At 46.0% G+C, this 46,196-nt stretch carries 45 protein-coding genes, 2 tRNA genes and 1 other RNA gene (1 of these 48 cut by a window edge); 5 read left to right on the top strand and 43 right to left on the bottom strand.

The features are described 5' to 3' along the window. Together G9G53_RS17440 and G9G53_RS17445 are read right to left on the bottom strand one after the other, a co-directional pair. A protein-coding gene (locus tag G9G53_RS17440) for a phosphoketolase family protein (protein WP_185156370.1) crosses the window boundary here: on the bottom strand, positions 1-393 show its 5' end (the start). It extends 1,998 nt beyond the left edge of the window; 393 of the gene's 2,391 nt are visible here — the first part of the coding sequence; its start codon is at positions 391-393; the stop codon falls past the left edge of the window. Between the two features lie 294 nt (positions 394-687). Then, positions 688-1,410, bottom strand: coding sequence for a GntR family transcriptional regulator (locus G9G53_RS17445; protein ID WP_023986502.1), 723 nt, complete (start codon positions 1,408-1,410; stop codon positions 688-690). 351 nt (positions 1,411-1,761) lie between these two features. On the opposite strand from G9G53_RS17445, the gene G9G53_RS17450 reads away from it, so the two are divergent. Continuing rightward, a complete protein-coding gene (locus tag G9G53_RS17450; RefSeq protein ID WP_165149342.1) occupies positions 1,762-2,913 on the top strand; it encodes a glycosyltransferase in 1,152 nt (383 codons plus the stop codon). A 190-nt stretch (positions 2,914-3,103) separates the two neighbouring features. Here G9G53_RS17450 and G9G53_RS17455 read toward each other — a convergent pair whose 3' ends face one another. Then, complete coding sequence (locus G9G53_RS17455; RefSeq protein ID WP_165149344.1) at positions 3,104-3,661, bottom strand: PadR family transcriptional regulator; 558 nt, start codon at positions 3,659-3,661, stop codon at positions 3,104-3,106. A gap of 284 nt (positions 3,662-3,945) precedes the next feature. Between G9G53_RS17455 and G9G53_RS17460 the strand changes: the two genes are divergently transcribed. After that, a complete protein-coding gene (locus G9G53_RS17460; protein WP_165149346.1) occupies positions 3,946-4,452 on the top strand; it encodes a tautomerase family protein in 507 nt (168 codons plus the stop codon). A 46-nt stretch (positions 4,453-4,498) separates the two neighbouring features. Here G9G53_RS17460 and G9G53_RS17465 read toward each other — a convergent pair whose 3' ends face one another. After that, positions 4,499-5,146, bottom strand: a complete 648-nt coding sequence (locus G9G53_RS17465) for an NAD(P)H-dependent oxidoreductase (protein ID WP_165149348.1) — start codon at positions 5,144-5,146, stop codon at positions 4,499-4,501. A gap of 175 nt (positions 5,147-5,321) precedes the next feature. Between G9G53_RS17465 and G9G53_RS17470 the strand changes: the two genes are divergently transcribed. Next, positions 5,322-5,654: a winged helix-turn-helix transcriptional regulator gene (locus tag G9G53_RS17470; protein WP_165149350.1), complete on the top strand. Its 333-nt coding sequence runs from the start codon at positions 5,322-5,324 to the stop codon at positions 5,652-5,654. A 75-nt stretch (positions 5,655-5,729) separates the two neighbouring features. Here G9G53_RS17470 and G9G53_RS17475 read toward each other — a convergent pair whose 3' ends face one another. From G9G53_RS17475 to G9G53_RS17535, 13 genes are all read right to left on the bottom strand, one after another. Then, complete coding sequence (locus tag G9G53_RS17475) at positions 5,730-6,680, bottom strand: ring-cleaving dioxygenase (RefSeq protein ID WP_165149352.1); 951 nt, start codon at positions 6,678-6,680, stop codon at positions 5,730-5,732. 74 nt (positions 6,681-6,754) lie between these two features. Next, positions 6,755-7,153: a DoxX family protein gene (locus G9G53_RS17480; RefSeq protein ID WP_029516933.1), complete on the bottom strand. Its 399-nt coding sequence runs from the start codon at positions 7,151-7,153 to the stop codon at positions 6,755-6,757. A gap of 66 nt (positions 7,154-7,219) precedes the next feature. Continuing rightward, entirely contained in the window at positions 7,220-7,447 is a 228-nt protein-coding gene (locus tag G9G53_RS17485; RefSeq protein ID WP_029516934.1) for a DUF896 domain-containing protein, read from the bottom strand. Positions 7,448-7,684: 237 nt separating this feature from the next. Beyond that, positions 7,685-8,049, bottom strand: a transfer-messenger RNA (tmRNA) gene (ssrA, locus tag G9G53_RS17490). Positions 8,050-8,299: 250 nt separating this feature from the next. Beyond that, positions 8,300-8,779, bottom strand: a complete 480-nt coding sequence (gene smpB, locus G9G53_RS17495; protein WP_013308270.1) for an SsrA-binding protein SmpB — start codon at positions 8,777-8,779, stop codon at positions 8,300-8,302. A 279-nt stretch (positions 8,780-9,058) separates the two neighbouring features. Next, a complete protein-coding gene (gene rnr, locus G9G53_RS17500; RefSeq protein ID WP_165149354.1) occupies positions 9,059-11,674 on the bottom strand; it encodes a ribonuclease R in 2,616 nt (871 codons plus the stop codon). A 196-nt stretch (positions 11,675-11,870) separates the two neighbouring features. Then, positions 11,871-12,104, bottom strand: coding sequence for a preprotein translocase subunit SecG (gene secG, locus G9G53_RS17505; protein WP_013308268.1), 234 nt, complete (start codon positions 12,102-12,104; stop codon positions 11,871-11,873). 341 nt (positions 12,105-12,445) lie between these two features. Continuing rightward, positions 12,446-13,732, bottom strand: a complete 1,287-nt coding sequence (gene eno / locus G9G53_RS17510; RefSeq protein WP_013308266.1) for a phosphopyruvate hydratase — start codon at positions 13,730-13,732, stop codon at positions 12,446-12,448. 63 nt (positions 13,733-13,795) lie between these two features. After that, positions 13,796-15,340, bottom strand: coding sequence for a 2,3-bisphosphoglycerate-independent phosphoglycerate mutase (gpmI, locus tag G9G53_RS17515; protein ID WP_013308265.1), 1,545 nt, complete (start codon positions 15,338-15,340; stop codon positions 13,796-13,798). A 1-nt stretch (position 15,341) separates the two neighbouring features. Then, complete coding sequence (tpiA, locus tag G9G53_RS17520; RefSeq protein WP_023986490.1) at positions 15,342-16,094, bottom strand: triose-phosphate isomerase; 753 nt, start codon at positions 16,092-16,094, stop codon at positions 15,342-15,344. Between the two features lie 59 nt (positions 16,095-16,153). Then, a complete protein-coding gene (locus G9G53_RS17525; RefSeq protein ID WP_029518988.1) occupies positions 16,154-17,335 on the bottom strand; it encodes a phosphoglycerate kinase in 1,182 nt (393 codons plus the stop codon). 120 nt (positions 17,336-17,455) lie between these two features. Next, on the bottom strand, positions 17,456-18,466 hold the full coding sequence (gene gap / locus G9G53_RS17530) for a type I glyceraldehyde-3-phosphate dehydrogenase (RefSeq protein ID WP_023986488.1): 1,011 nt from the start codon (positions 18,464-18,466) through the stop codon (positions 17,456-17,458). A 94-nt stretch (positions 18,467-18,560) separates the two neighbouring features. Beyond that, a complete protein-coding gene (locus G9G53_RS17535) occupies positions 18,561-19,598 on the bottom strand; it encodes a sugar-binding transcriptional regulator (RefSeq protein ID WP_029518990.1) in 1,038 nt (345 codons plus the stop codon). A gap of 269 nt (positions 19,599-19,867) precedes the next feature. Here G9G53_RS17535 and G9G53_RS17540 point away from each other — a divergent pair. Further along, positions 19,868-19,942, top strand: a tRNA-Arg gene (locus G9G53_RS17540). 210 nt (positions 19,943-20,152) lie between these two features. Further along, positions 20,153-20,749 (top strand): ATP-dependent Clp endopeptidase proteolytic subunit ClpP, encoded by a 597-nt coding sequence (gene clpP, locus G9G53_RS17545; RefSeq protein ID WP_013368815.1) that lies wholly within the window; start codon positions 20,153-20,155, stop codon positions 20,747-20,749. A 127-nt stretch (positions 20,750-20,876) separates the two neighbouring features. Here the strand turns inward: clpP and G9G53_RS17550 are convergent, their stop codons facing one another. The 26 genes from G9G53_RS17550 to G9G53_RS17675 all read right to left on the bottom strand — a co-directional run bounded on the left by G9G53_RS17550 (position 20,877) and on the right by G9G53_RS17675 (position 46,118). Next, positions 20,877-21,983, bottom strand: coding sequence for a PdaC/SigV domain-containing protein (locus tag G9G53_RS17550; protein ID WP_165149356.1), 1,107 nt, complete (start codon positions 21,981-21,983; stop codon positions 20,877-20,879). 241 nt (positions 21,984-22,224) lie between these two features. Further along, complete coding sequence (locus G9G53_RS17555) at positions 22,225-22,986, bottom strand: SIMPL domain-containing protein (protein WP_069012121.1); 762 nt, start codon at positions 22,984-22,986, stop codon at positions 22,225-22,227. A gap of 271 nt (positions 22,987-23,257) precedes the next feature. Further along, the gene (locus G9G53_RS17560; protein ID WP_013308257.1) at positions 23,258-23,527 is read right to left on the bottom strand and encodes an HPr family phosphocarrier protein; all 270 of its coding nucleotides are present in this window, start codon (positions 23,525-23,527) and stop codon (positions 23,258-23,260) included. Positions 23,528-23,663: 136 nt separating this feature from the next. After that, entirely contained in the window at positions 23,664-24,608 is a 945-nt protein-coding gene (whiA, locus tag G9G53_RS17565; protein ID WP_029518996.1) for a DNA-binding protein WhiA, read from the bottom strand. Positions 24,609-24,613: 5 nt separating this feature from the next. Further along, the gene (locus G9G53_RS17570; RefSeq protein ID WP_023986485.1) at positions 24,614-25,600 is read right to left on the bottom strand and encodes a gluconeogenesis factor YvcK family protein; all 987 of its coding nucleotides are present in this window, start codon (positions 25,598-25,600) and stop codon (positions 24,614-24,616) included. 12 nt (positions 25,601-25,612) lie between these two features. Further along, entirely contained in the window at positions 25,613-26,512 is a 900-nt protein-coding gene (rapZ, locus tag G9G53_RS17575) for an RNase adapter RapZ (RefSeq protein WP_013308254.1), read from the bottom strand. Between the two features lie 65 nt (positions 26,513-26,577). Next, positions 26,578-27,528 (bottom strand): ROK family glucokinase, encoded by a 951-nt coding sequence (locus tag G9G53_RS17580; protein WP_013308253.1) that lies wholly within the window; start codon positions 27,526-27,528, stop codon positions 26,578-26,580. 292 nt (positions 27,529-27,820) lie between these two features. Further along, positions 27,821-28,774: a thioredoxin-disulfide reductase gene (trxB, locus tag G9G53_RS17585; protein ID WP_029518998.1), complete on the bottom strand. Its 954-nt coding sequence runs from the start codon at positions 28,772-28,774 to the stop codon at positions 27,821-27,823. Between the two features lie 39 nt (positions 28,775-28,813). Continuing rightward, entirely contained in the window at positions 28,814-30,583 is a 1,770-nt protein-coding gene (locus G9G53_RS17590; protein WP_165149358.1) for a tetratricopeptide repeat protein, read from the bottom strand. A gap of 235 nt (positions 30,584-30,818) precedes the next feature. After that, positions 30,819-31,643 (bottom strand): histidinol-phosphatase HisJ, encoded by an 825-nt coding sequence (hisJ, locus tag G9G53_RS17595; protein WP_069012124.1) that lies wholly within the window; start codon positions 31,641-31,643, stop codon positions 30,819-30,821. Positions 31,644-31,679: 36 nt separating this feature from the next. After that, positions 31,680-32,420: a bifunctional phosphoribosyl-AMP cyclohydrolase/phosphoribosyl-ATP diphosphatase HisIE gene (gene hisIE / locus G9G53_RS17600; RefSeq protein WP_069012126.1), complete on the bottom strand. Its 741-nt coding sequence runs from the start codon at positions 32,418-32,420 to the stop codon at positions 31,680-31,682. Further along, positions 32,417-33,175 (bottom strand): imidazole glycerol phosphate synthase subunit HisF, encoded by a 759-nt coding sequence (gene hisF / locus G9G53_RS17605; protein WP_039274196.1) that lies wholly within the window; start codon positions 33,173-33,175, stop codon positions 32,417-32,419. The genes hisIE and hisF overlap by 4 nt, the downstream gene beginning before the upstream one ends. Before the next feature lie 11 nt (positions 33,176-33,186). Then, on the bottom strand, positions 33,187-33,918 hold the full coding sequence (gene hisA / locus G9G53_RS17610; RefSeq protein WP_165149360.1) for a 1-(5-phosphoribosyl)-5-[(5-phosphoribosylamino)methylideneamino]imidazole-4-carboxamide isomerase: 732 nt from the start codon (positions 33,916-33,918) through the stop codon (positions 33,187-33,189). 95 nt (positions 33,919-34,013) lie between these two features. Next, the gene (gene hisH / locus G9G53_RS17615) at positions 34,014-34,643 is read right to left on the bottom strand and encodes an imidazole glycerol phosphate synthase subunit HisH (protein WP_029519007.1); all 630 of its coding nucleotides are present in this window, start codon (positions 34,641-34,643) and stop codon (positions 34,014-34,016) included. Positions 34,644-34,646: 3 nt separating this feature from the next. After that, on the bottom strand, positions 34,647-35,255 hold the full coding sequence (gene hisB, locus G9G53_RS17620; protein WP_029519009.1) for an imidazoleglycerol-phosphate dehydratase HisB: 609 nt from the start codon (positions 35,253-35,255) through the stop codon (positions 34,647-34,649). After that, complete coding sequence (hisD, locus tag G9G53_RS17625) at positions 35,239-36,552, bottom strand: histidinol dehydrogenase (RefSeq protein ID WP_069012128.1); 1,314 nt, start codon at positions 36,550-36,552, stop codon at positions 35,239-35,241. The genes hisB and hisD overlap by 17 nt, the downstream gene beginning before the upstream one ends. Before the next feature lie 69 nt (positions 36,553-36,621). Next, a complete protein-coding gene (gene hisG, locus G9G53_RS17630) occupies positions 36,622-37,266 on the bottom strand; it encodes an ATP phosphoribosyltransferase (RefSeq protein WP_165149372.1) in 645 nt (214 codons plus the stop codon). Beyond that, positions 37,263-38,468 carry an ATP phosphoribosyltransferase regulatory subunit gene (locus tag G9G53_RS17635; RefSeq protein WP_165149374.1) on the bottom strand — a complete coding sequence of 402 codons (1,206 nt, stop codon included), beginning with the start codon at positions 38,466-38,468 and terminating at the stop codon, positions 37,263-37,265. The genes hisG and G9G53_RS17635 overlap by 4 nt, the downstream gene beginning before the upstream one ends. Positions 38,469-38,699: 231 nt before the next feature. After that, positions 38,700-39,851: an acyltransferase gene (locus tag G9G53_RS17640; RefSeq protein ID WP_165149376.1), complete on the bottom strand. Its 1,152-nt coding sequence runs from the start codon at positions 39,849-39,851 to the stop codon at positions 38,700-38,702. A 147-nt stretch (positions 39,852-39,998) separates the two neighbouring features. Continuing rightward, positions 39,999-40,493, bottom strand: a complete 495-nt coding sequence (locus G9G53_RS17645) for an acyltransferase (RefSeq protein WP_165149378.1) — start codon at positions 40,491-40,493, stop codon at positions 39,999-40,001. Next, positions 40,490-41,143, bottom strand: coding sequence for a pyrophosphatase PpaX (ppaX, locus tag G9G53_RS17650; protein ID WP_165149380.1), 654 nt, complete (start codon positions 41,141-41,143; stop codon positions 40,490-40,492). The genes G9G53_RS17645 and ppaX overlap by 4 nt, the downstream gene beginning before the upstream one ends. Then, entirely contained in the window at positions 41,140-42,195 is a 1,056-nt protein-coding gene (lgt, locus tag G9G53_RS17655; protein WP_165149382.1) for a prolipoprotein diacylglyceryl transferase, read from the bottom strand. Before lgt ends, ppaX begins: the two co-directional genes overlap by 4 nt. 43 nt (positions 42,196-42,238) lie before the next feature. Continuing rightward, positions 42,239-43,177: an HPr(Ser) kinase/phosphatase gene (gene hprK, locus G9G53_RS17660; RefSeq protein WP_029519020.1), complete on the bottom strand. Its 939-nt coding sequence runs from the start codon at positions 43,175-43,177 to the stop codon at positions 42,239-42,241. A gap of 337 nt (positions 43,178-43,514) precedes the next feature. Further along, positions 43,515-44,639 carry an ABC transporter ATP-binding protein gene (locus G9G53_RS17665; RefSeq protein WP_029519022.1) on the bottom strand — a complete coding sequence of 375 codons (1,125 nt, stop codon included), beginning with the start codon at positions 44,637-44,639 and terminating at the stop codon, positions 43,515-43,517. A 103-nt stretch (positions 44,640-44,742) separates the two neighbouring features. Continuing rightward, the gene (locus tag G9G53_RS17670; RefSeq protein WP_165149384.1) at positions 44,743-45,885 is read right to left on the bottom strand and encodes a PucR family transcriptional regulator; all 1,143 of its coding nucleotides are present in this window, start codon (positions 45,883-45,885) and stop codon (positions 44,743-44,745) included. Positions 45,886-46,045: 160 nt separating this feature from the next. Then, positions 46,046-46,118 (bottom strand) — tRNA-Lys (locus G9G53_RS17675). Between the last annotated feature and the right edge of the window lie 78 nt (positions 46,119-46,196).

Raw genomic sequence — 46,196 nt, forward strand, 5'->3', positions numbered from 1 at the left:
GCCAGGGAAAGAGAATTGTTTGAACAATTTCTTCATACCTGGGATATCTTGCGTAATTTGCGGATAGATTTCGGTGTAACTTCCATCCAGATATGAATTTGAAACCATAACCTGACCGCCGTGACCAGGGCCCTCAATGTAAAGCATGTTCAAATCATATTTATTAATAACACGATTTAGATGTGCATAAATAAAGTTTTGTCCTGGAATTGTGCCCCAGTGTCCAATAGGCTTAACCTTCACATCTGAATCTTTTAAAGGCTCTCTCAACAAAGGATTATCTTTTAAATAAAGCTGACCTACCGAAATGTAGTTCGTTGCACGCCAATATGCATCAAGTTTTTCTAAATATGTTTTAGATGAATAATCTGCTAACACGGGTGATAATGACATGGTGTCCACTCCCTAAGTAGTATTGTTTGTAATTTATTTCCGGAAATTTCATCTACATGTACATCATAACGCCGTGCCGATTAAATTCAACCTTTTTCACAAGTGATACGGTCCAATTTTGTGAAATTTTGAACATACTATGAAATATAAATTAAAAAGACAGTAAAAAAGCTCTTACATTAAAATATATAGAAGTATAAACCAATAAAATTTGTAATAAACGTTGCAATCGCAGGCTCCAATCCTTTTCTCAAAATTATAAAAAAAAGACCGGAGAATTCTCCAGTCTTATCATTAGTGAACCGATACAAAGGTATTAAATTTTAAATATTTGTAATGAAATCGCATATGAGAAAACTCAAATGGCGTACCGTTATCTAAAAAGAACACACCTTCCATAATACCTACAGGCTCATTTTCATTTAAATGTAGCAGCTTTTGATCATTCTCTTGGGACGGTTCTGCAAAAATGGATAAAAAAGATTTGGTGACGGCCAAGTTCCGCGAGTCTTCCAAATAATTAAAAATGGACCCCTCGATAATAGTCTGATTTAAATTCTGGACAATTTTAATGGGAATATAGCCCGTTTCAATCATAAAAGGATCATCATCAAACAGACGTAAGCGGACAATTTTGTAAACAAAATCATGAGTCTCCAAGAACAAATCGCGCTGTAATTCTTCTGTTGGCGGAATGACCTCAAAACTCAATACTTTGATCTTAGGCTTTTTACCATGCATTTGAAAATTATCAGTGACCCCTAGATTAGAGCCTTCGTAGTTAAAGATAGATTCATTTCTTATGTATAATGGATTAATAAATGTCCCGGAACCTTGTTTTTTAAAAATAATTCCGACATTCTCCATTTTAGTCAGAGCACGTTTAATTGAACTACGACTAACCTGGTAAGTCTCACTAAGACTACGTTCATCTGGCAATCTCATATCTGCAAACTTTCCCGCAAAGATTTTCATCTTGAGATCGTCAATAATTTGCTTATAGACAAATTGTGTCATATAGTACTCCTCTTTCAGGTCTTCTATAACTCCATATAGTTTACCATAACTTGCCCATTTCATCTCTTGTTTGTTTCTGTATGCTAAGGGGGGCTTTCAACGGATGGGAAGCGCCCTCGCTTTTACTTTACATCTCTATGCATAATACCATGATTACACATACATAACACCACTGAACGTACCTGCAAATTAGCAGAAAATACAGAACTCCCACCTTAACTTCCGCGATAAGACCAAGCCTGTTTCGAACCTTGAGGGATGTTTGACTAGACCAGGCTAAAATCCTTGAATACATTGTTATTATTTATCTTGTTCAAACGTTTTCTAATAAGAAAGGTGGGGGGGATCACATTGGCAATCCGCTACAGCGTCATCATTCCAACCTATAATCGAGTCCAGCAATTGTTGCTTACACTCGCTTCATTTGAGACACAAACCTATCCAAAGCAACTATTCGAAGTCATTGTAGCTGATGACGGTTCTACAGACGGAACGAAAGAAATGGTCGAAGGCTTCAAAGCATCCTATCCTCTTATCTATGTGTCACACCCGGAACAACGCGGTCGATCTGCCGTTCGAAATTTGGGGCTGCGCCGTGCAAAGGGGCTGTACATCATCTTCTGCGACGCTGACTTTGTAGTATTACCGGAATTCATTAGGATTGTGAGTCGTTATCACCGTAAATATCCCAAGTCCGTGCTTTCAGGCATTCCTCACTCGTGGGACGATGCTTTTACCCATTATTACCCTGACTTTTCTCCTGAAGAAAAAGAACAATGTCGCAACATACTTACCCAATCCAACTTATGGAATGCTGACTATGAAGCAGCGAGCGAAATTACTCCGATCATAACCCCAGAAGATATCCTTCACCAAACGGGTGCACTGTCTAAAGTAGTTAGTCCCACAAGGGTTCCTCCGAATACGCAGAAACAATTTGCCTCAACGGACGTAGCCCCCTGGATGCTGCTGGTTACTCGTTGTGTAGCCATCAAACGCAGTCACTTGATTCGTATTGGAGGTTTCAATGAACGGTTTGTGCTCTATGGACTCGAGGACTGGGACCTTGGCTATAGACTACATCGCTTGAAGATTCCTTTTTATTGCATCAAAGAGGTGGTCGGATATCATCAGGAACATCCAACCTATCTTAGAGGTAACGTGTTAAATACGGAAAATCTGAGAATCATGTATGAAACCTACGGATTCCATGACTCCTCGTTAAATTTATTTGCCCTTATCCCTCCATCCGAGGATTTTGAGACCTACAAGAATACATTGCGGGTATTGCGCAGGGGATTCCGCTCTAGGTTAACACGCTCATCAGCACTGTTATTAAGAAGAACACTACGCATTGCAGCCAAGCAGTTCTACGATCAAAGCCATACTCATGCATACAAAAAATCATTACACTTGATAAAAAAGAAAGCAGCGAACCGGAAAAGTCGAGTCGCTCACGTATTACGAGAAATGCTGGTGAAGTCTGAAAAGCTGGTGGAATAATTGCATCCTCCTTACGGGATAAAAAAACTCCTCCATAAAGGTGCGAGCCCAACTTGGCAAAGCAGCTTTATGGAGGAGTCAAGGCCCTATGCGGAGAAGACGACAAGAATTGTCGTTACTAGTTTTCTATTCCTCATGATAGTTCAGCATGCTTTCTGATTATTCATTACATATGAGTTTTTACCTACTGCTAAGAACTCAATATTTTAATGCTATCATCGCACCAACTAATTAAACTGCTAAACTGACTCTTACCATAGCTCATTGTGATCATCCAATATTTGTGGTTATGGTCTTTATGCTCTACGTTGATAAGCCAACGTTCAAGTTCTTCAAAAATATGCAAGCTTTCCACTAGCTTTTCTTTATACTCCTGTATGTGCTTTATAATCGTTTCAGGCGAAGAATTGCCGCCAAAAAACACCCTCAACAGCAGCTCATTTTTTTTAAGCATCACCACATGCTCCATTGGCTGAGAAAGCCAGTCTGACAACGTGTGCCTTCCCTGATCGGTAATGCTGTAGAGTTTCTTGTCAGGCTTGCCTTTCTGTCGAATGACCTCGACTGCAATATCTTTTCGATCCAGTAGCTCTGCAAGGCTGGGATAGATCTGACCATAGTTCTCATTCCAAAAATAACTAGTGCTCTGCTCCATATGTTGCTTTATATCATAACCGGTATGAGGACCCAGACTCAGAATGCCTAATACCGCAAACATTGTATTGGTTTTTCCTGACTGTCTCGCCATTGTAAATTATGCCTCCTAGTACCTCTAGCAAATCTCTGTAGTATGTCATGCTTTCATTAGACTAGACATAATTATAGCCCATTTAAACTAACTTCACATCTAATCAATATATTATATAAATATATATTATTATAATAATTAGTGTTGACAAGGGCTTATCACCATTTTATATTAACGATATCAACAAATACCAATGAGTTTGCCAAGATGAAGCCTTGGATACAGATATCATAAAGAATTCCAAGACATCGCTTAGTTAAACCTCAATAAGGAGATATCAGACCATGACCATGATCAATGTAAATTATCAAGCAGGCCGCATAACGCTTGAACAGCGTCGTCTTTTGGCAGAAGGTTTGACGGATGCAGTTCTCGTTCCAGAGGTAGGTCAATATTGTCCGCCAGCAAGAGAAGGGTTTCAGGTCCATTTCACTGAACGTCCAATAGATTACATGGCAATTGGCGGGCAATTGCTGTCGGATCAGCCAGAACGTGATGTAATTACTATCAATGTTCTGGTGATGGATGGTGACTGGCCTAACGACGTTCGCAAAAAAGTGCTTGAAAATATTCTTGGCAGTTTGACTCAAGTACTTGGCGTACCGGAACCATCCCCGACTTGGTGGGTATCCTTCCAGGTCATTGAAGAAGGCAGCTGGGGTTCTCGCGGCGGCGTGCTCTCCATTCTGGACCTGCTGGATTCAGGAGTCTTTACTGAGGAGAAAATTAAGTCTATCAAGCAAAATATTACACGGGTAACACCGGGAAATCTAACGAAAAAACACCCATAAGGGTGTTCTTCATTTTTCCAAAGTAACACCCTTCAGTTTACATAATCTAATGGCTAGCCAAATCATGCTCCAAAGCTTGAAGAGAAAGGCTATCCCTCGTACTGCCCCCCTCTCCCGGTCTCATATCAAAAATACGATCGACAAATCGATTGACATCCAACAGCATTGCTTTTCGTTCCTCCAAGGTTACACGCGGCACCGAGTAAAGAAGCTTAATCTCAGCATCCGAAAACTTAGCGAACCCAAACAAATTATCGTTCGCCGCGTAGAGCATATCTTTCTGACGTGATATACGAATATAGTCTTCTGACGATCCTGTTGTAAAAATCGAGTAGGCCCTCTTGCCCTCAAGCCCATATACACCATCAGAAGAGCGTATGAGTCCTGTTGTGAACACTCTATCTATATATCCTTTAATAACAGCGGGAAATCCGCCCCACCATACCGGTGAAATAATAATCAAGGCATCTGCCCACAATAAATCCTCCTGTTCTTTTACTATCTCCTCTGGCAATACGTTTGTGACCTTAGCCTCTAAATCCTTTAAGCCTACCGTCGGATTAAATGACATTTGGATTAAGTCTTTTACCTTAACATTCGCCCCTCGTACGTTTAGATGAGCGATCACCTGCTCCAAAATCGCTTTGTTAAAGCTCTTAGGATAAGGGTGACCGTATAGAATATTAATGTTCATCTTCTTCGCCCCCAGAATATTTCCATATGGCTTGTCAAAGCCTTAATGCTAATGTAATGTTAAGCCAAAGGTATCGAAACAACAAGTAGGCATATTTATAGTAGATACTATCAAAAATCATACTAATTGATTTCATAGGGTTTTCTGGGATACAAACGAGGAGGAGATGGAATAAATGAGTGAGAATCTGAATCATTTTACAGATTGCCCCTTAACAAAGGTTCAGAAAATCATTGGAGGCAAATGGAAAATAGTGCTTTTATGGTTTCTGTCCCGTGGTACCAGAAGATTCGGTGAGATTAAACGCGCCTTTCCTGATATCACACAAGCGATGTTAACCAAGCAGCTAAGAGAATTAGAAGAAGACGGGTTTGTGCATCGGGAAGTATTCAAAGAAATCCCTCCCCGTGTTGAATACTCGCTAACAGCTCACGGAGTAAATTTCGTCCCCATATTGCGCAGTATGTATGATTGGGGGGAGGTTCATCTGGAGCACTCGAAAAAATGAAAACCCACTATGACCAATTTTGTCAAAGTAGGTTTAATCCTGTTTCCTCTGGGGGCGAAACAATAGCCGTTTCGTTTACTGTTGTTTTCCAGTTAATGTTCTCACTTTAATAGGATGCAGATTCGCCTCGATTTGAGCCTGTTGCGGTTCATACCACTCTGGTAGCATTAATTTCTGCCCCATAGATTCAGCAGGTTCATCGTTAGCAAATCCCGGTGGATCTGTAGCAATTTCAAATAGGATGCCGCCCGCTTCTCTGAAATATATAGCATTAAAATATTGGCGGTCTATGATTGGAGTCGGCTGATAGCCATAATGCTGGACTGCGCTTCTCCATTCTTCATGTTGTTCGAAGTCTTTTGCACGCCATGCAATGTGATGTACCGTGCCTGCTCCACCAAAGCCTAGACCTATTTTGGCGAGTGGGACATCCACGATGTTGCCGATTTCTCCTACGGACTGATAACGCGCATATTCGGCGTCTTCAGCGATTTTCGTAAATCCGAGTATGCTCTCCAATGCATCCATCGTTCTCTGTGGATTGACACTAAATAGCACGGCACCTCCAAACCCCTTAATTGCTTTATCGGCTGAAATGCCACCGTAAGACCAAGTACTATTCGCTCCCTCTTCACGTTCAACAAGCTCAAGACGTAAACCCTCATTATCCTCGAATTGAAGATATTGTTCAGAAAAACGGCTCGTTTTCGTAACTTGAATATCCAAGCTTTGCAAACGATGCTGCCAAAAATCAAGTGAACCTGGGGGTACTACATACGAGGTTATGCCCACCTGGCCTCCTCCGATTCGCCCTTTGGGAGTTCCTGGTGCAGGAAAAAAGGTAATGATCGTTCCAGGACTCCCTGCATCGTTGCCAAAGTACAAGTGGTAAACCTCAGGAGCATCGAAGTTGATCGTTTTCTTCACTAACCGAAGTCCCAGGACGCCGGCATAGAAGTCGACATTTTCCTGCGGATTACCGGCAAAAGCAGTAATATGATGGATACCTGTAGTTTGAAGTGACATATGAAACCCTCCTTTAATCGTAGGAACCTTTATTTTTTGTTATTGATGACTTTTAATGACCTAAACATCATGTTTTATCTAAGTATTGCATCAATGGAATATGAACCTGCTCCTGTCAACGCAATACCGATTACAACTGCAATAAGAACTAGCGGATATTCATAGCCATTAGCCGTTGCCCAGATCCCGTTTTGGCCATGTACTTTGAAAATTGCTCCGAGCATAGTCGCCGTAATCAACAATGCAGCCAGTGGAGTGAGCAATCCCACAGCAAATAGAGCTCCTCCCAACAATTCCATCAACCCAGCAGCCACTGCCATGAATACTCCGGGCTTAATGCCAATCGATTCCATCCAACCGCCCGTACCCTTTGGACCATAGCCGCCAAACCACCCAAAAAGCTTCTGCGCTCCATGCCCCACCAATAATAATCCAACCACCAAACGTATCAATAACAATCCACTTGCCAACATAAGAATCACTCTCCATATTATATTATTTTAAGATTATTAAATTAGAGATATTAAATAAAATTAAATCTATTGCTTAGCGACTCGAGCCTGTTCTTTTCTAAGTTTTTCAGGAGTAACATCATCTCCATTCGGATCATAGATCGTAGCATTCAAGAGAATGCTTTGTACAGAGCCCCGAAAGATTTGAAGGTATTCTTTGCGAAGATCGGTTTGTTCCATTTTTTCAATTTCAGTCAACCCAACTTCTTTCGCTTTTTTTGCAAGCTGATTAATTCTTTCTAAAATGGTAATCATGTATATACCTCCCTATTCAAAATTTTATGATCACTTTTATCTTTAATTTATTTATCTTGATATAAAGATATAATACTTTTCTATCCGTGTCAATACTTTTTCGAAAAGAAAAGCATCCAGAACACTTAGAGACACCTTTAAGCTACAAGTTGTGTAAAACCTTTCAACTCAATTACTAGAGCCATAATAAAAAGCCACCAACCAGAATCACGGGCTGATGGCTTTCTTGTCTTACTCAAATGGAGGCGAGGGGAGTCGAACCCCTGTCCGAAGATAACGACACATAAGCTTCTACGGGTGTAGTCACAGTTTTGATGTCACCCGAGTATCGCCCCGTAACCGGCTATACGTTGGGTCAGCCTGATTATCTTCTTCAGCTCACCGCAGGCGGAGATGAGACAGCGTATCCCACTATTTGTTAGCCCCTATCCCTGTCACATGGGCGATGCAGAGTAGAAGCACGCACACAGTTTCTTAGGCTGCGAAAGCGTAGTTGTTTTGTTGTTTGCCGTTTAATAGGCTTTAGCGTTGATGAAGCGGACGCGTCCCCACTACCCGCTACCCATGCTCGAACTATCCCCGTCGAATCCATAAACGCCCCCTTATTATAAAAGGGCTCCACGGATAAATCCGGAAATACCGGAGCATAAGCATGCATAATATCAAAAGCTGAATTCTAAGATTCAACACTCGAACAAAGTTAAAAGCTTTAAAATTGACTACTTCGTTAGTATACCATATTACAGGTCATTACGAAACGAAATGAAGCCATTTAAGCCTTATAAAATAGCACCATTACAGGAACAAGTAACTTCTCCACGTAATTTGTACCATAACCAATAATACAATAACTTATCTCGCAATTTTCTGCTTCTCACGTAAAGCACGTTGGATATCACGTTGTGCATCGCGTTTAGCGGCAGCATCACGTTTATCATACTGCTTTTTACCTCTACCCAGTCCGAGCAAAAGCTTGGCATAACCATTTCGAACATAAATCTTTAACGGAACAATCGTGTAGCCTTCCTGTTTGGACAATCCGATAAGTTTGCGAATCTGCTCTTTATGCAACAGTAGCTTACGCGTACGCGTCGGATCAGTAGGATTATTACGATTACCTTGCTCAAAAGGACTGATATGCATATTGTGAATATGAATTTCGCCATTACGGATCGTAGCAAATGCATCACTTATATTAGAGCGACCATTCCGTAGAGACTTAATTTCTGTTCCCGTTAGCACCATGCCCGCCTCGTAAGTGTCCTCAATAAAATAGTCATGGGAAGCTTTTTTGTTCTGGGCGAGCACTTTCCCGTCTGCCTTCTTACCCATGAATACCACTCCTTATGAATAACGTAATTCACTCTTTAAATCCAGGCATCAAAATCCGGCTACAAAGAGCCACCTAGAAATATATTGTAACAAATTTCAGATGGTAAAAGCAAGAAAGGTCAAGCCTTCTACATTTCTAACTGCACTTATATCACACTTAGAACCAAGCGGCTTCCATCCAATACAGCAGACAGAAACCGCACGTATACCTATGCTTCAAATCAGCTTCATACACTGCAATGAAAGCTCCAGCCTTCAAAGTAAGTAAGCTCTAGCTACCTACTTCTTCTTTTTCCGCACAAAGCCCGCGGTGCTATTGCCGCCACTTCCGCCCTTATTCTTCCGCTTGCGACGTGCTGCGCCTTCACCGTTTGGTCTGGCATCACTTCCTGGTGTAGCTGCTCCGCCGATGAAAATACCGCTGGCAGACGTCTTCTTCCGTCGCTTGCTTGCCCCGGATGCTGGCGAGTTATACCCGCCCTTGCCACTGCCAAAGCCGAAGCTGCTAGCTGAACCAGCTCCTGCCCCGTTCCCACCGCCGCGCCCTGAACGGCCTGCGGTGCTAATGCCTCCGTTACCTGCGCCAGCCTCTTTTGGCTTCCCGGTAACATCACGACTGCCTTTACCCTCTTTGCCAGTCTTATCCTTGCCGCCCTTGCGGTCACGCCCTTCTCGGCCTTTGCCTTTACCACGGCTCTCGCCACGTGCAAAGCCTCCGCCCTGTCCTGTACCGCCAGTCCGTTCACCGCGTTGCCGTTGCTTCATATCGACAAGTTCAAAGTCAATTGTGTAATCTTCCATGTTCACACGCGCGACGCGAACCTTAACCTCATCCCCAATGCGGAACACCTTGGAGGTGCGTTCGCCAATCAACGCCATATGCTGCTCGTCAAAGTGATAATAGTCGTCCGTAAGCGCACTCAGACGCGTCAGGCCTTCCACTGTATTGTCCAACTCAATGAACATCCCAAAGCTGGTTACACTGCTGATGATCCCCTCGAATTCCTCGCCGACCTTGTCCAGCATGTATTCAGCCTTTTTCATCTGCTCTGTATCACGTTCTGCATCCACAGCCACACGTTCACGCTCAGAAGATTGCTGCGCAATATCAGGCATACGTGCAGTCAAATATTCCTGACGCTCGGCTGTTAAAGCCCCGCCATTCTCCAATACCTCACGAATGACACGGTGAATCACCAAGTCAGGGTAACGACGAATCGGCGATGTAAAATGAGAGTAATACTCTGCTGCTAGCCCAAAATGTCCTGTCGTTTCCGCATCATACTTTGCCTGCTTCATCGAACGCAGCATCATCGTGCTAAGCACGGTTTGCTCCTTCGTACCCTGAATATCTTCCAGCAACGTTTGCAGTGCACGGGGATGAATGGAATTTCCTCTACCTTTGATCTGATGCCCAAAATTAGCCGCGAAAGCCATAAAGTTTTGCAGCTTCTCTGGATCTGGGTCCTCATGAATCCGGTACAAGAAAGGCACTTTAAGCCAATGGAAATGTTCAGCTACCGTTTCATTGGCCGCCAACATAAACTCTTCAATAATTTGTTCAGCTATCGTACGATCCCTCTTCACAATATCGACAGCTTTACCTTCATCATCAACAATCACTTTGGCTTCATCAAAATCAAAATCAACTGCACCTCGGCGCATTCGATTAGCACGCAGCTTCAATGCCAATTCCTTCATCGTGCCGAATACATCAACCAGATCCTTGTACCGTTCCATCAGTTCAGCATCTTCCTCTTCGAGGATTTTGCGAACGTTAGTGTACGTCATCCGTTCCTTCGTTTTAATCACACTGGTGAAAATATCATGCTTTACAACCTTCATATGCTCATTGAATTCCATCTCACAGGATAAAGTCAGTCGATCCACCTGTGGATTCAAAGAACATATTCCATTCGAAAGTCGATGTGGAAGCATAGGAATGACACGGTCAACCAAATACACGCTACAACCGCGGTTATATGCCTCCTGATCCAGCTTGGAGTTCTCATGCACATAATACCCTACGTCGGCAATATGAACGCCCAGACGGTAGTTTCCGTTCGGCAAGCGCTCTACATTGACAGCATCATCCAGGTCTTTGGCATCCTCACCATCAATGGTAACAATGATCTTATCACGCAGATCGCGCCGTCCCTGACGTACAATCTCTTCTTCCGTAATCGCGTCGGGAGCATTCTCGGCTTCCTCTGTCACTTCATCTGGAAAAGCTTCCGGAAGCTGATGCTTGCGAATAACGGACAAAATGTCAACGCCTGGATCATCCTTATGACCCAAAACCTCCAACACTTCGCCTTCCGCCGCAGCTCGTCCTTCTGGATAGCTCACAATGCGCACAACGACCTTTTGCCCGTTCACAGCTCCGTTGAAGCTATCCTTTGGAATGAAAATATCCCGGTTAATGCGCTTATCATCCGGCAAAACAAAACCGTATGCTTCGTGGCTCTGAAACACGCCTACTACTTGAAGCACTGCGCGCTTCACGATCCGCACAACTTCGCCTTCTAATCGGCCACCCGCAGGTCCCTTCGACGTCACTCTTACCAGTACCGTATCTCCATTCATCGCACTCTTCAAGTCGTTAGCATGAATATATACATCCGGGTGCTCCCGGTCCTCTGGAATCAAAAAAGCAAATCCCTTGGCATGAGCCTGCAAACGCCCACGCTGCAAATCCATCCGTTCCGGCACGCCATAGCGGTTTGTGCGGGTCAGCAGAATTTTCCCCTCTTCCTCCAAGGCATTCAAAAGCTTAAGAAATTCACGGAAATCTTCGGCATCCTTAATATCAAAATGCTGCTCCAGCTCCTGGTAAGTCATGGGTTTGTATGCGGTCTCGCGCATAAAATCGAGTAGTTGTTGCTCTGTTATCATAATATTGTCCACCTCGGGTGACCTTTAATTTTCAGTAATAAAATCCGCATGTCCTTGTTCCTTGCTCCTGATACAAGGCTCTTAATATACTCATACCCTAGTATACACGAATTTAATCGACGGCATCCCTGCCTGTCCAAAATCTAAAAAAAGCCCCCGTTTCCCGCGAAACGAAGGCTTAAGGTACATATTTATCTTATTTTGCAAAAAATGCAACTAAAACAGAAACGATCATGAAACCCGCACCCAAAACAGCAGTTGCGCGTTGTAAAATCAAATCCATACCGCGAGCTTTTGTCTTGCCGAACAGATGCTCAGCACCGCCAGAGATGGCACCGGACAAACCTGCGCTTTTCCCCTTTTGCAGTAAAACAACCGCAATAACAGCAATCGAGAACACAACGAGCAGCACTTTCAAAAAGATTTCCATGAAAAATCCCACCTCCTGAGCTTATACATCTGTTTTGCAAAACAACACAGCCTCTTTTATGAAAACATGTACATATCATGTTATAAATAGCCGGAAATTAACGCAAAACACTATTTTTATTCTACCACAGCTTCCAGTAGATAACAACAGCTATAGCAAGTCACTCAGCCATTAAGCCTTTGCAAAGTTATAAATTCTCATACACATCCATAATAACAAAAAACAGACCTGCTCGCGGTGGCGAGTAGGCCTGTTTTATTCATGCGTAAAAGCTTTGAGCGTTCAGACTTCGTGATCATAAACCATGAGTCAAGAGACGCCATCAGCATTTTTGCGCAATATTATTTTTTCAGGTTGTAGAAAGATTTCAGGCCGTGGTATTGAGCCAGTTCACCCAGTTGATCTTCAATGCGGAGCAATTGGTTGTACTTCGCAATACGGTCAGTACGGGAAGGAGCACCTGTTTTAATTTGGCCTGCATTTGTTGCAACAGCGATATCAGCGATTGTGCTGTCTTCGGATTCACCGGAACGGTGAGAGATAACAGCTGTGTATCCTGCACGTTTAGCCAATTCGATAGCATCGAATGTTTCAGTCAGCGTACCGATTTGGTTTACTTTGATCAGGATGGAGTTACCGATGTTTTCATCGATACCTTTAGCCAGACGCTCTGTGTTTGTTACGAACAGGTCGTCACCAACCAATTGGATTTTGTTGCCCAATTTTTCAGTGAGCAATTTCCAACCTTCCCAGTCATCTTCGGAGCAACCATCTTCAATAGTGATGATTGGGTATTTATCAACCCAAGAAGCAAGCAGGTCAACGAACTCAGCAGAAGTGAAGGATTTGCCTTCGCCTTCCAAAGTATATTTTCCATCTTTGAAGAACTCAGTGGAAGCAACGTCCATACCGAGGAATACGTCAACACCTGGTTTGTAACCAGCTTTTTCGATCGCTTCGATAATAGTGGACAGAGCTTCTTCGTTAGATTTGAAGTTAGGAGCAAAACCACCTTCATCACCAACAGCTGTGTTCAAACCTTTGGAGTTCAGTACGGATTTCAGGTTGTGGAAGATTTCTGCGCCTACACGCAGAGCTTCTTTAAATGTAGGAGCGCCTACAGGCAGAACCATGAACTCTTGTACGTCAACGTTATTGTCGGCATGAGCGCCACCGTTAACGATGTTCATCATTGGTACTGGCAATTGTTTAGCATTGAATCCGCCTAGGTAAGTGTACAGTGGCAAGCCCAGAGCTTCAGCAGCAGCGCGAGCTACAGCCATGGATACTGCCAGAATTGCGTTTGCACCCAATTTACCTTTGTTATGTGTACCATCCAATTTGATCATCAGCGTGTCGATTTCTACTTGGTTCACAGCATCCAAGCCGATTACTTCAGGAGCAATAATTTCGTTCACGTTTTTAACAGCTTGCAGAACGCCTTTACCCAGGTAACGGGATTTGTCGTTATCACGAAGTTCTACAGCTTCGTGAGCGCCTGTGGAGGCACCGGAAGGAACGATAGCACTACCGATAGCACCGGATTCCAGATATACTTCAACTTCAACCGTAGGGTTACCACGGGAGTCGAGGACTTCGCGAGCGTACACGTCAGAAATAATAGTCATTTGTACTTAATCTCCTTTGTGAATCATGATTTATTGGTCAAGCCTATACTTATTAAATCAAGCTTACTTGCGGGATGCAATCATAGATTTTCCTGTCATTTCCGCAGGTTGCGGAAGTTGCATCAAATCCAGAAGCGTTGGAGCTACGTCAGCCAATATTCCATGCTCACGCAAAACGATATTTTCGTCAGTCAAAATGAACGGAACCGGATTCGTTGTGTGAGCTGTGAACGGACGTCCCTGCTCATCAATTTCCATATCCGCGTTACCATGGTCGGCAATGATAATAACCACGCCACCTTTGGCTTTAACCGCATCTACAACACGTCCAACACATTCATCCGTCGTCTCTACCGCCTTAATCGTTGGCTCCAGCATACCGGAGTGTCCAACCATATCCGGATTGGCAAAGTTCAGGATAATCGCATCATGCTTGTCGGCTTCGATTTCCTTAACAGCAGCATCCGCTACTTCATACGCACTCATTTCCGGCTGCAAGTCATATGTAGCCACTTTAGGCGAGTTGATCAAAATACGAGTTTCGCCAGGAAGCTCCACATCACGTCCGCCACTGAAAAAGAAAGTAACGTGCGGATATTTTTCAGTCTCGGCAATACGCAATTGCTTCTTGTTGTTTTGAACCAACACTTCACCAAACGTGTTATCCAGATTTTTCGGTTCGTAAGCTACAAAGCCCTCAACCGTTTCGCTGAACAACGTCAGGCAAACAAAGTGCAAATCTTTAGGCCATTTCGGGCCACGGTCAAAACCACGGAAGTCCGCGTTTGTAAATACCTGAGACAGTTGAATCGCACGGTCAGGACGGAAGTTGAGGAAGATAACAGAGTCATTGCTTTCGACCAGCCCTACAGGACTTCCGTCAGCCTTCACAATAACAGTTGGCTCCACAAATTCGTCGAACACTGATTTTTCATACGATTCTTTCAATGCTTCCATTGGATCTGTGTATTGAGGTCCTTCTCCGTATACGATTGCACGGTAAGATTTCTCTACACGTTCCCAACGTTTGTCGCGGTCCATAGCATAATAGCGTCCTTGTACAGTCGCAATTTTACCTACGCCCACTTCTTGAATTTTAGCGATCAGCTGCTGCATGAAGCCTACGCCGCTGTCTGGCATAACGTCGCGTCCATCCATGAAAGCATGAATGTACACTTCTGTTAGGCCTTCTTTTTTCGCCAAGTCCAGCATAGCGAACAGATGGCTGATATGGCTATGCACGCCGCCGTCGGACAGAAGTCCGTACAGGTGAAGTTTCGTGTTGTTCTTCTTGGCATGTTGCACTGCTTTAACCAGTGTTTCATTGTCGTAGAATTCACCTTCACGGATGGACTTCGAAATACGAGTCAAGTCTTGATATACGATACGGCCTGCGCCGATGTTCAAGTGACCCACTTCAGAGTTACCCATTTGTCCTTCCGGCAAACCTACTGCTTCGCCAGAAGCCGTCAGCGTCGTATGAGGATACTGTTGTAAATACCGGTCGTAATTCGGTTTGTTGGCCTGTGCAACCGCATTGCCTTCCACGGTGTCACGCAGTCCGAACCCGTCCATAATAATTAAAGCTACCGGTTTTGGTGCTGTCATCTTACTTCGCCCCCTCAACAAGCGCGATGTACGACGCCGGTTGAAGACTGGCACCGCCCACGAGCGCGCCGTCGATATCGCTTTGACCCAGGTACTCAGTAACATTTTCAGGTTTTACACTACCACCATACTGAATACGTACAGCATTTGCTGTATTTTCATCATACAGCTCTTTAATCAGACTGCGGATATAGGAAATCACTTCATTCGCATCCTGCGAAGTGGAGGATTTGCCTGTTCCGATGGCCCAGATTGGCTCATAAGCAACAACTACTTGTGCAGCCTGATCCTTAGCCAAACCAGCAAAAGCTGCTACAGTTTGCACTTTTACAACTTCTTTGGTTTGTCCAGCTTCACGATCTTCCAGCTTTTCGCCTACACATACGATTGGAGTCAGGTCATGACGGAATGCCGCATGAACCTTTTTGTTCACCGTTTCGTCTGTTTCATTAAAATATTCACGACGTTCGGAGTGTCCGATCACAACGTAGTCTACGCCCAGATCTTTCAGCATTCCGCCGCTAATTTCACCTGTAAATGCACCATCTTCTGCAAAGTGCAGGTTTTGTGCGCCAATTTTAATAGACGTGCCTTTTACTGCTTCAACCAGAGCAGGAAGATTCGTAAATGGTGCGCAAATCACGCTTTCCACTCCTGCAACCTCTGCTTTGCCTTTGATCTCTTCGATGAAAGTTTTAGCTTCTGGTACGGTTTTAAACATCTTCCAGTTACCCGCGATAATCGGTGTTCTCAATGGTTTCAACTCCTAACTATTAGGTGCCCTAAAGCTTTATTCACGCATAGTGCGTTTGATTATTTATCGTTCAGTGCAACAACACCCGGAAGTGCTTTGCCTTCCATAAATTCCAGAGATGCGCCGCCGCCAGTGGAAATATGGTCCATCTTGTCAGCCAAGTGGAATTTTTCAGCCGCAGCCGCAGAATCACCGCCACCAATGATGGTGTATGCTTCTGTTGTTGCGCAAGCTTCCGCTACTTCACGAGTACCACCAGCGAAAGGTTCGATTTCAAATACGCCCATTGGTCCGTTCCATACAACCAGTTTGGAGTTTTTGATCACATCTGCATAGATTTTACGTGTTTTTGGTCCGATGTCCACGCCTTCCCAAGCTGCAGGAATGCCGTCGATATCCACAATATCTGTGTTCGCCGTAGCGCTGAAATCGTCAGACACAACAATATCCACCGGAAGATAGAAGTTTTTGCCGAGTTTCTTCGCTTTTTCGATAAATCCAAGAGCTACGTCCAGTTTGGATTCATCCAGCAAAGATTGACCCACTTCATAACCTTGAGCTTTGAAGAATGTATAAGTCAAACCGCCACCAATGATTACGTTATCTGCAATGTTCAGCAGGTTGTCGATCACGTCGATTTTGTCTTTTACTTTGGAACCGCCGATAATGGCTGTAAAAGGACGATCTGGATTCGACAGAGCTTTACCAATAACAGACAATTCTTTTTCCATCAGCAGGCCGGAAACAGCCGGAAGAATATGAGCGATACCTTCAGTGGAAGCATGAGCACGGTGTGCTGCGCCGAATGCGTCATTCACGAAAACGTCAGCCAATTCAGCAAATTGCTTCGCCAACTCAGGATCATTCTTTTCTTCTCCTGCATAGAAACGTACATTTTCAAGCAACAGCACGTCGCCGTTTTGCAGTTCAGCCACTTTCGCTTTAACAGCTTCGCCTACTGCTTCGTCCACTTTAACTACTGGCTTTTTCAGCAGTTCAGACAAACGTACACCAACAGGAGTCAGACGCATGGATTCAACAACCTGACCTTTTGGACGTCCAAAGTGACTCGCCAAAATAACTTTTGCACCTTTTTCAATCAGGTAATTAATCGTTGGCAAGGTTTCACGAATACGCTTGTCATCTGTAATTTTACCGTCTTCGACCGGAACGTTAAAATCTACACGAACAAACACCCGTTTTCCATTCAGTTCTATATCACGTACGCTCTTTTTATTCATCTCCATATTCCTCCGCACCCTTATAATTTTACGAAACAGGAATTTAAGGCACATTTTGATATATAAAGAGCGGAAACAATAACCTGTTTCCGCTCTATGATGTTGCTAATAAGGAAGTTCTTATTTAGCCAGTTTAGCGAAGTATTCCAACGTGCGGATCAATTGTGCAGTGTAGGACATTTCATTGTCATACCAAGCTACAGTTTTCACCAGTTGTTTGTCGCCAACAGTCAGAACTTTAGTTTGAGTTGCATCAAACAAAGAACCGAAAGTAAGACCTTTGATGTCGGAAGAAACGATTTGATCTTCAGTGTATCCATAAGTTTCAGGATCGGAAGCTTCTTTCATCGCTGCGTTGATTTCTTCAGCAGTTACGTTTTTCTCCAGAACTGTTACCAACTCAGTCAGGGAACCTGTAGGTACTGGAACACGTTGAGCCGCGCCATCCAATTTACCTTTCAACTCAGGGATAACCAAACCGATTGCTTTAGCAGCACCAGTTGTGTTAGGAATGATGTTTTCAGCTGCTGCACGAGCACGACGGAAGTCACCTTTAGCATGTGGAGCATCCAAAGTGTTTTGGTCGCCAGTGTAAGCATGAATTGTAGTCATCAAACCTTCAACGATACCAAATTTATCTTGCAGTGTTTTAGCCATAGGAGCCAGGCAGTTCGTTGTGCAAGAAGCACCAGAGATTACAGTTTCAGTTCCATCCAGAATTTCATGGTTTACGTTGTAAACGACAGTTTTCATGTCGCCAGTAGCTGGAGCGGAGATAACAACTTTTTTAGCGCCGCCTTTCAAATGTTTCTCAGCAGCTTCTTTAGTTGTGAAGAAACCTGTGCATTCCAGAACGATGTCTACACCCAGGTCTCCCCAAGGCAGTTCTTCAGGGTTGCGGTTAGCCAAAACTTTAACTTCTTTACCGTTTACTTTGAAGAAGCCATCATGTACTTCTACTTGTCCTTGGAAATTACCTTGTGTTGTATCATATTTCAACAAATGTGCCAACATTTTGGAATCTGTCAAGTCATTGATTGCTACTACTTCAATACCTTCCACGTTTTGAATCCGACGGAAAGCAAGGCGTCCAATACGTCCGAAACCATTAATACCAACTTTAACTGTCATGAGTGAGTTCCTCCCAAAGTTCGTTTAGTTTAGTTTTATATATTCAAGACAGACCCGAAAGCCTGTCAAGACAACACGATTCATAAATCCTATATTAATCATTTAAATAACGACTTACAATCTCAACAGCAGCGCCTTCGTCGGTGACCAGAATGTCTTCTTGCCCGAAACGCAGTACCGCATGAATAGCGGCCGCCTTGTTCTTGCCTCCAGCTACACCTAGAACCGTATCGGTACGCCTAATGTCCTCCAATCGGAGTCCAAGCGTCAGCATTCTGTGAACAACGACGCCATCTTCGTTAAAATAATAACCAAACGATTCGGCTACCGCCCCTTCACTGCTGATCTGGGCAAAGGTTTCGGGATCAAGTTTACGTCTATGTGCCATCGCTATGGCGTTGCCTATCCCGTGAATGATGATACGACTCTCGCGAATCAGGCTCAATATATCCTGAATGTTCGTATCTTCAAGCAAGGAGTTGTAAGCATGATTGCTGAGCAAATCCGGTACATGGAGCAGACGGTATTGAGCGCCGACCTTGCGAGCCATTGTGGAAGCAATTGTGTTGGCCTGCATTTCCATGCTTTCTCCCAAACCCCCGCGTGCCGGTACAAACCACCCACCCTTAAGGGGGCCATTAGAAGGCAATGCCAGTTGTTCCGCCACGTCTGCAATCGTCGTGCCACCTGTTACAGCGACCACATCCTCGTCGTCCATAACACTTAGCAACGCTTTTGCTCCAGCGCGCCCCAGCTCCTGCTTTGTTAACGGAGAAACATCCGAATCCCCTGGAACGACAACCACCTTTCTCAAACCATAGGCTTGACGAATCTGGTCCTCCAATTGGGACAGGCCGAACAAGTTGTTCGCAATCGGCTCCAGCTGTTCCAGCAGATCCAGTCCTGCTTTGCTCACCTTCATGCCTACACTCTCAATCTCAATTAGCCCCTGAGCTTTAAGAAGATCGGTTTCGGCGCGCAACACGCGCTCGGTCATGTTCAGTGAAGCTGCCAGTGTTCGGCGTCCAACAACATCGGACAGCATAATCTGATGCAGGATCGTGTACCTTTTTTTCAAAACATCCATGAGGTCGGGCAGAAGCTGCTTCTGTATTTCTAATATCTTTCGCATGCTTTCCACTCCCGCACACTTCTAAGTTCTGTCTCTAATGCTCTATCTCTAACTGGTCTTAAAACGTCCCGGGATAACTTTTTAAGTCCCACGTATATCTTAACCAATATTTGCTCCATATGCAAGTCTATCTGAACCTATATTTCTCAACCATTTGTCTGAATATGCGCATTTAATAAAAGCTTGCAATTCACTGCTGTATATCATATAATCATCTTTGTTTCCAATTAGCTGTTTAATTAGTTAGTTGTTTGCATTGAATCAACTATGCGCCCGTGGTCCAACGGATATGACGTAGGCCTCCGGAGCCTGAGATCGAGGTTCGATTCCTCGCGGGCGCGCCATTTTAAATGAACGCTTAAATGCTTCTATATAATGTTTTAACCAATAAGAGCGCTGAGGGCTCTTTTTTTTAATCATTAGTTTGACTTTCTTTGACTTTTTGTTTGAAATTGTTTATCATGTGGTTAATACGGTAACAGTTTATAAATAAGGGACGTGTACTCGGCATGTCCACCAAATCCACTAACGATATTTAAGGGAGGTTTTTTGACGTGAGCTATGTTCCTATGGTAGTAGAACAAAGTAACCGCGGCGAACGCGCCTATGACATTTATTCCAGACTGTTAAAGGATCGCATTATTTTGTTAGGCTCGGACGTCAATGACGTTGTAGCCAACTCTATAATTGCGCAAATGCTGTTTTTGGCTGCCGAAGATCCTGAAAAAGATATTCACTTGTATATTAACAGTCCTGGCGGTTCCATTACAGCTGGTATGGCCATTTTCGATACGATGCAATACATTAAACCTGATGTATCTACGATTTGTGTAGGTATGGCGGCTTCCATGGGCGCGTTCTTGCTGAATGCAGGCGCCAAAGGTAAACGTTTCGCTTTGCCAAACAGTGAAATTATGATTCACCAACCTCTGGGTGGTGCACAAGGCCAGGCAACGGATATCGAAATCCGCGCACGCCGCATTCTGAAAATGCGTGATAAACTGAACCGCATTCTCGCAGATCGCACAGGCCAACCACTGGAACGTATTGAAAAAGATACAGACCGTGACTACTTCATGTCTGCTGATGATGCCAAAGAATACGGTATTATTGATAAAGTGCTAACTAGCTCCTCTCCAGAAGGTGTATAAGAGAAAAAATTTGCCTCTCGATAGCTGGTAAATGAAAAAGCTGCTCCGGATGTTATTATCCGGTAGGCAGCTTTTTTGCTTTATTGTTTTTTAGAGTATAGACAGTCCAACTTACTCATTTCTACTATTAAATCTGTCCCGCAAAAGGCTTTCCGCCTTGAGGCAGCAGTTGACCGAACGAGTAGGTAAACTCCGGAATTCCATACGCGTATGGCGCATAATCATACAAATCAAACACGATTGTTACTCCACTGTTCGTCACATAAAAATTCTGATCTGCCGCCAACTCTTTAAATTTACCGAATCCTTCACCAGCCTGAAGCGCATCGATTTTTTTCTTCAAATCAGCATTGAGGAACTTTTTGTAATTTGGATTCGCCTTCAATACGTCAGACAACTGCAGCAGTTTACCATCAGCGAGCGAGAACGTATATCCTTTACGTACCGTCATTCCATGTGCGCCACCCATATACGAGTAATCCTGCATAATCACACTTAGAATACCGTCCTTGTTATAGGCAATTGCAAAATCATTTTCGAAATCATACGGTCTTTCTGTTGTAGCCTCTCCCTCAGCCATTATCTTTTTGCCTGCTGCCAATATACCCTCTGCATGCTTTTTAAGCACATGGTTAATGGCTTGCTCTGCCTCAGGATTCAGCTGGCTGCCGCTGATTTGCGGATACTTAACTTTGTAAGATACCTTCGCATTACTCGAAGCTGGAAGTGTTTGAGACGCAATTGTGATCGGGTTTAGCTGACTTTTACTTAGCGTTACTGTCTTCTGAGCTGCGTTCCATTGAGCATCTATGCCTAGATAGTCTTTCAACAGACTCATAGGAATGTATAGCTTCCCAGCGATCTGTTTGGCATCCATACTACGTGTATTGATTCCATTGACGTTGACGTAGGCATCCGAGGAAGAAGCCATAATGTAAAGTTTATTGTACCCGCTACCTACGGTATATGTCGTTGCTTTCGCATCATAGCTTACTGGAATCCCCAAGCTGTCACGCAGTGCGGCCACCGGAATCATTGTACTCCCGTTCACTTGAACACCTTTAGCGGGCAACGTTTTACCATTCCATTGGATAGTGATTCCTGGTTGCTGTGTTGCCGCTTGCTGCTGTTTAATCGATGCTGCCTGGATATATGAAACGGGGACAGCTGCGACTCCTGCTAAAATCCCTGCTGCCAGCAGTGCTGAACCCCATTTTTTCGTATGCTTATTCATATTAAGTATTCCTCCTGTTATTATTTCTGTATTGTCTATGTGTAAATAATCACTTTACTTATTATATCTATACCCCATTGTATGTAGTTTACAATCTGTACACTCCCCGATTTCAATCTGTACACCTAGTAACCCTTAGCTATGACAGACTCATTACAAAAAGGTTTCGGTATACAAAAAAAGCCAGCAAGCCAGCCTGCGCATGATGCAGGCCGCTTGTGGCTTCGTTTGATGATCTATATTAGTTCATTTCGTATTGAGCCGACACCTGAACTTTCACTGTTACTTGCCCCGATTGTATGTCTGTCCCGCTACCTGCTAAATCCATGAGCGATTTTGACATGGCATTTTCACGTTGTGTAAAGACTTGTGCTTCTCCGCCATCTACCGTCACATTCACAAGAGCACCTAATCCGCGTTTGGCCGCTTTAGCTACAGCACTGGCTTTAGATTGTGCGCTTCCCAATGCTTTAGTAATGGCTTCTTCCTCATAAGTCGAAGGATCTTCCACCGAAAAACGAACATTATCTACGTTATTGGCTCCGGACTTGGTCGCCTCATCCAACAACTGACCTATTTTATCCAAATCGCGGTATTTAACGGAAAGTGTATGGTTGGCAGTGTAGCCTTTGAGCTTCTGCCCTTCTTTTTCGTTATAGGTGTAGTTAGGCTGTACATAAAACTGGCTGGTCTGAATGTCATCTCCGCTGATGCTCCACTTTTCTTTCAGCAGTTGTGTAACCTTGTTCAATTTTGTAGCATTAGCTTTTTGAGCAGCGGCTGCCGTATTCCCTTCCGATTGTACACCGATAGAGAGATAAGCAATATTGGGCTTTGCCAATACTTCCCCGCTTCCAATCACATTAATTACACCGTTTACCGTCGAAGCTGTTGACGCAGCATAAGCACGCTCTGCCCCTGTCCATAATCCTCCTGCTACTCCCCCTGCTATTAATGCACCTGTGAGAACTGCTGTGGCTACTGTTTTTGTCCAAAGTCTCATTGAATTCAACCTCTTTCTAGTAAATGTTTGTACCTTCCAGACGGAAAAGACGGAAAAAGGTTGCAGCCAAGCGTACAAATTTCCGAAACAGAGCATGACCACGAGGATTTTCATTATTTATAGTTTGAACTTAATACGGCCTCTATATCCAATAAATCCACAATAAAACAGTTAGCTGAGGAGTGTTCGAAGGATTTTTTTCTGGATATAAAAAAAGCCCCAAAGGGGCTTTTCACTAAGATCATACACTATATTACAAGCAATTCTTTGTTTATTGATTTTCCAGCTCTACCTTACTAACCAGACTTACTAAAGCGTTTACAGCCTGTTCGGCATCCGCACCTTCAGCACTAATATTGATTTCAGTACCTGTGCTGATGGCAAGACTCATAATACCCATGATGCTCTTGGCATTAACCTTTTTGTCATCTTTTTCCACAAAAATCTCAGATGAATATTTATTCGCTTCCTGTACGAACAACGCAGCAGGTCTGGCGTGCAGTCCTGTTTTCAAACGTACGACTACCGGATGTTTTGACATGTCAGCTTACCCCCTCATCAAATAAATCTGGACACTACTTACTCCATTTTATTTATCACATTATAACATTAACCCGGGACAGACACTAGAAAAAAAACTAAAAAAACTGGGGCTAAAAGCCCCACCAACATTCTTTTTACGGAATCAGGCCATTTTCGCCCCTGATTTTGTCAGCCATCTCATCAATTTTGCGAAGCCGATGATTTACACCCGATTTACTCACGACCCCTTTGAGCATTTCCCCGACTTCTTTCAAATTCAAATCGGGATGAGCGAGCCGAACTTCTGCCACTTCACGCAGTTTATCCGGCAAGGTCTCCAAGCCAACTTCTCTCTCCAGCAACTTAATATTCTCAATTTGCCGGACAGCAGCTCCAATTGTCTTGTTCAAATTAGCCGTTTCACAATTGACAATACGATTCACGGAATTGCGCATATCGCGCATAATGCGTACATCTTCAAATTTGAACAAGGCTTGATGCGCCCCAATGATGCTAAGCAGCTCAATGATCTTCTCGCCTTCCTTGATGTAGAGAATAAAACCTTTTTTTCGCTCAATACAGCGAGCATTTAGATGAAACTCATTCGCAAGATCAACGAGTGCCTGACAATGCTCCTCATACATCGAGGAAATTTCAAGGTGGTAAGATGATCCTTCAGGATTGTTGACAGAGCCACCTGCCATAAAGGCGCCCCGTAAATAAGCTCTCTTACAACAGTTTTTCCGAACAATATCCCGATTAATCCCGTCAGTGAACAAGAAACCTTCTGAGACGATATAAAGATCCTTTAGCAGTTGTTGCACATCATTAGGAATACGGACAATGTACACATTATTTTTTTTCAAGCGCATTTTTTTCCGTACAAGCAGTTCGATATGAAGTTGAAAATGCTTCTTGATCAAGGAGTAAATCCGCCTTGCAATCGCGGCATTTTCTGTGGACACGTCCAATATCACCCTTTTATTCGACAGTTGTACGGATCCGAGCATACGTATGAGCGCAGATAGTTCCGCTTTCTCACAGCAGGACTGGCTTTCAATCATCGTAAGCTCTTTTTTCGTTTGTGCCGCAAAGGACAAGGGACTCACCTCCTTCTTAATATCCAGTTTTGTACCAATTGGTAAATATGCTGGCTCAATTTGTCTGCATCATGCCGTAAATACGTGCGGAACAGAACTAATGTATCTGCCACCACTTTATATCCCCGGTCGGTCAGCTCGCCCATGTCTACTTGAACTGGCTTGGCTCCCTGCTCGGCATACATTTCCTGTACTTGGGGTGGAATTTCTCCGTTATTTACAATGACATAGTCGAAGAGATGATGCCCTACATGCTCAAAAATAGCTTGCAGATGGTCTCCTACTGTATAGCCATCGGTTTCACCAGGCTGGGTCATAACGTTACAGACAAATATTTTGATAGCGTCTGATTTCACTACAGCTTCAGCGAGTTTAGGTACAAGCAAATTCGGTAATATGCTGGTATATAGACTGCCGGGGCCAATCAAAATCGCATCAGCTTCATTAATGGCCTCTACAGCCTCAGGCAACGGCTCCACGTGAGTCGGTTCAAGAAAGACGCGTTTGATTCGTCCGCCCGCTTCTGGGATCTTGGACTCTCCGGTAATCACCGTGCCATCCTCCATTTCGGCGCTTAGCACAACGCCTTCCTCGGCTGCTGGCAGCACACGTCCCCGGACAGCAAATACACGGCTAAGCTCACGCACCGCCGTTACAAAATCTCCCGATATATCGGTCATCGCTGCTAAAATCAGATTGCCCAGACTATGGCCTGACAATCCTGATCCCGCACCGAAACGGTATTTCAGCATATCTGACATCACTGGTTCCACGTCAGCCAAGGCAGTCAGCACATTGCGAATATCCCCTGGGGGGGGCATCTGCAGCTCACTGCGCAAAATCCCGGAACTTCCGCCATCGTCAGCGACTGTAACAATAGCCGTAATATCTAGCGGCTTTTGCTTTAAGCCCCGCAGCATGACGGACAAGCCGGTTCCGCCGCCCATAACAACTATACGTGGGCGCTCCCGTTGTGATCCGGTCTCTTTCATGATTTCACCTCATTAATGCCGGTCCCGATCAGCATCCCGATGCGAAACAGAAACAGATTCTGTCTCGCTGGCACCCAGCATTTTTCCTAAATACTCCGATATTGCAACAGAACGATGCTTACCGCCAGTACAGCCAATGCCGATAATGACCTGGCTTTTGCCTTCTTTGCGATATTGCGGAATCAAAAAGTGTAACATATCCAGCAACTTGGTCAAGAATGCCTGAGTCTCGGGCCATTTCATGACATAATCATATACATCGCTATCCTGTCCAGTGTGGGGACGTAGTTGATCCACATAGTGGGGATTAGGCAGGAAGCGCACATCGAATATAAGATCGGCATCAATGGGAATACCATACTTGAAGCCAAAAGAAGTAATGTTCACGGAAAGCATACTGCTCTCCAGATGAGAAAATCGTGAAATAATCCTTGCCTTTAAAGTTGCAGGCTTCATCACACTTGTGTCAATAACCTGTGTAGCCGAGCTTTTTAGTTCTTCCAACATCTTGCGCTCCAAACGAATCCCATCCAAAGGCATGCCGTCTGGAGCCAGCGGATGACGTCTACGGCTTTCCTTATACCGCTGTACGAGAACGCCGTCATTAGCATTTAAGAATAAAATTTCACAATGAATCGTAAAATGATCTTTAATATAATTCAAAGATTCCGACAAGGCAGTAAAAAATTCTCGTCCGCGTAAATCAATTACGAGTGCCACCTTGCCTATTTTACCGTTCGACTGCTCAATCAACTCGGCAAATTTGGGAATCAGTACAGGGGGCAAATTATCAACGCAGAAGAAGCCCAAGTCTTCCAGGCTCTGAACCGCAATGGTCTTCCCTGCGCCTGACATCCCCGTAATAATAATGAGCGTTGCCCACGGCGCAGCATTTTTTAGGTTGTCTGTCATATGGACTTCCCTCTCCTTTTGCTTCTTCGCTCTATGCCAGTACCCGTATTATCAATACCTGTGGATCAGGAGCGTAGCAGCAACCCTGCAGCCCCTACTATACCTGCGTCATTGCCTAACACTGCTGGTACGATATATACACCCTTTTGAAGCGGTTCAGGTGCCAGCTTGGCGTATACGCGACGCATCTCTTCAAATAAAAAGTCGCCTGCTTTAGAAACACCGCCGCCTATAATAAACAACTCTGGATTAAGCACAGCGGCAACCGCTGCCATGGATTTCCCCAAATAAAAGGCAGCCCGGTTCACGATACGCAGCGCAACCTCATCTCCAGCTTTAGCAGCATCAAATACTTCCTTGGCAGCAATTTGATCTTCCAGCGCCAGAGAGGTCCGGTCGCCACGTTCCACAGCGTCCTTGGCCATACGAATGATGCCTGTTGCTGAAGATACAGTTTCCAAGCAACCCATTTTGCCACACCCACACTGAATAGCCTCCAGATCAGGTACGACACTGATATGGCCAATTTCTCCGGCCATGCCCGAAGAACCTTGGTATATTTTACCGTTTATAATAATACCGCCACCTACTCCTGTTCCCAGGGTATAGCATACGCAGTTTTCTATGCCTTTGCCTGCACCAGCCCAAGCCTCACCCAGCGCAGCAACATTCGCATCGTTGTCTATTTTCACAGGCTTGCCAATCCGGTTCTCTAGGAGCGCACGGATCGGTACGTCACGAAAGCCAATATTAGGAGCGAGGACAATAATACCATCACGAACATTCGTAAAACCTGCAACGCCTGCACCGACACCCTTTAGTTGATCCCACTCATAAGGAGATTGCTCAACAATATGCCGCACATATTTTTCGATATTACCGATGACAACGTCTACACCTTTATCGGTTTCGGTTGGTCCCTCATATGTGTGCAAAAGCTGTCCGTTTTCATTACAAATGCCGACTTTAATCGCGGTACCGCCCAAATCGACACCTACATAGATACTTTCAGACATGTTCCAAGCCACCTTTATGTTTACTTAAAAACCTGGTATGAAATATATGCTTACAATTCCTACTTCATAATAGTAATCCTACGTTCCAACTATAATTGAAGCCCCCGTTACGGTCAAGGACACTTCCTTGTCGAAAAGTGTACGATTAGCGGAACTTTTCACCTCATGCACCCATAAAAAGGAGAAAGCCTGTGCAAACGCAGCAGGCTTTCTCTTCCTGAACAAAAGATGTGGCATAACAGAGGTTTCCTTCGCTCTCCCGTTAGCCTTTTTGTGTACTATAGACACGCTTTTATTGATCCAGTGTTTCGCTCCAGTCGTGAACAGCACTGCCTTCGAGATATTTCTCGCAGTCCATAGCCGCCATACAGCCCGTTCCCGCAGCCGTAATCGCTTGACGGTAACGATTATCCTGTACGTCCCCACAGGCAAAAACTCCGGGGATGTTCGTTTCCGTTGTGCCTGGCTTCACTACAATATAGCCGTGTTCATCCGTATGGATTTGTCCGTTCAGGAAACCTGTATTCGGTGTATGCCCGATGGCTACGAACACGCCATCTACCTCAATCAGCTCATCCTGATTGGTCTCATTATTGTGTACCTTCAAACCCTTTAAACCAGATTCTCCCGTCACAACTTCCAGAGGAGTCCGGTTTAATGCCCAATGTACTTTTTCGTTCTCACGCGCGCGATCTTGCATAATTTTGGATGCCCGCAACTCATCGCGACGATGGACCAAGGTTACACTGGAAGCAAAACGGGTCAAGAAGCTCGCTTCCTCCATGGCTGAATCGCCACCGCCAACCACGACAATCTTTTTCCCGCGGAAAAAGAAGCCATCGCAAGTTGCGCAAGTGCTGACTCCGCGACCTACATTGTCCTGCTCACCCGGAATACCAAGATATTTGGCGGACGCACCTGTAGCAATAATGACCGACTCCGCCTCAATGATGCCTTTACCCTCTACCTTCACTTTAAAAGGACGTTTGCTAAAATCCACTTCCTCTACCCAACCGGAAGTAAATTCAGCGCCAAAACGTTCAGCCTGCTTGCGCATATTATCCATCAGTTCAGGCCCGAGGATACCTTGCTCAAAACCCGGAAAATTTTCAATTTCGGTCGTTGTAGTAAGCTGCCCACCGGGCTGCATCCCTTCAATGATCAGCGGATTCATGTTAGCACGTGCCAAATAAATAGCCGCTGTGTAGCCTGCAGGACCTGTACCAATAATTATGGATTTATACATACGTTTGTTGCCTCCTTTAAGTGATGTTTGGAGCAGGTCTCAGACCTGCTTTTTAAACGTGGAGAGCGGCTGCTTCAGCTTCTGTTTGATACCACACACGCTGTCAATCTGGCGTGCATAGCGGCTTACGGTCGATACGGAAATACCATAGCGATCGGCTACTTCCTGATAGGTGACTGAATGATGATGCATTTTGGCAGTCAAATATTCCAGCGCCGCTGCCCATCCCTCAGTATGCTGAACCATCGGAACTTCCGGGGCAAGCCGATCCAAATACTCCAGCCACAGCGATCTCAAGTCGTGCTGCATGACCGGATCGGATGGCTTGCTCATAACGGTCAGTACCTTATCCAGCACTGCCTGCCATTGTGGATCAACCGGGGAGGCAGATACATCACCTTCAATTGTATGAGGATCGTTCTCAACCTCCAACTGATCAGAACGTTCCGTTTCCGGGTACATTTTCTGCTCACCCTGCTCCGCCAGCTCTTGCAATACTTGCAAGGCACGGCGTTTCAGCTCATCCTCCTGGTCCGGGTCTTCTACGAAGGACTCCAGTGCCTGACGCACCTCATCATCACCGATCAAGCTTAACGCCTGAATGACCTGAAGCTGAGTCGCCCGGTCCCCGTGGCGCAAGGCCCAGAAGAAGGATGACCGGATTAGCGGGTCCTTCTTCATGCTGTCAGGCACCTGGTCAGCACCAAACTTCTCCCACATGCGGAATTGCTCCTCAAACGGGAGATGATAATGATAGCTGAGCACTTGCAGCGGTGTACCCTCCTGCTGGAGTTCCTCCAGTCGGGACAGGAAAAACCGCGGAACTTCCGAGGAAGCATCCTGCTTTTGCAAATGACTCCACAACCGCCGTGCTTCCGCATATCTTCCCGTATTGCTGGCAGCTACCGCCGTGTAATGGTACAAAGAAGCGTCCGCATTGTTCTCTCCATCGCCATGAAGCAACCTGCGGAAATGTCTGTAGGCCTCCTCATGGCGTCCGAGAATGCCCATAGTGGTCGCCAGCTTGAATACCTGCTCCTCCTGAAACGGTATAGTGACCGCCAAAGTCTGCACCAGACGATCCAATTCCGGGCCGCCGCCCTCGTGCTGATAAAAGATCGCCAAGTTGCACAATGCGTGTAAATTCCCCGGCTCATCCTCCAACACTTGAATAATGGTAGCCTTAGCATTTTGGAACAATCCCATGTAGTAATACGCTAACGCCAGATTATTTCGCGCAGCGAACATATCCGGTTGTTCCTCTGAAATTTGCTTGAGCAACTGGGCTGCCTGAGCAAATTTCCCCTCCTCCAGCAGGACACGAGCCTGATCATGCTCTACTACTCCCTGCCGGGCCTTAATGCGGTTCAGCTTCGTTGGACGGTCCAGCTCATAATAGAGCAGCTCCATCATTTCCTCCGCTTCATCAAGAAACTGGCCTTCTTCGTCCTCCTCCAGGTACGTGACCAATGCTTTCTCCGCTTCTTCAAACTGCTCCATATTAGCGTAATTATTCGCCATATAGAAATAACACTCTGTCATCGACGAGTCTACGTCACTCAGAACAGAGGACAGGATCTCATTCGAACCTGCATAATCCCCCATCTCTGATAATATACCCGCCATATTGCAATGATTCACCGGATTATCCGGTTCATATTCAACGGCTTTGCGAAAATATTTCAATGCCTTGTCATAATGATTGCGATCAAGCGAGCGCACAGCTTTCTCAAAAAAGAAAGATGCGTCGAAACGCAAAGCAATAATCTTAGGGCTAGGTTCCGATACTCGCAGATGTTTCCCTTTCATAAATAACCAAGGCACCTCCTTTAAAAGTAACTGACATGTTCATACCCTTCAGTATACCACAACTTCAAAACGACTTGACAGTCGATCCTACCTCATTCCAAAAAACGGATATATGCTCGTATACAATAGATATATATACAAGAATACGCTAAATAGCCGAGCGCTTTTCCCTGTATACATAGGGAGCGTTCGGCTAGCCACTGGATATGATACTTAGACCCAATAAACGTAATAATTAAAGCGTCAGCGGCACCGGCGAGCGCTCGCGATGCTGAAATACGGCAAGCTCGCGATAGCCGACTTCATATAGAAGCGCGCGTGCCTTCTCCAAGTGCTCGGACAGCTTCGCCGGATCATGGGCATCCGATCCTACGGTCAGCGGGATGCCTAGCGAAAAAGCTTCGTCCAGCATGCGGCGGCTCGGGAACATCTCAGCACAGGGCTTCGAAAGCCCTGATGCATTCAGTTCCATCGCCCGACCGCTGCGGGCAACGGCTGAGAGTGCGGAGCGCTCCAGTTCACGCAGCTCCTCCATTTCCTCCGGCTTCGGATGATAGCCGAAGCGCTTAATGACATCCAAATGCCCCATGATGTCATACAAACCGGTAGCTGCCGCCTTAGAAACCGCATTATAATACGTGCGGTACACCTCAAGCACATTTTTGCCTTCCCAATGGTGTACCTGACGGAAGTCCGTGATATCCCATTCACCTAGAAAATGGACGGAACCAATCACATAATCCCAGGGATACGCGGTGATGATATCTTCGATTTCTCGTTCCCAGCCCTCAATGTAGTCGCCTTCCAAGCCAACACGAATATCAATTTGCTCTTTAAAACGTTCCTTCAGTTCCAAACATTCTTCCACGTATCGGGGCAGCTCCTCCATAGGCATCGCCATTTCCGGGTAATAGTCAGCCGGTTTTACATGCAGTAGTGGCATGTGATCGGACAAGCCGAGCTGATCCAGCCCCAGCCGAATTCCCTGCTGTACATACTCTTCCAGACTCCCTATGGCATGCCCACAGCGGGCGTGATGCGTATGATAGTCAATTTTCATGCGATCCTCCCTCTTTCAACACTACAACAAATCGTACTAATCACGACGAGGTCGTTCATGACGGCGATTCAGCTCAGCCAGCACGTGATCTAGCGGTAGCTTGCGCTCCTGCAACAGCACCAGCAGGTGATAAATCAGGTCGCTAACCTCCAGGCGCAGTTCATCATTATCTTTATTTTTGGCGGCAATGATCGTCTCGGATGCTTCTTCGCCAACCTTTTTCAAGATTTTGTCTACACCTTTATCAAAAAGATAGGTCGTATAGGCCCCTTCAGGACGTGTCTCTTCGCGCTCCTTAATAATCGCCTCCAGCTGGGCAAGTACCTCAAAGCGGTCTGCTGAAGCATTGGAAATATCATCGGTTTGATTTACCAGCGTGTGGTCTCCTGCATTTCCTGCAACAGGTGCTACAGCCGTCCCTGGCGCGGAAATATCACGGAAAAAGCAGCTCGTTGCTCCTGTATGACAGGCAGGACCGTTCGGAATGACACGTATCAACAGAGCATCACCGTCACAATCCAACTGGATGGAAGTGATTTTTTGCGTATTCCCTGAAGTAGCCCCCTTGTGCCACAGCTCCTGTCTGGAACGAGACCAGAACCAGGTCTCTCCCGACTCCAAAGACAGTTTCAGCGACTCGCGGTTCATGTAGGCCAGCGTAAGCACCTGAAGGGTGGCATCATCCTGCACAATCGCCGAGACAAGACCCACCTCATTCCAGCGGACATTATCCAGTATCTGCTCCAGAGATAGCTGTTGGTTCAATTCGTTGCTCATCGTATCTCCACTCCTCTGCGCTTCAAATCCCGTTTTAGGTCAGGGATTCCTATTTCTTTATAGTGAAAAATCGTTGCTGCTAATCCAGCATCCGCTCTGCCCGCCGTAAACACGTCATAGAAATGCTCCTGTTTGCCTGCTCCGCCAGAAGCAATAACTGGAATTCCGACGGTATCCGATACCGCAGAAGTCAGCGGCAGGTCAAAGCCGTCCTTGGTTCCGTCCGCATTCATGCTGGTCAGCAGAATCTCACCGGCTCCCAACTGTTCAGCTTCCTTGGCCCAGGCCAAGGCGCGAATACCAGATGGCGTGCGGCCTCCGTGGGTATATACTTCCCACTCGCCCCACGCCTCGTTATACTTGGCATCAATGGCAACAACGATACATTGTGAGCCAAAGCTGCGCGCACCCTCCGCAATCAGCTGAGGATTACGGACAGCCGCCGTATTTACGCCGATTTTATCAGCCCCGGCACGCAAAATGCGTTTCATATCATCGACATGAGATATCCCGCCACCTACGGTGAAAGGAATGGCTATCTCTCCGGCTGTCTGACGAACTACTTCTTCCATGGTGGCACGCCCTTCAACTGAAGCAGAAATATCCAGAAATACGATTTCATCTGCCCCTTCCCGGTCATAAAGCGCCGCCAATTCCACCGGATCACCTGCATCGCGTAGGTTCACAAAATTAACGCCCTTAACCACCCTGCCATCCTTTACATCCAAGCAGGGAATAATACGTTTAGCCAGCATGCCTACTCCCCCTATGCCTTTGCTACAGCTTGTACGGCTACCTGTAAATCAATGCTGCCTGTATACAATGCCTTACCCACAATAGCACCGCCTACACCCTCTTTCGCATAGGTGCTCAGCGTGATCAGATCGTCCATCTTGCTGACACCGCCGGAAGCGATCACGGTTCGTCCACTGCTTTTCGCAAGCGCTACGATAGCCTCCACATTCGGGCCTTGCATCATTCCGTCGCGGGAAATGTCTGTAAAAATGAACGTTTCCGCTCCCTTGGAGGCCAACTCAGCAGCCAATTCATCCGCTCGAACCTCCGAGGTTTCAAGCCATCCGCGCGTGGCCACATAGCCATTCCGTGCATCCAGACCAATGGCGATCCGATCACCGTAGGTACCCAATACCGCTTCCGTAAAAGCACGGTCCTCAATCGCTGCCGTACCCAAGATCACACGGCTCACGCCCAACGACAACAGCCGCTCCACATGTTCACGCGTACGCAAGCCGCCACCCACTTGTACAGGCACTTGCACCGCAGAAGCGATGCGCCCAATGAGCTCATCGTTCACCGGTTGGCCTGCTTTAGCACCGTCCAAATCAACCAAGTGAATGTAGGAGCCGCCCATACGCTCCCATTCTTGGGCAACCTCCACTGGGTTTTCGTTGTATATCGTCTCCTGGCTATAATCTCCTTGTACCAGTCGTACACATTTGCCATCGCGAATATCAATCGCTGGGTATATCGTGAACAAAGTATGACCCCCTTGTGAGCTATTCAACATCTATATGCCTTTACATCCATCAACGACCAAAGTTGGCGTACCCTCAACTATAGACACATGAATCGTTACGCTCGCTTTTCCGCTTCCGCCAGTTCCAAAAACTGTCGAAGCAACCGCATCCCCATTTCCCCGCTTTTCTCCGGGTGGAACTGCATGCCATATACATGGCCTCTGCCCACGATAGCCGTTACGGGCCCACCGTAGTCAGTCACCGCCAGTAGGTCACTTTCGGCCTCCGGCTTCGCATGATAGGAATGTACGAAATACACATGTCCTTCCTCCAAGCCCTGTAACAACGGGTGGTTCGGCTGAGTCATACGCAGACGATTCCAGCCCATATGCGGCACTTTAACCCCCAGATCAGGAGCAAACCGAACGACCTCACCTGGTAAGATATTAAGCCCTTCGTGACTGCCGTATTCTTCACCACGAGTGAACAACAGTTGCATTCCTAGACAAACACCGAGCAGTGGTTGTCCAGCGCTTGCAACCTCCTGAATCACCCGATCCAATCCGCTGGAACGTAAATGCTCCATAGCATCCCCGAATGCCCCTACACCCGGCAAAATCACACCGCTGGAGGAACGAATCACTTGGGCATCTCCCGTTACTACAGCCTCATAGCCAAGACGCTCAACTGCCTTGCTCACACTATGCAGATTGCCTCTGCCGTAATCCACAATGGCAATGGACATGGGCTACAGCACTCCCTTCGTTGAAGGCACTCCCGTCACCCGTGGATCAATGGATGTCGCTTCATCCAGTGCACGTCCCAGCGCTTTGAACACCGCCTCAATCATATGGTGGGTATTTTGCCCGTAGTGAACGATGACGTGTAGCGTCATGCGAGCCTCCAACGCAAATTTCCACAGAAATTCATGCACCAGCTCTGTCGAAAAGCTCCCTACCTGCTGTGATGGATACTCCGCACGATACTCAAAATGAGGTCGGTTACTCAGATCAATGACAACCTGTGCGAGCGCCTCATCCATTGGTACAAAGACGCTGGCATAGCGCTTAATTCCTTTTTTATCACCCAATGCTTCCAGCAAGGTCTGTCCCAGACAAATACCAATATCCTCTACGGTATGATGATCGTCGATATCCACATCCCCTCTGGCCTGCACATTCAGATCAAAGTGTCCGTGCTTGGTGAACAAGTCCAGCATGTGATTCAGAAAAGGAACATCCGTTTCAATCTCAGCTTGCCCTGTGCCGTCTACTGCAAAAGATAGCTGAATGTCCGTTTCGTTCGTCTTTCGGCTGACGCTGCCTGTACGTCCTGCTACGTTATTTTCGTTCCCCATCGCCATCCACCGCCTTCTTTTCATTGTCCAATCGAACTTGTATCGCCCGTGCGTGACCTTCCAGTCCTTCATGGCGGGCAAGCTGCATAATCGTCTCACCATTGCGCAGTAGCGCTTCTTTGCTGTAATAGATCATACTCGACTTCTTGATAAAATCATCAACATCCACTGGCGAGGAAAAACGTGCCGTTCCATTCGTCGGAATAATGTGGTTAGGTCCGGCAAAATAATCGCCTACTGGCTCCGAGCTGTACGCTCCCAGGAAAATAGCTCCCGCGTTTTCGATCAGACCTACATGCTCCATCGGCTGCTCTGTCATAATTTCCAAATGTTCTGGTGCCAGTCGGTTTACAATATGGATGCCCTCTTCCAAAGTGTCGACGACAATGATAGCCCCGTATGCCTCCACCGATGCAGCAGCAATATCTCTGCGCGGTAGCTCTGCCAATTGGCGCTGTACTTCAGCTGATACTTCTTCGGCCAAGCGTTGCGAGGGCGTAACCAGTATGGCTGAGGCCATCTCGTCATGTTCCGCCTGTGAAAGCAGGTCAGCCGCTACATATGAGGCATTCGCCGTGTCGTCAGCCAACACGACAATTTCACTTGGTCCAGCTATACTGTCGATATCCACCGCGCCGTACACCTCGCGCTTCGCCAGCGCTACATAAATGTTACCGGGACCGCAAATTTTATCGACTGGTTCAATGCTATGTGTTCCGTAAGCGAGGGAAGCAATCGCTTGCGCTCCGCCAACCCTATATATTTCCGTTACACCAGCCTCTGCCGCAGCTACCAGTGTATATGGATCTATCCCTGCCTTGCCGCCTGTCGCCGGGGGTGTCACCATGACAATCTCAGGTACACCAGCCACCTGAGCGGGAATGACATTCATCAGCACAGAGGATGGATAGGCCGCTTTACCGCCCGGAACATACACGCCTACACGTTTCAACGGTCGGATAATTTGGCCGAGCAAGCTACCGTCTGGCTGTAAATCCATCCACGAATTACGTTTTTGCTTCATGTGAAAAGCACGGATATTATCCGCCGCTTCTCGAATCGCCTGTAAAAAAGAAGGCTCTACCTTGTCATATGCCGCCTTCAATTCTTCCTCCGTCACACGAAGTTGCTCTGCGATCAGCGATACACCATCAAACGATTGCGTATACCGCAGGACAGCCTCATCCCCCTCTTGGCGTACCGACTGAATAATGGTACGCACAGCCTCATTTTGCTCAGGTGTGCCGTAATCCACCTCCCGTTGGAGACTGAAATCACGGGCTGATACAATCTTCATTTGTCCATTCCCCCTTACTTGCAGCTTGCAGAATGCTCCTTTAACCCTTGGCTTATTCCTTTAGTTGATTTACTCCCGGGGTGCCACCGCATTGGGAATCACCTGATGCAATCGATCACACAAAGCCTGAATCGAGCTGTTTTTCATCCGGTAGCTGACCCGATTGGCAATCAGACGACTGGTAATATCCAGTATGCTGATCTGCTCGACCAATCCATTCTCCTGCAAGGTCTGCCCCGTCTCTACCATATCAACAATGCGGTCTGCCAGGCCAATTAACGGCGCCAGCTCAATGGAGCCATTCAGCTTAATAACCTCCACCTGTTGGCCTTGCTCCCGAAAATACTGGGAAGCCACATTCGGATACTTTGTAGCGACCCGCTGACGAATACCTGGCTGCCAATCTGGTAAAGCAATCACTGACATCCGACAACGGGCAATCCCCAGATCCAGCAGTTCATACACATCCTTGTTTTCTTCCAGCAAAACATCCTTGCCCACAATGCCGATGTCCGCCGCCCCGTACTCCACATACGTAGGAACATCGACGGGCTTCGCCATAATAAATTCCATGCCTAGCTCAGGCAGTGGAATGACCAGCTTGCGCGTTTCGTCCACATCCAGTGGAATTGGAACCCCCGCCTGGCGAAATAGCTCAGAAGCCTGCTTATAAATCCGTCCCTTGGGCATGGCTACCTTCAATGTTTCCGTCATGGCAATTCCCTCCTTTGTACTGGCTGTCTTCCTTCAGCTGTATAGCTGTATACCTCTGCATACAAGCCCTGCTGCTCACGACGTCGGTCTTCCGGTCCGCCCGTGAGTCCTGTCACCACAGTAAGACCTGTTGCGCGTAGCTGTGCGGCTGCGGATAACGCCTCTTGGCGTCCCTGTTCGTCATAACGGATAAGTACAGGAAGCTTCGTCTCCATTTGGATACCATCCACACCATCGACGATCCGGTTTGTCTTCAATGCAAATCCCGTTGCAGGTACGGATCGACCAAACTGCTGAAGCAGATTGTCATAGCGACCCCCGTTGCATACCGGGAACCCAATCTCCGCCGCATAGCCCTCAAAAGTCATTCCTGTATAATATGAAAAATCCCCGATCATGGTAAGGTCGATTAACACATGCTCAGATACGCCGTATGCCTCCAGTACTTCCCACACCTCGCACAAATGTGCAATGGATCGAATCGTCTGCTGCTCCACACTAAGACGGGTAGCCTGGTCACAAATTTCTTTTCCACCGCGCAACCGAAGAATAGCTTCCAGCTTATCCCGATGTTCGGGAGCCAAGCCCAAAGCTTCAATCGCTGTTCGGTAGCCCACTACATCACGACTGAGCAACAGTTCCTTTAGCGCTTGTTGTTCAGCCTGACGGCCTGGAATGATTTCCTCAAATAAGCCGTTCAGAAATCCCACATGTCCCATGGCAATTTTAAAAGAGGCCACTCCTGCCGCCTGTAATGATGCAATAGCCAATGCTACAACTTCTGCATCAGCCTCAGGCGAATCATCACCTACCAGCTCCACACCTGTCTGAAAAAACTCCGCTTCTCTTCCTGCCTCTTCCTCAATCGCCCGAAATACATTTGCGTGGTAGGAAAGTCGGAGTGGTACTTCCTCTTCCTTTAGCAGCGAAGATACCACCCGCGCAATGGGAGCGGTCATATCCGATCGCAGCACCAACGTGGTTCCCCGGTTATTGAGTAATTTAAACAGCTTTCGATCGGAAGTAGAACTAGCCACTCCCACCGTATCGTAGTATTCCATCGTAGGCGTCATAATCTGGCGGTAACCCCAGCGCTCCATGCATTCGAGTACATTCAGTTCAATGGCCCGCAGCTTCGACACTGCACGTGGAAGATAATCTCGAACCCCTACAGGGATTTCGAATCCTTTTGGCTTAGACATCTCTATCACCTCATGATTTCACAATATCTTTATCATGGTAAAGTGCTAACAAACTAAAGTATATTCGATATATTATCATGCTCTACTTGTGAACGTCAACCGAACGGAGCAGCCCTTTTTTACAGATCCGCCAAGCCGCTGCCCCTTTCTATATTTTATCCAATGCAAAATACACGAATCCTAAAAAAAAGACTGCCAGCCTTAAGCCAACAGTCCAATCAATCAAAATATTTAGCTATTCATTTGTTCATCTTTACTCCGGGAAGAAAACTTCGGAACCGTGCCCAAACCGATCCATGCAAATGGTACATATCGAAAACACAACGTCACAATCAACCATGAGCCAAACAACGCCAACAACCATCCACCCGCAACAGAGAAGATATATTCTACTGGCGTTCCGTGCAAATCCAGCTTGCGATATACTCTCAATAACGCCGGGTGAAGTAAATAAATGCCGAATGAGCATGAGCCCAGCCAGCTGATTAACATTCGCAGCCTATCGTTAGCATGACGATATAATAAAACCGAGAACTGAAACAGCACCAGCGCTGAGACGAGGGCATATGCATTATGGAGCAGTTCATAGATCAGCGAGTCTGCATAGATGGCTTCGCGATATGCTACAAACCATATTTGTACATATGCTATACCCAGGAGTAGCCAAGCCACCCACAAGCCCCACCAACTGATCAACTGTCCGCGTCTAATTACTGTACCTGACACCGGAAAAAGCCACTTTTTAAACCCTTCATATCCAATCGCTACAGCTGCGCCCAAGGCAAAATAACTGATATACGTAATCGCGAGACTTCCTCTTTCCTCTTGCCAAACATATTTGTTCAGCAATACAAACCCCCATTGAATGACTAACCCTACTGCCAAAATGATACAGGCTACTCTCCGTGGACTCGATATCCAATGACATAAGCGCTGCACTCCCCACAACAACAGTGGGAAGACCAAATAAAATTGGATAATGATGATGACATAATACAAATGCGTGTACGCCTTTCCCGTTAACAGCACGAGCGGAAGATCACTGAGCGGCATCAACCCGCGTGTTACCAAGGTCAAATAATACACAAGAGAAAACAAAACGTACGGTAACACAATAAACATCAGTCTTTTTCGAAAGAATATAAGCATATTCTTACCACGAAGCGGCCTATCGACATAATTGTAAAATAAAACAAACCCGCTCACAAAAATAAATACTGGCACCGCAAAGCTACTAAACATATTTAAAAATAGAAAAGGGTAAAACAATAGAGAATGGCGCGCATCAATTAAAGCCATTGAAGTCGCATGAATGGTAACAACGGCTGCAATTAATATTCCCCGGTAAACATCAAGCTCTGGTATACGTTCTTTTTTGACCAAATCAACACGCTCCCATATCGCTTTGCAAATATGTCTGTTATCAATTTTTAAACATAATTAACATGCATTACCCCACTTATTATACAGAAAAACAACAATAAGGAAGACCCCTTAATACATAAGGGGTCTTCCTTATTGTGCTATTTCCTACTCATCCACACCAGAGCGTCTTAAATCACGCAACGGATTGCCACCTACAAATGCACCTGCGGGCACGTCTTTATGCACGACCGCTCCGGCTGCTACGATAGCTCCGTCACCGATGGTGACACCCGGCAAAATGGTTGTGTTGGCGCCGATCAGCACATGATCACCAATCACCACTTTACCGATACGATACTCTTGTATGAGGTATTCGTGAGCCAGTATCGTTGTGTTATATCCAATGACCGAATTGTTCCCTATCGTAATATGCTCCGGAAAAAAAACATCCACCATCACCATCAGGCCGAAGGCCGCATGTTGCCCCACCTTCATCCCCAGCACTCTGCGGTAAATGACGTTTTTCAGAGAAAGCACAGGACAATACCGGGCAATCTGTATAAAAATAAAGTTCTTAATGCCTTTCCAGCGGCTCACCGTCCGATAAATCTGCCACAACGCATTGGGACCTTCTACAGGATAGCGGTTCACCTTTCTCACGATACATTGACACCTTGAAGCTCCAGCTTCAGCAAATCCCGCATATCATGCAACATGTAGTCAGGCCCATATCCGCGCAGAGTTTCCTCGCCCTTGAGCGACCAAGCTACACCAGCCGATTTCACACCTGCTGCCTGAGCTGACAAAATATCAAAAGAACTGTCTCCGACCATCAATGTGTGCTCTGCTTCAGCATTCAAACCTGTCAAGGCCTTGAGCACTGGTTCAGCGTGTGGCTTTGGATGTTCCACATCGTCTACCGTCACAATATAGTCCATTGAGGAAGTCAGATTGAACAGATTAAGTACACGTATCGTGGATGGTCGTATTTTGGTTGTCACAACCCCCAGCTTAATCCCTCTCGCACGCAACTCCTGAATAACCTCAATGACATATGGAAATGGCTTCACCATTTGATCATGATGAATCTGATTATAAGCACGGTAGTCCTTAACCAACCCAGATACATCCGTTAATCCCGAAAAAGTACGGAGTTGATCGTCCAGCGTTCCACCCATATGAGGAATAATATGCTCCCGCGTCAGCGGATCAGCATCCGGATGATTCAAAATGTGTAGAAATGTGCTGATGATCAGCTCATTCGTATCCATGATGGTGCCGTCTAAATCAAACAAAATCGTATTTATCATAGATGCTCCTTCTTGTCCTCGTCCGTGTCTTCCTTAGGTAGCTTATCCGCCGTAGCTGTTGGAGGAACCGCGTCCTGTCCTGGACGGGATACCTGCTCTGGCATCACGTCAGGTACCTGATCAATCCCCGCTTTGCTGGAGATAATCGGATCGCTATAACGAGCAACAGATGTACCCTTCCGGCGACGAACCAAAATGAAAATCACGGCAGCTACAACAATAAAGATAGGCAGCAATTGCGAGATCCGCACATTACCGTAACTCGGGTCCAGATGCCCTGGTTCAAACCCTAGCCACACCATAGGAGACCACAAAGCATTCACAAAAGAAGCCAGCCAATCCGGTCCCTGAAAAGCCAAACTGTCCGTCCGTACACGCTCGATGAAGAAACGGCCGATTGAGTACCAAATGAAGTAAAATGCAAACACTTCGCCTGCACGCACAAATTTCATACGACGAATGACGAGCAGCAAAATCACACCTACAATACTCCACAGTGATTCATATAAAAATGTAGGGTGATGGAACACCCCGTTAACGTTCATCTGATTCACAATGAAATCCGGCAGATGGAGCTGATTTCGCAAGAATGTCTCTTCCGTCGGTCCACCGTAGGCTTCCTGATTGACAAAATTACCCCAGCGTCCAATCGCTTGACCGATCAGTAGGCCTGGTGCACAAATATCAGCGATACGCCAGAAGGTATACCCTTTATACCGGAAATAAATAACCGCACATATAATGGCCCCGATCAAGGCACCGTATATCGCAATACCGCCATTCCAAATTTTAAAAACATCCCATAGATTATCTCGGTAGTCTTCCCATTTGAAGGCTACATAATAAATACGCGCTCCAATAATAGCTGAGGGAACACCCAGAAGCAGCATATCCATAAAAAAATCCTGCGGAATACCGAATTTTTTCCCTTCACGGATGGCAAGATATAAACCCACAAGCGCCGCCAGCCCCAAAATAAGCCCATACCAGTGGACCTTGATTGCCCCGATTGAAAAAGCGATCGGATTCAGCAGTAATGTTGCCGTTGACATATGTTTCTCTCACTCCTCGTTCTTCCTTGCAAACGAACAAACCTTAATCCATCTCTTCCATATCTTCAGAAATTGTAGCAGTCAGCTTGTTTGTAAATTGCAGGGCTGCATTAACACCCATTTGTTTCAAACGATAGTTCATCGCCGCCACCTCGATAATAACAGCCAAGTTTCGGCCCGGACGAACTGGAATCGTAACCAGTGGAACATCTGTATCAATAATGCGTGTCGTTTCCTCATCAAGACCAAGACGGTCATACTGCTTGTCCTGCTGCCATGCCTCCAGACGAACAACCAATGTAATCCGTTTGTTATTACGAACTGCACCGGCCCCAAACAGCGTCATCACATTAATAATGCCCACGCCACGAATTTCCAACAGGTGACGGATCAGCTCAGGTGCTGTACCATGCAGCTGAAAATCGGACGTTTGCCGAATTTCTACCGCGTCATCTGCTACCAAGCGATGTCCACGTTTAACCAGTTCCAGTGCCGTTTCACTTTTACCAATTCCACTACTTCCTGTGATAAGCATTCCCACGCCATACACGTCACACAGTACACCATGAATAGTTGCTGTAGGAGCCAGCTTTCTTTCGAGAAAGCCTGTGATGCGGCTTGATAAAATCGTCGTCGCCATATTAGTGCGCAGTACAGGAATATCTCGCTCTGCGCTCGCCTCCACTAACTCAGCCGGTACCTCTAGACCACGTGTGACGATAATGCATGGAGTCAGCTCTGTACACAGACGCTCCATCCGATCCCGGCGTTCCTCAGGAGGAAGCATTCCCAGAAAAGCCAACTCAGACCTTCCCAGAAGCTGTACCCGCTCTTGTGTATGATATTCAAAATACCCGGCCATCTCCAGACCTGGGCGATTTAAATCGTCCACTGTGATCAGTCTTCGCAGACCTTTTTCACCGGAAATAACTTCCATTTGAAACTGCTGTACAAGCTCGGATACCTTTACCTGTTTAGCCATTTTATTCTCCCCTTCATCTGCAAAACCAGATTCTATACGTCACTTGATTTATGTAGCTTTACCCTATTAACCATACAACCCAACGCCAGTCTATCCTGCGCCAATGCACACTCCACTTGATTTAACATATGGTTCCAGGCTAGCTCCATTCCGCCAGCTGGGTTGATCCCATCTAGGACTCCTGCCAACGAACCTACATCTAGACCTGTCCATTGTACCCATCGTATCGGAATTTTCCAATGAATGCAATGCCGAAGCTAGTAGCCGTATGCGATATATAAAAAGAGTCGCAGTTCTCCGCTCGGGGAAAACTGCGACTCTCTTCCAGAGGCAAATTTTATTCGCCAACCAGAACACTCAATTCCGATTCCTTATCAAAAATATGAACCTTGTTCATATCAACAGCCAACTTCGCTTTGACACCATCACGAGTATTGGAGCGTCCGTCTACACGGGCAATAATCGTATCATTTCCAGCACCGCTCAGGTACAACAGCATTTCATGACCGAGGTTTTCCGTTACATCCACAGTGGATGTAAAGATCGTATTCGGAGAAGCCTCCAAGAATACAGGCTCTTCATGAATATCCTCAGGACGGATACCCAAGATCACTTCTTTCCCGATATAGCCCTTCGCTTTTAAAATCTGTCCTTTACCTTCTGGTACAAACAGATCCAGACCCGGCGCAGCAAAATGCAATGCACCTTCTTTTTCAACCAGCTTACCTGTGATAAAGTTCATCGTAGGAGAGCCGATAAAACCAGCTACGAACAGATTCACTGGACGGTTGTACAGTTCATCTGGGGATGCAGCTTGTTGGATAATACCATCCTTCATAACTACAATCCGGTCACCCATCGTCATGGCTTCGACCTGGTCATGGGTTACGTAGATAACAGTCGTTTCCAGACGCTTAGCCAGCTTCGTGATTTCCGCACGCATCTGACCACGCAGCTTGGCATCCAAGTTGGACAGTGGCTCATCCATCAAGAACACTTGCGGGTCACGCACAATCGCACGTCCCAAGGCAACACGCTGGCGTTGACCACCTGATAACGCTTTCGGCTTGCGGTCCAGCAGATGCTCAATATCAAGGATTTTAGCCGCTTCACGTACACGTTTGTCAATTTCTTCTTTCTTCACCTTACGGAGTTTCAGACCAAAAGCCATGTTTTGATATACATTCATATGCGGATACAAGGCATAGGATTGGAATACCATCGCGATATCGCGGTCCTTTGGAGCCACGTCGTTCACAACACGATCTCCAATGTACAATTTACCGTCTGAAATTTCCTCTAGACCAGCGATCATACGGAGCGTAGTAGATTTACCACAACCGGAAGGACCAACCAACACGAGAAACTCTTTATCTTGAATGTCCAAATTGACATCAACAACCGTAGCTTTATCTGCACCCGGATATTTTTTGAAAATATGCTCTAAACGTACACCAGCCATAGCTTTTGCCTCCCTAAGATCAAGTTATGAAATCGAATACATTTCTTACTTGTATCTTATCCTAGTCCCCGTAGCATGGCTATTCGCAAACTGCACAAAAATGCTATTTCCTTTTTGTCACTTTGTACAATAGAAGATAGAGCTTGACTAAAACCGCATCATTAAACGTCCGCACGTCCAATCCAGTCTCCTGTTTGATCTTGTCCAAACGGTAAATCAACGTATTTCGATGCACATATAGACGCTTAGCTGTCTCACTCACATTACAATCCAGTTGAAAAAAGATGTCTAATGTGGCCATCGTTTCTGAGTCTTCTAGTATGACAGATGACTTCATTACCTGCTCTAAAAATAATACGCGTTGTTCCTTGGAAATGCGGTTTAACAGCCTTTCCAAATGAAGCTCCCATGAAAAGTGGATGTGCTCTGTTACATGAAAAATCTTGCCCAAATGTATAGTCTCCCATAACAAATTCAGCTCTTGGGGAAGACTTTGCAAAGGGATTGAAGGCTTAGAAACCGCCAAATGGAATACACCCACCCACTCATTCGCAATAAGCTCATATAGACCCAAGCTAAAAGCCGTGAGAACCTCCTCCAACGATTCCGTAAAATCTGCATCCCTGGACTCAGTGTCTTTATCCCGTTCATCGTCCGCTCCTAATAAAAGCTCCTTTTTAGCCATAATCAGCCAAGACTGTTTGTCCAATGGAGTAAGCAGCACATCCCCTCCAAAATAGCTCGCGAACAATCGATGGAGCTGGGTATAAGTAATAGCCCCCTCCTGTGTTCCCTCGCCATTCAGTAAAATCGGAACCATACACGCTGATAGCGAATCACGAAGCTGCAATTCATCTGGAACCTCTTCTTCCTTGTTTAGATTGGCAGCCTGCTGTATAAGCCATTGTCCATAACGATTCATGCGCTCTTCCTCGCTATAAACCGGGTTATCCGACAATTGTGGACCGTTCTGCCAGACCTGCTCCATGTTCCCCAATAGCGCTTCTACCAGTTTCCGTTCTCGATCCGTCAAATATCTGGCCTCTACCACAAATGCAGCCAGTTCACCTGCCGACGCACGAAATGGAAAATATAACTTGTTGTCACGGACAAACGATCTATCCGGAATAACTGAATCGGCTGTCTCTCCCTCTGCCATCATTTCCGGGCACCAAGGCACTATGGTAAAAGGCGCTTGAATAATATTCTGAAGCTGTTGCTGAATCCATTCTGTATCCAGAGTCACGCGATCACCACTTCACTTTTTTTTAGAATATAGAATAAGCACTAAGCGAACATAATGAACTCATTATAACCTGTCGATACCGTAAAATAAAAAAGCTATATAAAAACATAACTTAAAACAATACAAAAAAAGCCATCAACCTATAGTTGATGACTTCTGATGAGCCATGAAGGACTCGAACCTTCGACACCCTGATTAAAAGTCAGGTGCTCTACCAACTGAGCTAATGGCTCGTAAAACTGGTGGAGGATGATGGATTCGAACCACCGAACCCGTAAGGGAGCAGATTTACAGTCTGATGCGTTTGGCCA

Origin of the sequence: Paenibacillus sp. EKM206P, from assembly GCF_011066155.1 — a bacterium.
Classification (GTDB): domain Bacteria; phylum Bacillota; class Bacilli; order Paenibacillales; family Paenibacillaceae; genus Paenibacillus; species Paenibacillus polymyxa_D.

Coding starts and splice junctions, on each gene's coding strand:
- G9G53_RS17560 (WP_013308257.1), bottom strand. CDS start 23,527: ATGTCAAAACATCCGGTAGTCGTACGTTTGAAAACAGGACTGCACGCC.
- eno (WP_013308266.1), bottom strand. CDS start 13,732: ATGACTATTATTTCTGACGTGTACGCTCGCGAAGTCCTCGACTCCCGT.
- hisG (WP_165149372.1), bottom strand. CDS start 37,266: ATGACGGAAACATTGAAGGTAGCCATGCCCAAGGGACGGATTTATAAG.
- G9G53_RS17570 (WP_023986485.1), bottom strand. CDS start 25,600: ATGAAAGAGACCGGATCACAACGGGAGCGCCCACGTATAGTTGTTATG.
- hisJ (WP_069012124.1), bottom strand. CDS start 31,643: ATGAAAATTGACTATCATACGCATCACGCCCGCTGTGGGCATGCCATA.
- secG (WP_013308268.1), bottom strand. CDS start 12,104: ATGGAAATCTTTTTGAAAGTGCTGCTCGTTGTGTTCTCGATTGCTGTT.
- G9G53_RS17550 (WP_165149356.1), bottom strand. CDS start 21,983: ATGAATAAGCATACGAAAAAATGGGGTTCAGCACTGCTGGCAGCAGGG.
- smpB (WP_013308270.1), bottom strand. CDS start 8,779: ATGGGTAAGAAGGCAGACGGGAAAGTGCTCGCCCAGAACAAAAAAGCT.
- G9G53_RS17555 (WP_069012121.1), bottom strand. CDS start 22,986: ATGAGACTTTGGACAAAAACAGTAGCCACAGCAGTTCTCACAGGTGCA.
- G9G53_RS17460 (WP_165149346.1), top strand. CDS start 3,946: ATGACCATGATCAATGTAAATTATCAAGCAGGCCGCATAACGCTTGAA.
- G9G53_RS17445 (WP_023986502.1), bottom strand. CDS start 1,410: ATGACACAATTTGTCTATAAGCAAATTATTGACGATCTCAAGATGAAA.
- G9G53_RS17455 (WP_165149344.1), bottom strand. CDS start 3,661: ATGGCGAGACAGTCAGGAAAAACCAATACAATGTTTGCGGTATTAGGC.
- hisD (WP_069012128.1), bottom strand. CDS start 36,552: ATGAAGATTGTATCAGCCCGTGATTTCAGTCTCCAACGGGAGGTGGAT.
- G9G53_RS17525 (WP_029518988.1), bottom strand. CDS start 17,335: ATGAATAAAAAGAGCGTACGTGATATAGAACTGAATGGAAAACGGGTG.
- ppaX (WP_165149380.1), bottom strand. CDS start 41,143: ATGATAAATACGATTTTGTTTGATTTAGACGGCACCATCATGGATACG.
- hisF (WP_039274196.1), bottom strand. CDS start 33,175: ATGCTGGCTAAACGTATTATTCCCTGCTTGGATGTAAAGGATGGCAGG.
- G9G53_RS17535 (WP_029518990.1), bottom strand. CDS start 19,598: ATGCGAAAGATATTAGAAATACAGAAGCAGCTTCTGCCCGACCTCATG.
- G9G53_RS17480 (WP_029516933.1), bottom strand. CDS start 7,153: ATGTTGGCAAGTGGATTGTTATTGATACGTTTGGTGGTTGGATTATTA.
- hprK (WP_029519020.1), bottom strand. CDS start 43,177: ATGGCTAAACAGGTAAAGGTATCCGAGCTTGTACAGCAGTTTCAAATG.
- G9G53_RS17580 (WP_013308253.1), bottom strand. CDS start 27,528: ATGTCTGAAAGTATCTATGTAGGTGTCGATTTGGGCGGTACCGCGATT.
- hisB (WP_029519009.1), bottom strand. CDS start 35,255: ATGGGGAACGAAAATAACGTAGCAGGACGTACAGGCAGCGTCAGCCGA.
- trxB (WP_029518998.1), bottom strand. CDS start 28,774: ATGTATAAATCCATAATTATTGGTACAGGTCCTGCAGGCTACACAGCG.
- G9G53_RS17665 (WP_029519022.1), bottom strand. CDS start 44,639: ATGGCTGGTGTACGTTTAGAGCATATTTTCAAAAAATATCCGGGTGCA.
- gap (WP_023986488.1), bottom strand. CDS start 18,466: ATGACAGTTAAAGTTGGTATTAATGGTTTCGGACGTATTGGACGCCTT.
- G9G53_RS17475 (WP_165149352.1), bottom strand. CDS start 6,680: ATGTCACTTCAAACTACAGGTATCCATCATATTACTGCTTTTGCCGGT.
- G9G53_RS17635 (WP_165149374.1), bottom strand. CDS start 38,468: ATGTCTAAGCCAAAAGGATTCGAAATCCCTGTAGGGGTTCGAGATTAT.
- hisIE (WP_069012126.1), bottom strand. CDS start 32,420: ATGAGCAACGAATTGAACCAACAGCTATCTCTGGAGCAGATACTGGAT.
- G9G53_RS17470 (WP_165149350.1), top strand. CDS start 5,322: ATGAGTGAGAATCTGAATCATTTTACAGATTGCCCCTTAACAAAGGTT.
- lgt (WP_165149382.1), bottom strand. CDS start 42,195: ATGTCAACGGCAACATTACTGCTGAATCCGATCGCTTTTTCAATCGGG.
- gpmI (WP_013308265.1), bottom strand. CDS start 15,340: ATGACAGCACCAAAACCGGTAGCTTTAATTATTATGGACGGGTTCGGA.
- hisH (WP_029519007.1), bottom strand. CDS start 34,643: ATGTCCATTGCCATTGTGGATTACGGCAGAGGCAATCTGCATAGTGTG.
- rnr (WP_165149354.1), bottom strand. CDS start 11,674: ATGATAACAGAGCAACAACTACTCGATTTTATGCGCGAGACCGCATAC.
- G9G53_RS17590 (WP_165149358.1), bottom strand. CDS start 30,583: ATGAAAGGGAAACATCTGCGAGTATCGGAACCTAGCCCTAAGATTATT.
- G9G53_RS17485 (WP_029516934.1), bottom strand. CDS start 7,447: ATGATTACCATTTTAGAAAGAATTAATCAGCTTGCAAAAAAAGCGAAA.
- G9G53_RS17465 (WP_165149348.1), bottom strand. CDS start 5,146: ATGAACATTAATATTCTATACGGTCACCCTTATCCTAAGAGCTTTAAC.
- rapZ (WP_013308254.1), bottom strand. CDS start 26,512: ATGACAGACAACCTAAAAAATGCTGCGCCGTGGGCAACGCTCATTATT.